The organism is Streptomyces sp. NPDC087263 (assembly GCF_044744645.1).
In the GTDB taxonomy this organism is placed as follows: domain Bacteria; phylum Actinomycetota; class Actinomycetes; order Streptomycetales; family Streptomycetaceae; genus Streptomyces.
Genome location: NZ_JBIUYT010000014.1, coordinates 1 through 55,188 on the forward strand (window position 1 = coordinate 1; position 55,188 = coordinate 55,188).

55 protein-coding genes, 2 pseudogenes and 1 riboswitch (1 of these 58 only partly in view) are annotated in these 55,188 nt (G+C 70.2%); of the genes and pseudogenes, 32 read left to right on the forward strand and 25 right to left on the reverse strand.

Annotated features, from left to right (window positions below):
* Window positions 1–253 precede the first annotated feature (253 nt).
* Window positions 254–922: a hypothetical protein gene (locus ACIPC1_RS35425; RefSeq protein WP_402524736.1), complete on the forward strand. Its 669-nt coding sequence runs from the start codon at window positions 254–256 to the stop codon at window positions 920–922.
* Window positions 923–985: 63 nt separating this feature from the next.
* The gene (locus ACIPC1_RS35430; RefSeq protein WP_402524738.1) at window positions 986–2,050 is read left to right on the forward strand and encodes a GNAT family N-acetyltransferase; all 1,065 of its coding nucleotides are present in this window, start codon (window positions 986–988) and stop codon (window positions 2,048–2,050) included.
* Window positions 2,051–2,078: 28 nt separating this feature from the next.
* On the opposite strand, the gene ACIPC1_RS35435 is transcribed toward ACIPC1_RS35430, so the two are convergent.
* Entirely contained in the window at window positions 2,079–2,357 is a 279-nt protein-coding gene (locus ACIPC1_RS35435; protein ID WP_402524740.1) for a DUF4031 domain-containing protein, read from the reverse strand.
* Window positions 2,354–2,785: a hypothetical protein gene (locus tag ACIPC1_RS35440; RefSeq protein ID WP_402524742.1), complete on the reverse strand. Its 432-nt coding sequence runs from the start codon at window positions 2,783–2,785 to the stop codon at window positions 2,354–2,356. The genes ACIPC1_RS35435 and ACIPC1_RS35440 overlap by 4 nt, the downstream gene beginning before the upstream one ends.
* A gap of 55 nt (window positions 2,786–2,840) precedes the next feature.
* Between ACIPC1_RS35440 and ACIPC1_RS35445 the strand changes: the two genes are divergently transcribed.
* From ACIPC1_RS35445 to ACIPC1_RS35460, 4 genes are all read left to right on the forward strand, one after another.
* A complete protein-coding gene (locus tag ACIPC1_RS35445) occupies window positions 2,841–3,764 on the forward strand; it encodes a MurR/RpiR family transcriptional regulator (RefSeq protein WP_402524745.1) in 924 nt (307 codons plus the stop codon).
* A gap of 120 nt (window positions 3,765–3,884) precedes the next feature.
* Entirely contained in the window at window positions 3,885–4,820 is a 936-nt protein-coding gene (gene murQ / locus ACIPC1_RS35450) for an N-acetylmuramic acid 6-phosphate etherase (RefSeq protein ID WP_402524748.1), read from the forward strand.
* 16 nt (window positions 4,821–4,836) lie between these two features.
* Complete coding sequence (locus ACIPC1_RS35455; protein ID WP_402524751.1) at window positions 4,837–6,330, forward strand: PTS transporter subunit EIIC; 1,494 nt, start codon at window positions 4,837–4,839, stop codon at window positions 6,328–6,330.
* Window positions 6,327–6,914, forward strand: a complete 588-nt coding sequence (locus ACIPC1_RS35460) for a hypothetical protein (protein WP_402524754.1) — start codon at window positions 6,327–6,329, stop codon at window positions 6,912–6,914. Before ACIPC1_RS35455 ends, ACIPC1_RS35460 begins: the two co-directional genes overlap by 4 nt.
* Before the next feature lie 19 nt (window positions 6,915–6,933).
* Here the strand turns inward: ACIPC1_RS35460 and ACIPC1_RS35465 are convergent.
* Window positions 6,934–7,119 (reverse strand): annotated as a pseudogene (locus tag ACIPC1_RS35465) (MarR family transcriptional regulator); the annotation flags it as partial.
* Between the two features lie 315 nt (window positions 7,120–7,434).
* Between ACIPC1_RS35465 and ACIPC1_RS35470 the strand changes: the two are divergent.
* From ACIPC1_RS35470 to ACIPC1_RS35480, 3 genes are read left to right on the forward strand one after another with little or no spacing between them, the layout of a single operon-like run.
* Entirely contained in the window at window positions 7,435–8,100 is a 666-nt protein-coding gene (locus ACIPC1_RS35470) for a DUF4097 family beta strand repeat-containing protein (protein WP_402524756.1), read from the forward strand.
* Between the two features lie 42 nt (window positions 8,101–8,142).
* Window positions 8,143–9,114: an ATP-binding cassette domain-containing protein gene (locus ACIPC1_RS35475; protein WP_402524758.1), complete on the forward strand. Its 972-nt coding sequence runs from the start codon at window positions 8,143–8,145 to the stop codon at window positions 9,112–9,114.
* Window positions 9,111–9,896, forward strand: a complete 786-nt coding sequence (locus ACIPC1_RS35480) for an ABC transporter permease (RefSeq protein ID WP_402524760.1) — start codon at window positions 9,111–9,113, stop codon at window positions 9,894–9,896. The genes ACIPC1_RS35475 and ACIPC1_RS35480 overlap by 4 nt, the downstream gene beginning before the upstream one ends.
* Before the next feature lie 129 nt (window positions 9,897–10,025).
* Here the strand turns inward: ACIPC1_RS35480 and ACIPC1_RS35485 are convergent, their stop codons facing one another.
* Window positions 10,026–10,415 (reverse strand): hypothetical protein, encoded by a 390-nt coding sequence (locus tag ACIPC1_RS35485; RefSeq protein ID WP_402524762.1) that lies wholly within the window; start codon window positions 10,413–10,415, stop codon window positions 10,026–10,028.
* A 111-nt stretch (window positions 10,416–10,526) separates the two neighbouring features.
* Here ACIPC1_RS35485 and ACIPC1_RS35490 point away from each other — a divergent pair, with 111 nt between their 5' ends.
* From ACIPC1_RS35490 to ACIPC1_RS35505, 4 genes are all read left to right on the forward strand, one after another.
* Window positions 10,527–11,369 carry a helix-turn-helix domain-containing protein gene (locus ACIPC1_RS35490; protein WP_402524764.1) on the forward strand — a complete coding sequence of 281 codons (843 nt, stop codon included), beginning with the start codon at window positions 10,527–10,529 and terminating at the stop codon, window positions 11,367–11,369.
* Window positions 11,350–11,571, forward strand: coding sequence for a DUF397 domain-containing protein (locus ACIPC1_RS35495; RefSeq protein ID WP_402524767.1), 222 nt, complete (start codon window positions 11,350–11,352; stop codon window positions 11,569–11,571). Before ACIPC1_RS35490 ends, ACIPC1_RS35495 begins: the two co-directional genes overlap by 20 nt.
* Before the next feature lie 283 nt (window positions 11,572–11,854).
* Complete coding sequence (locus ACIPC1_RS35500; protein ID WP_402525165.1) at window positions 11,855–12,670, forward strand: hypothetical protein; 816 nt, start codon at window positions 11,855–11,857, stop codon at window positions 12,668–12,670.
* Between the two features lie 62 nt (window positions 12,671–12,732).
* The gene (locus tag ACIPC1_RS35505) at window positions 12,733–13,008 is read left to right on the forward strand and encodes a type II toxin-antitoxin system Phd/YefM family antitoxin (RefSeq protein ID WP_402524769.1); all 276 of its coding nucleotides are present in this window, start codon (window positions 12,733–12,735) and stop codon (window positions 13,006–13,008) included.
* A gap of 330 nt (window positions 13,009–13,338) precedes the next feature.
* On the opposite strand, the gene ACIPC1_RS35510 is transcribed toward ACIPC1_RS35505, so the two are convergent.
* From ACIPC1_RS35510 to thrC, 5 genes are all read right to left on the reverse strand, one after another.
* On the reverse strand, window positions 13,339–14,457 hold the full coding sequence (locus tag ACIPC1_RS35510; RefSeq protein ID WP_402524772.1) for an NADH:flavin oxidoreductase: 1,119 nt from the start codon (window positions 14,455–14,457) through the stop codon (window positions 13,339–13,341).
* 330 nt (window positions 14,458–14,787) lie between these two features.
* Entirely contained in the window at window positions 14,788–16,413 is a 1,626-nt protein-coding gene (gene groL / locus ACIPC1_RS35515) for a chaperonin GroEL (protein WP_384392903.1), read from the reverse strand.
* A gap of 402 nt (window positions 16,414–16,815) precedes the next feature.
* Complete coding sequence (locus ACIPC1_RS35520; RefSeq protein ID WP_164304865.1) at window positions 16,816–17,022, reverse strand: cold-shock protein; 207 nt, start codon at window positions 17,020–17,022, stop codon at window positions 16,816–16,818.
* Window positions 17,023–17,491: 469 nt separating this feature from the next.
* The gene (locus ACIPC1_RS35525) at window positions 17,492–17,767 is read right to left on the reverse strand and encodes a MoaD/ThiS family protein (protein WP_402524776.1); all 276 of its coding nucleotides are present in this window, start codon (window positions 17,765–17,767) and stop codon (window positions 17,492–17,494) included.
* Entirely contained in the window at window positions 17,764–19,092 is a 1,329-nt protein-coding gene (gene thrC / locus ACIPC1_RS35530) for a threonine synthase (RefSeq protein ID WP_402524779.1), read from the reverse strand. The genes ACIPC1_RS35525 and thrC overlap by 4 nt, the downstream gene beginning before the upstream one ends.
* A 17-nt stretch (window positions 19,093–19,109) precedes the next feature.
* Window positions 19,110–19,257: riboswitch (SAM riboswitch) on the reverse strand.
* 179 nt (window positions 19,258–19,436) lie between these two features.
* Here thrC and ACIPC1_RS35535 point away from each other — a divergent pair.
* Together ACIPC1_RS35535 and ACIPC1_RS35540 are read left to right on the forward strand one after the other, a co-directional pair.
* Window positions 19,437–20,411 (forward strand): glucosyl-3-phosphoglycerate synthase, encoded by a 975-nt coding sequence (locus tag ACIPC1_RS35535; RefSeq protein WP_384392913.1) that lies wholly within the window; start codon window positions 19,437–19,439, stop codon window positions 20,409–20,411.
* Between the two features lie 76 nt (window positions 20,412–20,487).
* Window positions 20,488–21,912: a trehalose-6-phosphate synthase gene (locus tag ACIPC1_RS35540; protein WP_402524783.1), complete on the forward strand. Its 1,425-nt coding sequence runs from the start codon at window positions 20,488–20,490 to the stop codon at window positions 21,910–21,912.
* Here the strand turns inward: ACIPC1_RS35540 and otsB are convergent.
* The 3 genes from otsB to ACIPC1_RS35555 form a co-directional block, all read right to left on the reverse strand.
* On the reverse strand, window positions 21,909–22,754 hold the full coding sequence (gene otsB, locus ACIPC1_RS35545; RefSeq protein ID WP_402524785.1) for a trehalose-phosphatase: 846 nt from the start codon (window positions 22,752–22,754) through the stop codon (window positions 21,909–21,911). The two genes, ACIPC1_RS35540 and otsB, sit on opposite strands and share 4 nt — an antisense overlap.
* 292 nt (window positions 22,755–23,046) lie before the next feature.
* Window positions 23,047–23,310 carry a DUF3263 domain-containing protein gene (locus ACIPC1_RS35550; protein WP_402524787.1) on the reverse strand — a complete coding sequence of 88 codons (264 nt, stop codon included), beginning with the start codon at window positions 23,308–23,310 and terminating at the stop codon, window positions 23,047–23,049.
* Window positions 23,311–23,342: 32 nt separating this feature from the next.
* The gene (locus ACIPC1_RS35555) at window positions 23,343–24,587 is read right to left on the reverse strand and encodes an extracellular solute-binding protein (protein WP_402524789.1); all 1,245 of its coding nucleotides are present in this window, start codon (window positions 24,585–24,587) and stop codon (window positions 23,343–23,345) included.
* 129 nt (window positions 24,588–24,716) lie between these two features.
* Here ACIPC1_RS35555 and ACIPC1_RS35560 point away from each other — a divergent pair, with 129 nt between their 5' ends.
* The 3 genes and pseudogenes from ACIPC1_RS35560 to ACIPC1_RS35570 all read left to right on the forward strand — a co-directional run.
* Complete coding sequence (locus ACIPC1_RS35560; RefSeq protein WP_402524792.1) at window positions 24,717–25,697, forward strand: ROK family protein; 981 nt, start codon at window positions 24,717–24,719, stop codon at window positions 25,695–25,697.
* Window positions 25,697–26,842 (forward strand): N-acetylglucosamine-6-phosphate deacetylase, encoded by a 1,146-nt coding sequence (gene nagA, locus ACIPC1_RS35565; RefSeq protein WP_384387057.1) that lies wholly within the window; start codon window positions 25,697–25,699, stop codon window positions 26,840–26,842. The genes ACIPC1_RS35560 and nagA overlap by 1 nt, the downstream gene beginning before the upstream one ends.
* Window positions 26,843–26,876: 34 nt before the next feature.
* Window positions 26,877–27,340, forward strand: a pseudogene (locus ACIPC1_RS35570) (PfkB family carbohydrate kinase); the annotation flags it as partial.
* A 43-nt stretch (window positions 27,341–27,383) separates the two neighbouring features.
* Here ACIPC1_RS35570 and ACIPC1_RS35575 read toward each other — a convergent pair.
* Entirely contained in the window at window positions 27,384–28,403 is a 1,020-nt protein-coding gene (locus tag ACIPC1_RS35575; RefSeq protein WP_402524795.1) for a carbohydrate-binding protein, read from the reverse strand.
* Window positions 28,404–28,533: 130 nt separating this feature from the next.
* Complete coding sequence (cdgB, locus tag ACIPC1_RS35580; RefSeq protein ID WP_402524798.1) at window positions 28,534–30,273, reverse strand: diguanylate cyclase CdgB; 1,740 nt, start codon at window positions 30,271–30,273, stop codon at window positions 28,534–28,536.
* Between the two features lie 613 nt (window positions 30,274–30,886).
* Between cdgB and ACIPC1_RS35585 the strand changes: the two genes are divergently transcribed.
* Window positions 30,887–31,498, forward strand: a complete 612-nt coding sequence (locus ACIPC1_RS35585; RefSeq protein WP_402524800.1) for a flavin reductase family protein — start codon at window positions 30,887–30,889, stop codon at window positions 31,496–31,498.
* Window positions 31,499–31,514: 16 nt separating this feature from the next.
* Here ACIPC1_RS35585 and arfB read toward each other — a convergent pair whose 3' ends face one another.
* Complete coding sequence (gene arfB / locus ACIPC1_RS35590) at window positions 31,515–31,943, reverse strand: alternative ribosome rescue aminoacyl-tRNA hydrolase ArfB (protein ID WP_365432690.1); 429 nt, start codon at window positions 31,941–31,943, stop codon at window positions 31,515–31,517.
* 201 nt (window positions 31,944–32,144) lie between these two features.
* On the opposite strand from arfB, the gene ACIPC1_RS35595 reads away from it, so the two are divergent.
* Window positions 32,145–32,720: a TerD family protein gene (locus ACIPC1_RS35595; RefSeq protein ID WP_384387045.1), complete on the forward strand. Its 576-nt coding sequence runs from the start codon at window positions 32,145–32,147 to the stop codon at window positions 32,718–32,720.
* Between the two features lie 100 nt (window positions 32,721–32,820).
* Window positions 32,821–33,780, forward strand: coding sequence for a GNAT family N-acetyltransferase (locus tag ACIPC1_RS35600; protein ID WP_402524804.1), 960 nt, complete (start codon window positions 32,821–32,823; stop codon window positions 33,778–33,780).
* Window positions 33,781–33,788: 8 nt separating this feature from the next.
* On the opposite strand, the gene ACIPC1_RS35605 is transcribed toward ACIPC1_RS35600, so the two are convergent.
* Window positions 33,789–35,276, reverse strand: a complete 1,488-nt coding sequence (locus ACIPC1_RS35605) for a M1 family metallopeptidase (RefSeq protein ID WP_402524806.1) — start codon at window positions 35,274–35,276, stop codon at window positions 33,789–33,791.
* Between the two features lie 7 nt (window positions 35,277–35,283).
* Between ACIPC1_RS35605 and ACIPC1_RS35610 the strand changes: the two genes are divergently transcribed.
* On the forward strand, window positions 35,284–35,784 hold the full coding sequence (locus tag ACIPC1_RS35610) for a hypothetical protein (protein WP_402524808.1): 501 nt from the start codon (window positions 35,284–35,286) through the stop codon (window positions 35,782–35,784).
* A gap of 168 nt (window positions 35,785–35,952) precedes the next feature.
* On the opposite strand, the gene ACIPC1_RS35615 is transcribed toward ACIPC1_RS35610, so the two are convergent.
* The gene (locus ACIPC1_RS35615) at window positions 35,953–36,633 is read right to left on the reverse strand and encodes a pentapeptide repeat-containing protein (protein WP_402524811.1); all 681 of its coding nucleotides are present in this window, start codon (window positions 36,631–36,633) and stop codon (window positions 35,953–35,955) included.
* 133 nt (window positions 36,634–36,766) lie between these two features.
* On the opposite strand from ACIPC1_RS35615, the gene ACIPC1_RS35620 reads away from it, so the two are divergent.
* Together ACIPC1_RS35620 and ACIPC1_RS35625 are read left to right on the forward strand one after the other, a co-directional pair.
* Entirely contained in the window at window positions 36,767–37,930 is a 1,164-nt protein-coding gene (locus tag ACIPC1_RS35620; protein WP_402524813.1) for an NAD(P)-binding protein, read from the forward strand.
* A gap of 125 nt (window positions 37,931–38,055) precedes the next feature.
* Window positions 38,056–39,039: a zinc-binding dehydrogenase gene (locus tag ACIPC1_RS35625; RefSeq protein WP_402524815.1), complete on the forward strand. Its 984-nt coding sequence runs from the start codon at window positions 38,056–38,058 to the stop codon at window positions 39,037–39,039.
* Window positions 39,040–39,046: 7 nt separating this feature from the next.
* On the opposite strand, the gene ACIPC1_RS35630 is transcribed toward ACIPC1_RS35625, so the two are convergent.
* From ACIPC1_RS35630 to ACIPC1_RS35640, 3 genes are read right to left on the reverse strand one after another with little or no spacing between them, the layout of a single operon-like run.
* On the reverse strand, window positions 39,047–39,523 hold the full coding sequence (locus ACIPC1_RS35630) for a GNAT family N-acetyltransferase (RefSeq protein ID WP_402524817.1): 477 nt from the start codon (window positions 39,521–39,523) through the stop codon (window positions 39,047–39,049).
* A 43-nt stretch (window positions 39,524–39,566) separates the two neighbouring features.
* A complete protein-coding gene (locus ACIPC1_RS35635) occupies window positions 39,567–40,964 on the reverse strand; it encodes an NAD(P)/FAD-dependent oxidoreductase (RefSeq protein WP_402524819.1) in 1,398 nt (465 codons plus the stop codon).
* A 10-nt stretch (window positions 40,965–40,974) separates the two neighbouring features.
* The gene (locus tag ACIPC1_RS35640; RefSeq protein WP_402524822.1) at window positions 40,975–41,622 is read right to left on the reverse strand and encodes a rhomboid-like protein; all 648 of its coding nucleotides are present in this window, start codon (window positions 41,620–41,622) and stop codon (window positions 40,975–40,977) included.
* A gap of 12 nt (window positions 41,623–41,634) precedes the next feature.
* On the opposite strand from ACIPC1_RS35640, the gene ACIPC1_RS35645 reads away from it, so the two are divergent.
* Window positions 41,635–42,462: an aminoglycoside phosphotransferase family protein gene (locus ACIPC1_RS35645; RefSeq protein ID WP_402524824.1), complete on the forward strand. Its 828-nt coding sequence runs from the start codon at window positions 41,635–41,637 to the stop codon at window positions 42,460–42,462.
* A gap of 124 nt (window positions 42,463–42,586) precedes the next feature.
* On the opposite strand, the gene ACIPC1_RS35650 is transcribed toward ACIPC1_RS35645, so the two are convergent.
* The gene (locus tag ACIPC1_RS35650; RefSeq protein ID WP_402524826.1) at window positions 42,587–43,390 is read right to left on the reverse strand and encodes an SGNH/GDSL hydrolase family protein; all 804 of its coding nucleotides are present in this window, start codon (window positions 43,388–43,390) and stop codon (window positions 42,587–42,589) included.
* A gap of 359 nt (window positions 43,391–43,749) precedes the next feature.
* Here ACIPC1_RS35650 and ACIPC1_RS35655 point away from each other — a divergent pair, with 359 nt between their 5' ends.
* The 4 genes from ACIPC1_RS35655 to ACIPC1_RS35670 all read left to right on the forward strand — a co-directional run bounded on the left by ACIPC1_RS35655 (window position 43,750) and on the right by ACIPC1_RS35670 (window position 47,202).
* Window positions 43,750–44,424 (forward strand): TetR/AcrR family transcriptional regulator, encoded by a 675-nt coding sequence (locus ACIPC1_RS35655; protein ID WP_402524829.1) that lies wholly within the window; start codon window positions 43,750–43,752, stop codon window positions 44,422–44,424.
* Between the two features lie 106 nt (window positions 44,425–44,530).
* A complete protein-coding gene (locus ACIPC1_RS35660; RefSeq protein ID WP_402524832.1) occupies window positions 44,531–45,733 on the forward strand; it encodes a cytochrome P450 in 1,203 nt (400 codons plus the stop codon).
* Between the two features lie 55 nt (window positions 45,734–45,788).
* The gene (locus tag ACIPC1_RS35665) at window positions 45,789–45,986 is read left to right on the forward strand and encodes a ferredoxin (protein WP_402524834.1); all 198 of its coding nucleotides are present in this window, start codon (window positions 45,789–45,791) and stop codon (window positions 45,984–45,986) included.
* Window position 45,987: 1 nt separating this feature from the next.
* Window positions 45,988–47,202, forward strand: a complete 1,215-nt coding sequence (locus tag ACIPC1_RS35670; RefSeq protein WP_402524836.1) for an NAD(P)/FAD-dependent oxidoreductase — start codon at window positions 45,988–45,990, stop codon at window positions 47,200–47,202.
* 263 nt (window positions 47,203–47,465) lie between these two features.
* On the opposite strand, the gene ACIPC1_RS35675 is transcribed toward ACIPC1_RS35670, so the two are convergent.
* The 4 genes from ACIPC1_RS35675 to ACIPC1_RS35690 form a co-directional block, all read right to left on the reverse strand.
* On the reverse strand, window positions 47,466–48,326 hold the full coding sequence (locus tag ACIPC1_RS35675) for a helix-turn-helix transcriptional regulator (protein ID WP_402524838.1): 861 nt from the start codon (window positions 48,324–48,326) through the stop codon (window positions 47,466–47,468).
* A gap of 114 nt (window positions 48,327–48,440) precedes the next feature.
* Entirely contained in the window at window positions 48,441–49,892 is a 1,452-nt protein-coding gene (locus ACIPC1_RS35680) for an MFS transporter (RefSeq protein ID WP_402524841.1), read from the reverse strand.
* A gap of 229 nt (window positions 49,893–50,121) precedes the next feature.
* On the reverse strand, window positions 50,122–51,144 hold the full coding sequence (locus ACIPC1_RS35685) for a LacI family DNA-binding transcriptional regulator (RefSeq protein ID WP_402524843.1): 1,023 nt from the start codon (window positions 51,142–51,144) through the stop codon (window positions 50,122–50,124).
* Window positions 51,145–51,238: 94 nt separating this feature from the next.
* Window positions 51,239–51,391: a hypothetical protein gene (locus ACIPC1_RS35690; protein ID WP_402524846.1), complete on the reverse strand. Its 153-nt coding sequence runs from the start codon at window positions 51,389–51,391 to the stop codon at window positions 51,239–51,241.
* Window positions 51,392–52,354: 963 nt separating this feature from the next.
* Here ACIPC1_RS35690 and ACIPC1_RS35695 point away from each other — a divergent pair.
* The 3 genes in view from ACIPC1_RS35695 to ACIPC1_RS35705 are tightly spaced (at most 46 nt apart) and all read left to right on the forward strand, a layout consistent with a single transcriptional unit that may run on beyond the window.
* A complete protein-coding gene (locus tag ACIPC1_RS35695; protein WP_402525168.1) occupies window positions 52,355–53,404 on the forward strand; it encodes an NAD(P)-dependent oxidoreductase in 1,050 nt (349 codons plus the stop codon).
* Entirely contained in the window at window positions 53,401–54,666 is a 1,266-nt protein-coding gene (locus ACIPC1_RS35700; protein ID WP_402524848.1) for a M24 family metallopeptidase, read from the forward strand. The genes ACIPC1_RS35695 and ACIPC1_RS35700 overlap by 4 nt, the downstream gene beginning before the upstream one ends.
* 46 nt (window positions 54,667–54,712) lie before the next feature.
* Window positions 54,713–55,188, forward strand: the 5' portion of a protein-coding gene (locus ACIPC1_RS35705) for an NAD-dependent succinate-semialdehyde dehydrogenase (protein ID WP_402524851.1). It continues 979 nt past the right edge of the window; 476 of the gene's 1,455 nt are visible here — the first part of the coding sequence; it begins with the start codon at window positions 54,713–54,715; the stop codon falls past the right edge of the window.

The window sequence follows — 55,188 nt, forward strand, 5'->3', positions numbered from 1 at the left end:
TTATTATATTTTGTTGGCGGGGGGGGGGGGGTGGCGGCGCCCCGGGGGGGGGGTGTCTGCCGGGGGGGGGTGGGGGGGGGGGGGGGGGCCCCGGGGGGGGGGGGGGGGGGGGGGGCCCCCCCCCCCCCGAAACGGGACGGGCAGGGGCGGAGGGGGCGAACAAACCCCACCCCAGCCCACCCGGCACCCCGCACCCCGCACCCGCCACCCGCCACCCGCCACCCGCCACCCGCCACCCAGCCACAATGACCCCATGCCCGACGACCTCGACGCCCTCGACGCCCTCCGCACCCGCTGGACCCGCGCCCTTGAGGGGTCCCGCGCCCCCGGCGCCCCGGACCGGGCCCCGGACCCGACCCCGTACGCGGACAACCTCCTCGCCCGCTGGCAGGAGCCCCAGCGCCGCTACCACACCGTCACCCACCTCACCGCGGTCCTCGACCACATCGACGTACTGGAGGAGTACGCGGACGCCCCGGACCTGGTGCGCCTCGCCGCCTGGTTCCACGACGCCGTCTACCTCCCGGACCGCTCCGAGAACGAGGAGCGCTCGGCCCGCCTGGCCGAACGCGCGCTCCCCGAGGCCGGGGTGCCCTCCCCCGGCACGGCGGAGGTGGCCCGCCTGGTCCGCCTCACGATCGGCCACGCCCCCACGGACGACGACCGCAACGGCCAGGTCCTCTGCGACGCCGACCTGGCGATCCTGGCCTCGGCCCCGCCGGCGTACGCGGAGTACACGGCGGCCGTCCGCGAGGAGTACACCTTCGTCCCCGACGAGGCGTTCCGCGCGGGCAGGGCGGCGATCCTGCGCCAACTCCTGGACCTGCCGAGGCTGTTCAGGACGCCGTACGGGGAACGGGAGTGGGAGGAACGGGCACGGGAGAACCTCCGTGCGGAGCTCACGCGACTGGGCTCCGGGTGACGGGACCCTCGCCCCGAACAATCCGATACGTACCGAAGCCTGATCGCGCCTATCCTCACCCGCATGCGAGACATGGGCGGGGACCAGGTGTCGGAGGCCGTGGCGGGCAGCGCGGCGCTGCTGCGGACGGTGACCGGGCGGGACTGGGAGGGCGTCAACGCGGGTCGCCTGGACTGGAGTTGCCGCAGGACGGCCGAGCACATCTGCCTCGATCTCATCATGTACGCGAGCCGGCTGGCCGTGCGTGCCCCGGGATTCATCCCCTTCGAGCTCGTCATGACCCACGGCGCCGACAACGCGGGTGTCGTCGACGTGATCGAGACGACCGGCGCCCTGCTGACCGCCGCGATCCGCACGGCACCCCGCGAGGTGCGCGCCTTCCACCCCTCCCCCTTCCGCAGCGCGAACCGCGAGGGCTTCGCCGCGATGGGCGTCGCCGAGGTCCTGCTGCACACGCACGACATCGCCGAGGGCCTCGGCATCCCGTACGAGCCTCCGGCCGAGCTCTGCGAGGACGTACTCACGCGGATCTTCCCGCACGTCAGGCCAGGACCCGACCACTGGCGCACCCTGCTCTGGGCGACCGGCCGCGGCGACCTGCCCGGCCGCGCCCCGGTCACCGAGTGGACCTGGAGCAACAACCTGGTGATCGCCACCGAGCGGCTCACCCTGCAAGGCGTCACACCCGCGGGCGCCGCCGATCTGCGCGCGGGCGGCACGGGCGGCTTCGAGTGGATCGAGGGCGGCCCCTTCGAGGGCACCCGGGACGCCGCCGGAATGGTCGTGAAGGCGTACGAGGCAGGGGTGCTCCGCCCCGAGTGGGGCCTCTTCGTCCTGGTGCGGACCGAGGACGGCCGGGCGGTCGGCGGCATGGGTTTCCACGGCGCCCCCGACGAGGAGGGCCGCGCCGAGATCGGCTACGACCTGGTGGAGGGCGCCCGCGGGCAGGGTTACGCCACCGAGGCGCTGCGCGCCCTGACCGGGTGGGCGCTCGCGCGTGACGACGTACAGGCACTGTTCGCGACCGTCGACCGGGCCAACGTGCCGTCCCAGGGCGTGATTTCACGGGCCGGGTTCACGTGGGTGAGCGAGGACGAGCAGCAGTTCGCGTACGAGCTGCTGAACTGAGCAGGCCGGGGCCGTAAAACAGTCCAGGCTACGAACTCCCCGGCCCCGCCCACCTCTTGGCCCTGCGCAGCCCCGCCCCGTACAGCAGTCGCACCACCTCGCGGCTGCTGACCTGCACCGCGCCGGCGCGCACGGCGTCCTCGTAGCGGTGCGAGGGAATGTCGTAGTGATCACGCTCGAAGGCGCGCCGGGGGGCGCCCAGGTCCGCGGCGAAGGTGTGGAGTTCGTCGTACGAGACGTCGCTGATCAGGTGGGACCACACGCGGCCGTGGCCCGGCCAGGTGGGCGGGTCGATGTAGACGGTCACGAGGGCGGGGTCCCGCCGCTCGCCGTGCCGAGCAGACCGACCGACGCCACCTTCACGCCGGCCTGGTGGCAGACCCAGTGCGGGTCGGGACCCAGCTCGGGTTCGACCTCCAGGGTGTGCGGGTCGCCGGAGCCGCAGACGGAGCACAGCGGCCAGCGCCCGTACCGTTCGAGAAGGCCGTCCTGTACGTCCTGGGCGACGAGCCCGGCCACGTACGCCGCGCCGTCCGGCCACTGCTCGACCCACCAGCGGCGCTGCACCACCGACTCCTCGACGAGCGAGACGACATCGGCGTCGGCGACCTCGCGCGCGGCGAGATCGGCGAGGACGCGGGCGCGAGCCGCGTGCAACGCCTGCTCCAGAGGGCTGACAGGGCCGCTGCCGGGGTCGTCGGTGGGATCACCGTTGGGGTCGCCGATGGGGTTCATGCACCTATTGTGCGCACCCTTGACCGCATGCCCCAGCGGAAAATATCTTTCAGACGTGACCCATGAAGTGAAGGAAATTTTCGCCGGCGAGGCACCGCCCGCCCCGGCCGCCCTCGCGGCGAAGGTCCGGACGCTCGCCCCGTCGATGACGCGCTCCATGCAGCGGGTCGCGGAGGCCGTCGCCGCCGACCCGGCGGGCTGTGCGGCCCTCACGGTCACCGGCCTGGCGGAGCTCACCGGCACCAGCGAGGCGACGGTGGTCCGCACCGCCCGCCTCCTCGGCTACCCCGGCTACCGCGACCTGCGCCTCGCCCTCGCCGGGCTCGCCGCCCAGCAGCAGTCGGGCCGCGCACCCGCCGTCACCGCCGACATCGCGGTCGACGACCCCATCGCCGACGTGGTCGCCAAGCTCGCGTACGACGAGCAGCAGACCCTTGCCGACACCGCGGCCGGGCTCGACATGGCCCAGCTCAGCGCGGCGGTCACCGCGCTCTCCACGGCCCGCCGTATCGACATCTACGGACAGGGCGCGTCCGGCCTCGTCGCCCAGGACCTCGCCCAGAAGCTGCTCCGCATCGGGCTCATAGCCCACGCGCACAGCGACCCGCACCTCGCCGTCACCAACGCGGTGCAGCTGCGCGCCAAGGACGTGGCGATATCCATCACCCACTCCGGCTCGACCGGCGACATCATCGAACCCCTCCGGGTCGCCTTCGAGCGCGGCGCGACGACGATCGCGATAACCGGCCGCCCGGACGGACCCGTGACGCAGTACGCGGACCACATCCTCACCACCTCGACGGCCCGCGAGAGCGAGCTGCGGCCGGCGGCGATGTCGTCCCGGACGAGTCAGCTGCTGGTCGTGGACTGCCTGTTCGTGGGAGTCGCCCAGCGGACGTACGAGACGGCGGCGCCGGCGCTGTCGGCCTCGTACGAGGCGCTGGCGCACCGGCACAGCCCGCGGGGGCGCTCGCGCTAGCCGGGCCCGGGAGACCTGAAGCCGTTTGGAGCGCTGCGGACCGTCAGTGGCTGGTCGCGCAGTTCCCCGCGCCCCCGAAGGGCGCCTCCTCACCACCCCGCACGGAAAGAGCCGCTCCTCATGACCTCCAACGCCAACTACCGCCACCTCCGCGCCGAGTTGGAGACCCTCACCACCGAGGCGTTCCGTCCCGAGCTCGCCGAGATCGATCAGTTGCCCACGGCTGAGATCGCCCGGCTCATGAACGGCGAGGACGCGACCGTCCCGGCGGCGGTCGCCGCGCGGCTCCCGCTCATCGCCGCCGCGATCGACGACGTCGCGGAGCGGATGGCCCGGGGCGGCCGCCTGATCTACGCGGGCGCCGGCACGGCGGGCCGACTCGGTGTCCTGGACGCGTCCGAGTGCCCGCCCACCTTCAACACCGACCCGTCCGAGGTGGTGGGCCTGATCGCGGGCGGCCCGAGCGCGATGGTCACGTCGATCGAGGGCGCGGAGGACTCCAGGGAACTGGCCGCGCGGGACCTCGCGGATCTCGCCCTGACACCCGACGACACGGTGGTCGGGGTCTCCGCGTCCGGCCGCACCCCGTACGCCATCGGCGCCGTCGAACACGCCCACAAGCAGGGCGCGTTGACGATCGGCCTGTCCTGCAACGCGGACAGCGCGCTGGCGGCCGCCGCCGACCACGGCATCGAGGTGGTCGTCGGTCCTGAGCTGCTGACCGGCTCGACCCGGCTGAAGGCGGGCACGGCCCAGAAGCTGGTCCTGAACATGCTCTCGACGATCACGATGATCCGGCTCGGCAAGACGTACGGGAACCTGATGGTCGACGTACGCGCCTCGAACGAGAAGCTCCGCGCCCGCTCCCGCCGCATCGTCGCGCTCGCGACAGGCGCCACCGACGACGAGATCGAGCGGGCCCTGGCCGCCACGGACGGCGAGGTGAAGAACGCGATCCTCACCATCCTGGGCGGCGTCGACGGCCCGACCGCCGCCCGCCTTCTGGAGGAGAGCCACGGCCACTTGCGCGCGGCGCTCGCGGCGGCGCCCCGCTGACCAGCACCCTCGGGTGGTGCGCACACCGAAAGACCCCACCTCGCCCGCCGCCACCGCGGCAGCCCTGCTCCCCCTCCTCGGCGGCCCCGCGAACATCACCTCCGTGGCCCACTGCATGACCCGCCTCCGCGTGGGCCTGCGGGACCGGACCCTGGTCCAGGAGGACGCCCTGCGAGCCCTCCCCGCCGTACTCGGCGTGGTCACGGACGACGACACCTACCAGGTCGTCCTGGGCCCCGGCACCGTCGCCCGGGTGACCCCGGAGTTCGAGGCGCTGCTCACGACGGCGGGTGAACTCGCCGCGAAAGGCGCCGGGTTGAAGGAGGTGAGACGACAGCGCAACGCCACCCCCACCAAGCTCCTGCTGCGCCGCGTCGCGAACATCTTCGTCCCGCTGATCCCCGCCCTGATCGGCTGCGGAGTCATCGCGGGCCTGAACGGCCTGCTGGTCAACCTGGGTTGCCTCCCGTCCCTCACCCCCGCCCTCGCCGCCATCGCCTCCGGCTTCATGGCGCTGATCGCGGTCTTCGTCGGCTACAACACGGCGAAGGAGTTCGGCGGCACCCCGATCCTGGGCGGCGCGGTGGCGGCGGTCATCGTGTACGCGGGGGTCGCGAAGGTGACGGCGTTCGGGGTGACGCTGGCGCCGGGCCAGGGCGGCGTCCTGGGCGCACTGGCCGCCGCGCTGCTCGGCACGTACGTCGAGAAGTGGTGCCGCCGCTGGGTCCCCGAGGCCCTCGACGTCCTGGTCACCCCCACCCTCACGGTCCTGCTCACCGGCCTGGTGACCCTGTACGCCCTCATGTACGCGGCCGGCGAGCTCTCCACCGCCATCGGCTCGGCCGCGAACTGGCTCCTCGCCACCACCGGCGCCTTCGCCGGCCTGATCCTCGGCGGCCTCTTCCTCCCCGTCGTCATGCTCGGCCTGCACCAGGCCCTCATCCCCATCCACACCACCCTCATCGAACAGCAGGGCTACACGGTCCTGCTCCCCATCCTCGCCATGGCAGGCGCGGGCCAGGTCGGCGCGGCCCTGGCGGTCTACGTCCGCCTCCGCCACGACCACTCCATGCGTACGACGATCAAGTCGGCGCTCCCGGCAGGGCTGCTGGGCGTGGGCGAACCCCTGATCTACGGCGTCTCACTCCCCCTGGGCCGCCCCTTCCTGACCGCCTGCGCGGGTGGCGCGGCGGGCGGCGCCTTCATCGGCTTCTTCGCGATGCTCGGCGACCAGGTGGGGTCGACGGCGATCGGACCGTCGGGGTGGGCACTGTTCCCGCTCCTGGCAGGCAGCGGAGGGCTGGCGATGACGGCCGCGATCTACGCCGGCGGGCTGCTGACGGGGTATGTGGTGGGCTTCGGGGCGACGTATGTCTTCGGTCTCGGGCCGTCTGTCAGAGACGCGCTCAGTGGCGCCGGCGGCGGGGTTGTGACGGGCGCCGCTGTCAGTGGCGTGTGCGACCCTTCGGGAAGTCAGGAAAACGCCCGGGGAGGGAACCGAACACCGTGAACCACGCACAGCTCACCGCTCTCGGCCGCGCCCTGCGCGTGCTTGGCGAGCACGGCGACGCGCTGAACTCGGACACCCCCGACGCGAAGCTGCACGAGGTGAAGGCGGACCTGAAGCGGGCCCTCGACCTGCTGGACGAGACGGTCACGACGGCCGCGCCCACCACCCGCTGCGCCGAGCACCCGAACGGCCCGGTCGACAAGGCCGCCGCCGACCTCTGCCTGCTCTGCGAGACCCGCCGCCGCACCGCCCGCCGCTCGCAGGTGAACGACACCTACTCGCACAGCCGTCCCCTCGGCCCGGAAGAGGCCACGGAGCGCACGAAGTCCCGCTACGGCCTGCGCGAAGACCGCCCCCAGCCCCAGCAGCGCTGGCTCCCGGAAGTCTGGAACGGCCAGGCCTGGCAGCTCTGCGGCACCCCCCGCCGCGACCGCATCGAAGCCGAGCGCTACCTCGCCGCCGAGCGCAAGACCCCCCGCCCCGGCATGGCCTACCGCCTGATCCACGAGTTCACGGACTACGAGGTGCTGCGTATCTGGGGCACTCCGGTGAAGATCGACATCGAACCGATGGGCAACCTGTAGACACCGCGCCCCGCGCCGGTCAGGCGGCCTGATCCGAACGCGGCCCGGTCGTGCCGTCCGAGGTCGTTCCGGGTTTCGTGTAGAGGATCTCGCGGGCTTGTTCCGCGGCGCGGGTGATGGCTTCGCCGACGAAGTCGAGGAAGCGGGCGACGTTCTCCAGGCGGGTGGCGGCGGGGGCGCGCGGGCCGAGGACGCCGACGCTGGCCGCGCCTCTTGCGATCTCCGCAGAGGCGAGGCCGTCGGCCAGCCCCGACGCGATCTGCCGACGTTTCTGCTGGGTGACCCTGTCTCCGGGTATTGCGGTCTCCTTCGCGCTCCTTGAGGCCTCCAGCATAGCGTTCACCTTCATTTCATTGCAACGCACACACGACGATCGTTGCATTACCATTGAGGATTGTTGCAACGATTACCTGGCTCCTACCTGCATATATAGCGATCTCACGCAACAAGAGCATTGAAGAATCCATGAACGCAACGTAGCTTTTCCTTCATCGGAAACACCGAATCGAAGGAGAGCACCATGCAGAAGTTCGCCACCCCCACCCCGGTCGCCGCCGTCCTGGACATCCCCGCGGGACGCATCCAGTTCATCGCCGCCGACCGGGCCGACACCACGGTCGAGGTCCTGCCCGCGGATGCCTCGAAGGGCCGCGACGTGAAGGCGGCGGAGCAGATCACGGTCGCCTACGACGACGGCGTCCTGCGGATCGCTACCGCACCGGCGAAGAACCGGATCCTCGGCCCCTCCGGATCGGTCGAGGTGACCATCCAGTTGCCCGCCGGTTCCCGCATCGAGGCGAAGTCCACCGCCGCCGAGCTCCGGGGCGTCGGACGCCTCGGCGACATCGCCTTCGAAGGCGCCTACGGGCAGATCAAGATCGACGAGGCCGCCGGCGTCCGCCTCACCGCGATCGACGGCGACGTCGAGGTCGGGCGGCTCACCGGCCCCGCGGAGATCAGCACCGCAAGGGGCGACATCCGGATCACCGAGGCCGTACGGGGCACGGTCGAACTGCGCACCCAGTCCGGCGACATCTCGGTGGCCGCCGCTGCCGGGGTTTCCGCCTCCCTGGACGCGGGCACCGGCTACGGCCGCGTCAGCAACGCCCTCAAGAACGACGGCGCCGCCGAACTCGACATCCGCGCCACCACCGCGCACGGCGACATCACCGCCCGCAGCCTCTGACCGCGCCACGCAGCCTCTCAGCCCCTATAAGGAGCACTCATCATGACCAAGCTGGCCATCGCGGCGAACGGGCTGCGCAAGTCCTACGGCGACAAGACCGTGCTCGACGGCATCGACCTGTCCGTCCCGGCCGGGTCGGTGTTCGCGCTGCTCGGCCCGAACGGTGCCGGCAAGACCACCGCCGTGAAGATCCTCTCCACCCTCATCACCGCCGACCCGGGCACCGGCGACATCCACATCGGCGGCCACGACCTGGCCACCGCCCCGCAGGCCGTACGGGCCGCGATCGGTGTCACCGGCCAGTTCTCCGCCGTCGACGGCCTGATCACCGGCGAGGAGAACATGCTCCTCATGGCAGACCTGCACCACCTGCCCAAGGGCGAGGGCCGCCGGGTCACCGCCGAGTTGCTGGAGCGCTTCGATCTCACCGAGGCCGCGACGAAGCCCGCCTCCACCTACTCCGGCGGCATGAAGCGCCGCCTCGACATCGCCATGACCCTGGTCGGCAACCCGCGGATCATCTTCCTCGACGAGCCGACCACCGGCCTCGACCCCCGCTCCCGCCACAACATGTGGCAGATCATCCGCGAACTCGTCTCCGACGGCGTCACCGTCTTCCTCACCACCCAGTACCTGGAAGAGGCCGACGAACCCGCCGACCGCATCGCCGTGTTGAACGACGGCAGGATCGCGGCCGAGGGCACCGCCGAAGAGCTCAAGCGGCTCATCCCCGGCGGACACGTACGGCTCCGCTTCACCGACCCCACCGCCTACCAGTCCGCCGCCACCGCCCTGCACGAGACCACCCGCGACGACGAAGCACTCTCCCTGACCATCCCCAGCGACGGCAGCCAGCGCGAACTGCGCTCCATCCTCGACCGGCTGGACGCATCCGGCATCGAAGCCGACGAACTGACCGTCCACACCCCCGACCTCGACGACGTGTTCTTCGCCCTCACCGGCCCCACCACCCTCCCCAACCAGCCCAACCAGCCCAAGGAGAACGTCCGATGAGCACCCTCTCCCTCGCCGTACGCGACTCCACCACCATGCTCCGCCGCAACCTCCTGCACGCCCGCCGCTACCCCTCCCTCACCCTCAACCTTCTCCTCACCCCGATCATGCTGCTCCTGCTCTTCGTCTACATCTTCGGCGACGTGATGAGCGCCGGCATCGGCGGCGCCGACCGCTCCGACTACATCGCCTACATCGTCCCCGGCATCCTGATGATGACCATCGGGTCCACCGTGATCGGGGCGGCGGTGTCCGTCGCCACCGATATGTCCGAGGGGATCATCGCCCGCTTCCGTACGCTGGCGATCCACCGCGGGTCCGTGATCATCGGGCACGTCGTGGGCAGCGTGCTCCAGGTGCTCGCCAGCCTGGTCCTCGTCGGTGCGGTTGCCGTGGCCATCGGCTTCCGGTCCACGGACGCCACGGTCCTGGAGTGGATCGCGGCCTTCGGACTACTCGCCCTCTTCGCCCTGGCACTCACCTGGATCGCGGTCGGAATGGGTATGGCCAGCCCGAACGCCGAAGCGGCCAGCAACATGGCGATGCCGCTGATCCTCCTCCCGCTCCTCTCCAGCGCCTTCATCCCGGCCGACACCATGCCGGGCTGGTTCCAGCCGATCGCCGAGTACCAGCCCTTCACCCCGGCCATCGAAACCCTTCGCGGCCTCCTCCTCGGCACCGAGATCGGCAACAACGGCTGGCTCGCCATCGCCTGGTGCCTCGCGCTGACCGTGCTCGGCTACTTCTGGTCGACCTCGAAGTTCAACAGCGACCCGAAGTAACCGCCGTGGCAGCGCGGGCCACCTCCCGCAACTCGTCCCGCCCCAGGGCGGCGTTACTCCGACACCACGTCGGCGTACGCCGCCCTGACCGCGGTCTCGGACGGCTGCTTCGCATCGTGGGTCGGTGATTCAGGGGAGGCGCGCCGCACGGTTCCTCTCCCGTACCCGGGCCCGCAACACCTCCTCCTGCGCCGCGGGCCCGGTCGACTCCGGCGGGCAGTCCCACTCCCGGCCCCCGCCCACGGGCCGCAACTGCGCGTTCCCGCCCACATGCCCCATCACCTCGCCGACCCGCCCATCCCGTACGTCCACGACGTGCGCCCCGACCGGCGGGCGCTCCCCGCGCAGCACGGACGCCAGCTTCTCGGCCGTACGCACGTTGCAACGCCCCAGGACGACCAGGGCGAACGGCTCGTCGCTCGCGCCGGTCACCGGGTCGACACACAGGGACGGCAGGACGACACCCACGCCCGTGAGCGCGTCCCGAAGCGCGACGACCTCTTCCGTCGACCGCAGCATTCCTTCACCTCCACGCAGAGTTCACTCTTCGCAACACAGCGTGGCCGTTACGCCTCTAACCTGGCCAGACAGGCCGCCCCAACAACATCGGCTGTCGGACAGGGAGTTGCCGTGGCAGGACCGAAGGACCTCGACCCGTCGTCGTCACCACGCGCCTTGCTGGGCGCCGAGCTGCGGCATGCGCGGGAGAGGTCCGGCCTCAGCCAGGCCAAGTTAGGCGAACCGCTCTTCGTCAGCGGCTCGTTCATCGGCCAACTGGAGGCCGGGACGCGGCGCATGCACCTCGAATACGCCGTCCAGATTGACGAGATCCTGGGCACGAACGGCTTCTTCACCCGCAACTGCGCGGCTTCCGCCAAGTCCAGGTACCCGAACCACTTCACTGAAGCAGTGGAGGCGGAGTCGCTCGCCACGTCGATCAGGCAGTACACCCCAACGCTGATCCCAGGTCTACTTCAAACGCCGGGCTACGCAAAGGAGTTGTTCCGCGCCTACTGGCCGACCCTTCGGGACACCGAGGTCCATGAGCTGGTGACGAACCGGATGGAGCGCACCCGCCTCCTGGACGATCCAACAACCCCGTTGTTGTGGGTGGTCCTCGACGAGGCCGCCCTCCGTCGCCCGGTCTGCGGACCGGAGGTTATGGCAGGGGCCCTCCATCATGTGGCAGACCTGGCACGTCGTCGCCGGATCCTCATGCAGGTACTCCGGTTCAGCGCAGGCGCGATCGGATCCCTACCGGGTGGCATCAAGCTCATGTACTTTCCCGACGCGCCTCCTCTCGCCTACGTCGAGGGCGTGGGCGTTGGACAGCTGATGGACGACCCAGCTGCCGTCACACGCCATGAGCTGACCTTCGACCTGCTCAGGGCCAGTGCGCTCTCCCCTCAAGAATCCCTGGCCCTGGTCGAGTCAGTGGCCGAGGATTACGCACATGAAGCGACACAGTCCTGAGTACGACCTGAGCACTGCCGCCTGGCACAAGTCCAGCTACAGCGGTGGCGACGGTGCCGACTGCCTGGAAGTCGCCCCCAACTTCCCAGGCCCCCTCGTCCCTGTCCGCGACTCCAAAGCCCCCCTCGGCCCGAAGCTCGTGTTCCGGGCCGAGGCGTGGTCGGCGTTCGTGACGGACGTGAAGAACTCCAGCGCCGAGTAGTCGGCGGCGCCCCGAAGCTCAAGTCCCCAGCTCCGAGCCTTCTTTGCAAGGAATGGGTGGAGGGCCCCAACCCGCCCTCCCGCCCCGCGAGTTGACTTGACGCGACCGGCTTGCCACGGACAGTCACCAGGGATTAGCGTGCCCAAATACGCAAACAGCCCCCGCCAGGCGCTAGCAACACCTGCGGGGGCTTGACCAACAAGATCGAGTTATAGAGGCCGATCCCGTGGCTGTAGCCAAGCTTAGTCCTGCCCTCCTGCCCGCGCACGCACTCCCGCACCCCATGGCCAACCCGGGTTACGGAAAACGCGCCACCCCGGGCCAACTCCCCCGCACGGCTCACGACTTCGCGCACCTCCCGCCCCGCGAAGCAGCAGTCGCCGCGTACATCGACCGCCTCCCCGGCGGCGCCGACATCTCCGTGAAGACGCTGGCCAAGACACTCCCGTACGGCCAATGCGCCCTGCGCACAGCTCTCAACAACCTTCAACGGGCAGGGCACTTGCGCCGGGGCCGCGAACACCTGGCCGACTCGGGCAGCCCGCGCTGGATCACCCGAACGTGGTTCTCGCGCACGGCGCGGGACGACGACTGGTGGGCGGCGTTCACGAGGGGAGACGTACCGCGGGAGCAGCCCGACAGCCCGGCCCCGACCCGCTCCCGCGCCTACATCCTGCTGGCGGCGCTGGGCCGCACGTCCCCGGCCCTGTCCCTGTCGGCCGCATCCTGCGCGGACCTCGCCCCCCTGCTGACGGAGTGGTTCGCGAGGGGCGCCACCGACGACCACGTACTCCAGGCGCTGACCTCAGGACTCCCGACACCGGTCCACAGCCCGGCCGCCCTCGTCCGCACCCGCCTGACTTCCAAGCTGCCGCCCGAGCCCGCCCCGGCCCCACGCCCGCCCCTGCGCGTGCTGGAGTGCGCGAAGTGCGGCACACCGGGCCGCCCGGATGCCCTGCCGGGCGGCGTCTGCGGCGCATGCCGGGGTGAGGCGGCCCCGCCCCGGCATACCGCCCCTCTGCCAACCTCCGCAGTTCACGCCCACGCAGCCGCAGCCCGCGCAGCGATGGTCGACCGACGAGAAAGGCCACGCGCTTGACCACCCGCCCGCAGATGTCAGTGAGCCCACCGCACACACACGCGGGTGTGTACAGTTTTTGCATGGAGACGTATCCGCTCGTGGAAGCCCGCAATCAGCTCGGTCAGCTGGTCGGCCGGGTCCGGCACGGCCAGGAGCACATCCTGATCACGGAGTACGGCAAGCCCGCTGCCGCGCTCATCCCCATAAGCGAGCTGGAAGAACTGCATCGGCTGCGCGACGAGGCGGACATCGCTGAAGCACAGGCGCGTGAGGCGGCTCCATCCGGCCCCTCCATGTCTCATGACGAGTTCATGGCACAGCTGGAGGAAGAGGACCGCCGGGAGGCCTCTTCGTGACTTACGCAGTGGCGTGGGAGCAGCACGCCATGGACGAGTTCCGGCGGCTCCGCATCGTCGACCCCGTGGGCGCCAAGGCGACTACTGCGGCAGTGCGCGCACTCGCCGACGACCCACGCCCGGAAGAGGCCGGCGCCCTGGCGCTTCGGGCTCCTACCGGCTGCACATCGGCACCTGGCGGGTGCTGTACCGGCCGGACGGCACCACCGTCACCATCCACGTGCTGAAAGTCGGTCGCAGCACCTGACCCGCCCCCTCAACGCCGAGGGCGGCACCCAGGAGAAAAGGGTGCCGCCCTCGGCGTACAGGATCTACCAGCGGAGCCGAGGCTCAGCTCAGTGACTTCAGGGACGCCGGGTTGTACGGCGCCAGCTCGCCGTGGCGTCCGTCCAGTACCTTCGCCGCCCACTCCGGGTCCTGGAGCAGGGCGCGGCCGACCGCGACGAGGTCGAACTCGTCGCGCTCCAGGCGGTCCAGGAGGTTGTCCAGGTCCGCTGCCGCCGAGCCCTCGCCCGCGAAGGCGCGGAGGAAGTCGCTGTCGAGGCCGACCGAGCCGACGGTGATGGTGGGCTTGCCGGTCAGCTTCTTCGTCCAGCCGGCCAGGTTGAGGTCGGAGCCCTCGAACTCCGGGAGCCAGTAGCGGCGCGTGGAGGCGTGGAAGACGTCCACTCCGGCCTCGGCGAGCGGGGTCAGCAGGGCGCCGAGCTCCTCGGGTGTCTCCGCGAGGCGGGCGTCGTAGGCCTCCTGCTTCCACTGCGAGTAGCGGAAGACGATGGGGAAGGAGGGGGAGACCGCGGCGCGGACGGCGGCGACGATCTCGGTCGCGAACTTCGTACGGGCGACCAGGTCACCGCCGTACGCGTCGGTACGGCGGTTGGTGCCCTCCCACAGGAACTGGTCGATCAAGTAGCCGTGCGCGCCGTGCAGTTCGACCCCGTCGAAGCCGATCCGCTCGGCGGCGGCCGCTGCCTCGGCGAACGCGGCGATGACCTCGTCCAGGTCGGCCTGGGTCATCTCCTTGCCCGTACCGGCCGTGCCGTCGATCCGCAGACCGGACGGGCCGACCGCGGGGGCGTCCGCGAACGGCGGCTGGCCCGCGCTGCGGACCATGCCGATGTGCCACAGCTGCGGCACGACCTTCCCGCCCGCCGCATGCACGGCCTCGGCGACCTTCGCCCAGCCCGCCAGCTGCTCCTCGCCGTGGAAACGGGGGATGCTGTCGCTCTGCCCGGCCGAGTCGTGGCCGACGTACGTGCCCTCGGTGACGATGAGGCCCACGCCCGCGGCGGCGCGGCGGGCGTAGTACGACGCCACGTCCTCGCCGGGGATGCCGCCCGGGGAGAACTGGCGGGTCATCGGCGCCATGACGATCCGGTTCGGGACGGTCAGGCCATTGAGGGAGACGGGGCGGGACAGGATCTGGGCCGCGCGGGAGGGAGCGGTTGTCACGTGAGGGCTCCTGTGGGGAGAGGTTCGGTCGGACGGCTGGCAGGAAGACAGGCAGCAGGATGCGTGATGCTCATGCATAGATACATGTGATGGATATGTGCACGCGCATTAGTTCCTGCCAGGAACTTCAACCGCCTCGCCCGTCAGCGCATTCCGGCTCCCGCGCGCCTTCCTCGTGATCCAGGACACGCGTCCGGATCACGCGGAGGGGGCCGGACACGCCTCCGTACGGCACCCGGAAACGCCCGAGGGCGGCACCCCCTGGAAGAAGGGGTGCCGCCCTCGGTACGAAGGACGGTGATCAACCGGGAGCCGAGGCCCCTAGGTCGATCAGAAGTCCATGTCACCGCCCGGCATGCCGCCCGGAGCGCCGCCCGCGGCGGCCTTCTCCGGCTTGTCGGCGATGACGGCCTCGGTGGTGAGGAACAGCGCGGCGATGGAGGCGGCGTTCTGCAGGGCAGAGCGCGTGACCTTCGCCGGGTCGATGATGCCTTCGGCGATCATGTCGACGTACTCACCGGTCGCGGCGTTCAGGCCGTGGCCGACGGGCAGGTTGCGCACCTTCTCGACGATGACGCCACCCTCGAGACCACCGTTGATGGCGATCTGCTTGAGCGGGGCCTCCAGGGCGAGCCGCACGGCGTTGGCGCCGGTCGCCTCGTCACCCGTGAGCTCCAGCTTCTCGAAGACCGAGGAAGCCTGGATGAGGGCCACGCCACCACCGGCGACGATGCCCTCCTCGACGGCCGCCTTCGCGTTGCGAACGGCGTCCTCGATGCGGTGCTTGCGCTCCTTGAGCTCGACCTCGGTGGCGGCACCGGCCTTGATGACGGCCACGCCGCCCGCGAGCTTCGCCAGGCGCTCCTGGAGCTTCTCGCGGTCGTAGTCCGAGTCGGAGTTCTCGATCTCGGCGCGGATCTGGTTGACCCGGCCGGCGACCTGGTCGGCAGAGCCGGAGCCGTCGACGATCGTCGTCTCGTCCTTGGTGATGACGACCTTGCGGGCACGGCCCAGCAGGTCGATACCCGCGTTCTCCAGCTTGAGGCCGACCTCCTCGGAGATGACCTCGCCGCCCGTGAGGATGGCGATGTCGCCGAGCATGGCCTTGCGGCGGTCACCGAAGCCCGGCGCCTTGACGGCGACGGACTTGAAGGTGCCACGGATCTTGTTGACGACCAGCGTCGACAGAGCCTCGCCCTCGACGTCCTCGGCGATGATCAGCAGCGGCTTGCCCGACTGCATGACCTTCTCCAGGAGCGGGAGCAGGTCCTTGACACTGGCGATCTTCGAGTTGGCGATCAGGATGTACGGGTCGTCCAGGACGGACTCCATACGCTCCATGTCGGTGGCGAAGTACGCCGAGATGTAGCCCTTGTCGAAGCGCATACCCTCGGTGAGTTCCAGCTCCAGACCGAAGGTCTGGGACTCCTCGACGGTGATGACGCCTTCCTTGCCGACCTTGTCCATAGCCTCGGCGATGAGCTCGCCGATCTGGGTGTCGGCGGCGGAGATGGAGGCCGTGGAGGCGATCTGCTCCTTGGTCTCGACATCCTTGGCCTGCTCGAGCAGGGCACCGGAGACGGCCTCGACGGCCTTCTCGATACCACGCTTGAGGGCCATCGGGTTGGCACCCGCGGCTACGTTGCGAAGGCCCTCGCGGACCAGCGCCTGCGCCAGAACGGTCGCGGTGGTCGTACCGTCGCCGGCGACGTCGTCCGTCTTCTTGGCGACTTCCTTGACCAGCTCTGCGCCGATCTTCTCGTACGGGTCCTCGAGCTCGATCTCCTTGGCGATGGAAACACCATCGTTGGTGATCGTGGGGGCGCCCCACTTCTTCTCGAGGACGACGTTGCGACCCTTGGGACCAAGGGTGACCTTGACGGCGTCGGCGAGCTGGTTCATCCCGCGCTCGAGACCGCGCCGCGCCTCCTCGTTGAACGCGATGATCTTGGCCATGTGAAGTGGTCCTCCCGGACTGGGGTGGATTGCTCCGGACCGCGCCCGCGCCCGCGACGGACGGCCTGCCTGCCTCGTGGTTCCTTGCCCCACTTGGCCTGCGGGCCTCACTGACCCGGTCCTCGTTGTCACTCTCACCTGCAGAGTGCTAACGCCAATGATTAGCACTCGCCCCTACCGAGTGCAAGCGACTCCGGAAGATCCCCAGGTGAAGCAGGGGGCGCGCACGGCGCGAAGACAGCCGGAGGGACCCGCGGACAGCCGGCCGCAGGGGGCGGGCAGACGAGCAGACCGACGAGCAGACGGACGGGCAGACGGACGGGCAGACCGAAGGGCCCGCACCCCCTGGTGGAGGTACGAGCCCTTCGTCACGTCGAACAGAACTATCAGTCGGCGCGTGCTTCAGCTGGTCGCCAGCCGGACCATGTCCGCCTGCGGCCCTTTCTGGCCCTGCGAGATCTCGAACTCGACCCGCTGGCCCTCTTCAAGGGTGCGGTAGCCGTCCATCTGAATCGCGCTGTAGTGGACGAATACATCCGCACCACCGTCGACCGCGATGAAGCCGTACCCCTTCTCCGCGTTGAACCACTTGACGGTGCCCTGAGCCATGCCTAACTCCCCTATTACTGGCCCTTGCACAGGACCGCACTTCGCGGGCCCGGGTCAGACCTCACCCCCCAAGGATTGGGGGTGTGCGCCGGAACGCGTCGACCGCGGCTGAATGTATCTGTCCAACTGCCCTCTGCAACAGGTCAATCGGACGAGAATTCTGAGCACGACCGATCGGGAATATGCGGAGAATTCGCAAAGTTTCAGGGCAAGTCGGGCCCCGTAAATGCCATAAACGGCTCAAAGAGGCGGGGCACTTTGGCTACTTCTTGTCGGGCATCGGGCGAGGACTCATATGCGCCCGGCATGAAACCAACTCGAAAGCGAAGCGGCTTCCCCAACTGTACCGCGCTCAACCATACAGAATTGCCCCCTCCGCTTCTCTCACGGAGGGGGCAATTCGATGAACTCTCGGTGACCGCAATTACCTAAGGTAACGGCAATCACCGTAAGTAATGACGCGTGACGGTCAGCCTCCGGCGACGGCCGGAATGATCGAGACGCCCGCGCCGTCCGGCGTCGACGTCTCCAGGCCCTGCTCGAAGCGGACGTCGTCGTCGTTCACGTACACGTTGACGAAGCGACGCAGCTTGCCCTGGTCGTCCAGGACGCGTGCGGCGATGCCGGTGTGGTTCTGCTCCAGGTCGGCGATCACCTCGCCGAGGGTGCCGCCCTCGGCCGTCACCTCGGCCTTGCCGCCGGTGTAGGTGCGCAGGATGGTGGGGATGCGGACGTTGACACTCATGACGCGAGGCCAGCCTCTCGGAAGGAGTCCAGGTTCGGGCGGATGGTCGCGGTGAGCCCGGTGTCCGAGGCCACCGCGTCCAGGGTCTTGAGGCCGTCGCCGGTGTTGAGGACGACGGTGGTGAGGGTCGGATCGAGCAGACCGTTCTCGATCAGCTTCTTCGCCACACCCACCGTCACGCCACCCGCGGTCTCGGCGAAGATGCCCTCCGTCTGCGCGAGGAGCTTGATCGCGTCGACGATCTGCTCGTCGTTCACGTCCTCCACGGCGCCGCCGGTACGCCGCGCGATGTCGAGCACGTACGGCCCGTCGGCCGGGTTGCCGATGGCGAGCGACTTGGCGATGGTGTGGGGCTTCTGGGGCCGTACGACGTCGTGGCCGGCCTTGTAGGCCACCGACACCGGCGAGCAGCCCTCGGCCTGGGCACCGAAGATCTTGTACGGCTTGTCCGCCACAAGGCCGAGCTTGATCAGCTCCTGCAGAGCCTTGTCGATCTTCGTGAGCTGGGAGCCGGAGGCGATCGGGATGACCAGCTGGTCGGGGATCCGCCAGCCGAGCTGCTCGCAGATCTCGTACGCGAGGGTCTTCGAGCCCTCCGCGTAGTACGGCCGCAGGTTGACGTTGACGAAGCCCCAGCCCTCGCCGGCCGGGTCGCCGATCAGCTCGGAGCAGAAACGGTTCACGTCGTCGTAGTTGCCCTCGATGCCGACGAGCTCGCCGCCGTACACCGCGGCCATGACGATCTTGCCCTGCTCCAGGTCGTGCGGGATGAAGACGCAGGAGCGGAAGCCGGCGCGGGCCGCGGCGGCACCGACGGCGCCCGCGAGGTTGCCGGTGGAGGAGCAGGAGAGGGTGGTGAAGTCGAAGGCGCGGGCGGCCTCGATGGCCTGGGCGACGACGCGGTCCTTGAAGGAGTGCGTCGGGTTGCCGGAGTCGTCCTTGACGAAGAGCTTGCCGGGGGTGACGCCCAGCGCGCGGGCCAGGTTGTCGGCCTTGACGAGCTTGGTCCAGCCGGGGTTGATGTTCGGCTTCTCCGCGACGTCCGCGGGGACCGGCAGGAGCGGCGCGTAGCGCCAGATGTTCGCGGGGCCCGCTTCGATGCGCTTGCGGAGGTCCTCGGTCTCGTAGGCCGAGAAGTCGTACGCGATCTCCAGCGGGCCGAAACACTCCTCGCAGGCGAAGAGCGGGCCGAGCGGGACGCGGTGTCCGCACTCGCGGCAGGAAAGCGCGGTGGCGGGGCCCAGGTCGACGGAGTTCGCGGAATCCGGGGAGGTCACGGGGTTCGTGGTGTGTGCAGTGGTGCTTGCAACTGTCTGCGCAGCCATGGAGGCGAGGCCCTTTCTCCTCATCTTCCTCACGACGCACTTCGCCGTGAGACGGATTTGGCACCTTCCCGAGCCGGGAGCCTCGCCACATCGATGTGACAAGAACCAGCTGGAGGGTTGCCGGGGCTTCAACGGGCCGTATCCCTCTGCCCCTCTGGATGAGCGGTATTCAGTTGTGCGCCGGACGACCCCCGACATGCGATGGTCATCAGCGTTGTTCAAGACTGTAACCGAAGGCCTGGATGGTGGAGAGAGCCGTCCGAACCGCGAGATGCCAGCGACACACCAAACGCTGCCGCGGCGACGGGCACAAGCATCCCAATGAACGCAAGGGAGAGCCGCACGTGCTTGAAGACGTCGAGCGCTGGCTGAGCACGCGCTCCTGGTCCGTGACCGACCGGCCGCTCAAGAAGCTCATAGCCGCGAAACGATCCACCAACTCCACGGTGAGCGTGGTCCTGCCCGCGCTCAACGAGGAGGCCACGGTCGGTGAGATCGTCTCCATCATCCGCCGCGACCTGATGACCCGCAAAGTCCCCCTCGTCGACGAGATCGTCGTCATCGATTCGGGCTCGACCGACCGCACCTCCGAGGTCGCCGCCGCCGCTGGCGCCCGAGTAGTCCACCGGGACGAAATACTTCCCCGCATCCCGGCCGTGCCCGGCAAGGGCGAGGTCCTGTGGCGGTCACTCCTGGTGACGAGCGGTGACATCGTCTGTTTCATCGACGCGGACCTCAAGGAGTTCTCGTCGGACTTCGTCTCCGGGATCGTGGGGCCGCTGCTCACCGATCCGGGCGTGGACCTGGTCAAGGCGATGTACGACCGCCCGCTGAACCTGCCGGGTGAACCCACCTCCGGCAGAACCGCGGCCGGTCAGGGCGGCCGTGTCACCGAACTGATGGCACGCCCCCTGCTGAACATGCACTGGCCGCAGCTGGCCGGCTTCGTCCAGCCGCTCGGCGGCGAGTACGCGGCCCGCCGCACCCTCCTGGAACAGCTCCCGTTCCCCGTCGGATACGGCGTGGAGCTCGGCATGCTCGTCGACGCGCTGCACCTGGTGGGCCTGGACGCGCTCGCCCAGGTCGACGTCGGTGTGCGCAAGCACCGGCACCAGGACGGCCAGGCGCTGGGCCGGATGTCCGCCGCGATCTACCGCACCGCACAGCTCCGGCTCGCCCGCGGCCACCTCATCCGGCCGGCCATCACCCAGTTCGAACGGGGCGAGTCCGGCTTCGAGCCGCGCACGTACTCCGTGGATACGGAAGAACGGCCTCCGATGGCGGAAATCTCGGAGTATCAGTCACGCAAAGCGGCGTAAACCGTCGACGGTATACGTCTGCGCGGTACCCCGTCCGTACGTTTGAGCGTTTCCGGGCCGGGCTAGATTGACGCGTATGGCTTCCACGGCTTCGACTGCTGCTTCCACGGCATCCCCGCAGGGCTCCCACCGGATCCTCGTCGCGTCCAACCGCGGCCCGGTCTCCTACGACGTGCGCGAGGACGGCGAGCTCCAGGCCAGGCGCGGCGGCGGCGGCCTGGTCTCGGGCCTGTCGGCGATCGGCCCGGACGCGGGCGCCCTGTGGGTGTGCTCGGCGCTCGGCGACGGGGACCGCGAGGCGGTGAGGCGCGGGGTCGGCGAGGACGGCGTACGGATGCTGGACATCGACGCCGAGGTGCACGCGGACGCCTACAACGGCATCGCGAACTCCGTGCTGTGGTTCGTCCACCACATGCTCTACCAGACGCCGCTGGAGCCGGTCTTCGACATGGAGTTCCGGCGCCAGTGGGCGTCGTACGAGGCCTACAACCGGGCCTTCGCGCGGGCGCTGGCCGACGAGGCGGCCGAGGGCGCCGTGGTGGTCGTACAGGACTACCACCTGACCCTCGTCCCCGGCATGCTGCGGGAGCTCCGCCCCGACCTGCGGATCGGGCACTTCTCGCACACGCCGTGGGCGCCGGTGGACTACTTCCGCATGCTCCCCGACGACATCGCCGAGCAGGTGCTGCGCGGCATGCTCGGCGCGGACCGGCTCGGCTTCCTCACCCAGCGCTGGGCGTCCGCGTTCACCGCGTGCGCGCAGGAGCTGGTCGGCGGGCTCGGTGACACCCGTGTCGGCGTGCACGGGCTCGGCGCGGACGCGGACTTCCTGCGCAAGCGGTCGCACGAGGCGGATGTCGCCGAGCGGATGGCCACCCTGCGTGAGCAGATCGGCGAGGGCCGGAAGGCGATCGTGCGGGTCGACCGCACCGAACTGTCGAAGAACATCGTGCGCGGACTGCTGGCCTACCGGCAGCTCCTGGAGGACCAGCCGTCCTGGCGCGAACGGGTCGTGCACGTCGCCTTCGCCTATCCCTCCCGCCAGGACCTCGCCGTGTACCGCGAATACACCGCCGAGGTGCAGCGGGTCGCCGACGACATCAACTCCACGTACGGCACGCCCGGTTGGACCCCGGTCCTGCTCGCCGTCGACGACGACTTCGCCCGCTCCCTCGCCGCGTACCGGCTCGCCGACGTGGCCCTCGTCAACCCGATCCGGGACGGCATGAACCTCGTCGCCAAGGAGGTGCCGGTCGTCTCCGACGAGGGGTGCGTGCTGGTGCTGTCCCGGGAAGCGGGGGCGTACGAGGAGCTGGGCGAGGACGCGATCGTGGTGAACCCGTACGACGTGGTCGGCACGGCGCGGGCGCTGCACGAGGCCTTGTCGATGGGGGCCGGTGAGCGGGCCGAGCGCACCAAGCGGCTGGCCGCCGCGGCGACGGCGCTGCCTCCGGCGCAGTGGTTCCTGGAGCAGCTGCGGGAGTTGGAGAGCCGGCCCTAACCGAGCCGCGCCGCCAGGGCCCTCAGCAGCTGTACGACGCCTGCCGGGCCGTCCACCACCAAGTCGGCCCGCTCGGCCAGTTCCGCGACCTCCGCGCTGCCGCTGCACACCAGGAGGCCCGGGATGCCGTCGGCGCGGAGCTTGTCGACGGCGGCGAAGGCCGGGAGGTCACCGAGGTCGTCACCGGCGTACAGGACCGCTTCCGCGGCGGTCTCGCGGACGTGGGCGAGCAGGGCGACGCCCTTGTCCATCCCCGGCGGGCGGAGTTCCAGGACCATGCGGCCCGGTTCGACGATCAGGCCGTGCCGGCCGGCCAGCTCGGTGAGGGGCTCGCGCAGGGCCTCGAACGCCGCCTGCGGGTCCGCCGCGCGCCGGGTGTGGATGGCGATGGCCCGGCCCTTCTCCTCGATCCAGGTGCCCTGCCAGGCGCCGACCGTGTCGAGGAACCCGGGCAGCTCTGCGCGGACGGTGGCGACGCCGGGGTGTGGGGCGGGGGCGCTGACCGTGCCGGTCCGCGCGTCCCAGCGCTCGGCGCCGTAATGCCCGAGCACGACCAGGTGCTCCAGGCCCGGCGCCCCCGCGAAGCCGCCGTGCTCGACCGCCACGGCGGCCGGGCGTCCCGTGACGACCGCCACGGAGGCGACCTTCGGGGCGAGGGCCGCGAGTGCGGGGACCGCGTCCGGGTGGGCGCGGGCCTGCTCGGGGTCCGCGACGATCGGCGCGAGCGTCCCGTCGAAGTCGAGCCCGATCACCGCGTGGCCCGGCCGGGCGAGGATCGCGTCGAGACCGGCACGGCCGGCGGGGGTGGTGGGGGTCGGCAGGGGGTCCGCATGGCTGGCCATACGGGGACCCTATCCGCGCATGGGCTGGGTGTGGTTTTTTCGCCCCCTCCGCCCCTGCCCGTCCCTTGGTCCTGGGGCTCCGCCCCAGACCCCGCTCCTCAAACGCCGGAGGGGCTGAGCTTTCGCCGACCGGGGCTGAGATCTTTCAGCGCCGGTCGGCGCTAGAGGTTTTCAGCCCGTCCGGCGTTTGAGGACGAGGCCGTCCAGGCCGAAGCGGGGGTCTGGGGGCGGCAGCCCCCAGAAACAAGGGACGGGCAGGGGCGGAGGGGGCGAAAAACACCCCCCACCCCCGTCACCGCTCCCCCCGCCGCGACTCCCGGACCCTCCGCAGCCGGTTCACCGTCACCGGATCATGAGCCAGCGCCCGCGGATCGTCGATCAGGGCGTTGAGGAGTTGGTAATACCGCACGGGCGCCAACCCCAACTGCTCCCGTATCGCCCGCTCCTTCGCCCCCGGCCCCCCGAACCCACGCCGCTCCATGGCGAGAATCCCCCGCTCCCGCGGACCGAGTTCCTCCCTGGATTCGCTGGATTCGCTGGATTCCATGGGTTCCATGGACAGAACCGTAGCCCCGACCACTGACAGCGCTACGCCGCGTTGTCCACCGCGTCGGCCTCCGCCTGTAGCGACCCCAGCACTTTGGCCGGACTCCCGTCCGCCCCCACGGCCTTTCCGATCTGCGCCTTGACGTCGGCGCTGACACCGGCCCAGGAGGTCTTGCCGACGGGGTACAGCTCGGCGGTGGCGAGTTCCTCGAGGAAGGGGGCGAGATCCCGGTCGTCGCTGTCGGCGGCCATGGCCTCGGACGCGGACGTGGTGACCGGCAGCAGGTCGTACTCACGGGAGAAGGCGAGCACGTTCTTGTCGCTGTAGACGAAGTCGAGGAAGTCACCGACCTGCTCGGCATGGCCGTTCTGCTTGAAGGCCATCATCCAGTCGGCGACACCCAGCGTGGACTTGCTCTGACCATCGGCCCCGGGCATCGGCACCATGCCGAAGTCCACCCCCTTCGCGGCGGCCATCTTCATCAGCGTGGGATGCCCGCTGAGCATCCCGACCTCGCCCTTCGTGAACGCGGAGAACGCGTCAGCCCGGTTGAGCTTGCCGGGCGCGGTGGGCCCGGTGAGCCCCTTGCCGACGAGTTCGTCCTTGAGCCAGGTGAAGGTCTTGACGTTCTCGGCGGAGTCGATGGAGTACGTACCGACGTCGTTGGTGTAGCCGCCGTCGCCGCTCAGCATCCACTGCAAGGTCTCGGCCTGCGCCTCCTCGGGCCCCAGCGGCAGCGCGTACGGGTACTTCACGCCCGCGGCCTTGAGCACCTCGGCGTCGGAAGCCAGCTGGTCCCAGGTCTTCGGCGGGGTGAGCCCGGACTGGGTGAAGAGGGTCTTGTTGTAGAAGAGCAGCCTGGTGGAGGAAGCGAACGGCAGGCCGTACTGCGCTCGTTCCTGCTCGCCCGCGTCGGTGAGCTGGAGGGCGAAGTTGGCCTGGACGGGTATGGAGAGCAGTTCGTCGGCCGTGTAGAGCTGACCCTTGGCGGCGTAGTCGGCGTACGCGCCGATCTGCGCCATGTCGGGCGCCTCCCCGGCCGCGACCATCTCGCTGACCTTGCGGTCGACGTCGTTCCAGGAGTAGACGCTGACCTCGACCTTCACTCCCGGGTGGTCGGCCTCGTACTCCTTGACCAGTCCGTCCCAGTACTTCTGGGAGCTGTTGGCGTCGGAGTCGCCGTAGTCGGCGGCCACCAGCCTCAGGGTCACATCTCCGGAGCCGCCGGAGCTTCCGCAGCCTCCGAGGGTGGCTGTCATGCCCAGTGCGGACACCGCCGCGATCATTCCTGTCCTACGCCGCCGCACCGCTTTGCCCCAACCCTGTGTCGATTCGCCGTTCGATATTCCGGCATAAGGTCTACACCACGTAAGTGGACTAGACCTCTTCCGGGTTGACGGGCCACACTGTCCCTCGTGAGACATGTCATCGCCCTCGATGTGGGCGGCACCGGGATGAAGGCCGCCCTCGTCGGCGCCGACGGCGGGCTTCTCCATCAGGCGCGCCGGGCAACCGGCCGCGAACGCGGGCCCGACGCCGTCGTCGAGGGCATCCTCGGTTTCGCGGCCGAACTGCACGCGTACGGCGAGCAGCACCTCGGCGAGGGAGCCGCCGCCGCCGGCGTCGCCGTCCCCGGCATCGTCGACGCCGACCGCGGCATCGCCGTGTACTCGGCCAACCTCGGCTGGCGCGACGTACCCATGCGCGAACTGCTCGGCACCCGGCTCGGCGGCGTACCGGTGGCCCTCGGGCACGACGTGCGCACCGGCGGGCTCGCGGAGGGCCGGATCGGCGCGGGGCGGGGAGCGGACCGTTTCCTCTTCGTGCCGCTCGGCACCGGCATCGCGGGCGCGATCGGCATCGGCGGCAGCGTGGAGGCGGGCGCACACGGCTTCGCGGGCGAGATCGGCCACATCGTCGTACGGCCCGGGGGAACCCCGTGTCCATGCGGCCAGCACGGCTGTCTGGAGCGGTACGCGTCCGCCGCGGCCGTCAGCCAGGCCTGGGCGGCGGCCTCCGGGGACCCGCAGGCGGAGGCGGCGGACTGCGCGAAGGCCGTCGAGTCCGGCGACGAGCGGGCCGTACGGGTCTGGCGCGACGCCGTCGACGCACTCGCCGACGGGCTCGTCACCGCACTCACCCTGCTGGACCCCCGCACCCTGATCATCGGTGGCGGCCTGGCCGAGGCCGGGGAAACCTTGTTCACACCACTGCGGGCCGCGGTCGAGCGGCGCGTGACCTTCCAGAAACTGCCGTCCATCGTCCCCGCGGCCCTCGGGGACACGGCCGGTTGCCTGGGCGCCGGACTGCTGGCCTGGGACCTGCTGAACACCACTGCCCCTGTTGACGCCACTGACCCCATTGACCCCACTGACCTCTCGGAGGTAACCACCTGATGGCCACTAGCAAGGTTTTCGCCGGTGCACAGGTGGTACTGCCCACCGGAATCGTGGACGGCGGCCGTGTGATCGTCGACGGCGCGCGGATCGTCGGGAGCGCTCCCGCGGACGCCGAGACGGTCGATCTGTCCGGGCACTGGCTCGTCCCGGGCTTCGTCGACCTCCACAACCACGGCGGCGGCGGCGCGTCCTTCACCTCGGGCACGGTCGAGGACGTCCTCAAGGGCATCCACACCCACCGCCTGCACGGCACCACCACGACCGTCGCCTCCACGGTCACCGGCGACATGGACGGCCTCGCCCAGCGCGCCGGGCTGCTCTCCGAGCTGGCGGAGCAGGGCGACCTCGCGGGCATCCACTTCGAGGGCCCGTTCATCTCGCCGTGCCGCAAGGGCGCACACTCCGAGAAGCTGCTGCGCGACCCCGACCCGGCGGAGGTCCGCAAGCTGATCGACGCGGCGCGCGGCCACGCCCAGATGGTCACCCTCGCCACCGAACTGCCGGGCGGCATCGACTCCGTACGCCTGCTGGCCGAGCACGGGGTGATCGCGGCGATCGGCCACACGGACGCGACGTACGAGCAGACGGTCGAGGCCATCGAGGCGGGCGCGACCGTGGCGACGCACCTGTTCAACGCGATGCCGGCGCTCGGCCACCGCACTCCGGGCCCGATCGCCGCCCTCCTTGAGGACGACCGGATCACGGTCGAGCTGATCAACGACGGCACGCACCTGCACCCCGCCTCCCTGGAGCTGGCGTTCCATCACGCGGGCCCCGGCCGGGTCGCGTTCATCACCGACGCCATGGACGCGGCCGGCTTCGGCGACGGCCGCTACATGCTCGGCCCGCTGGAGGTCGAGGTCACGGAAGGCGTCGCGCGCCTGGTGGAGGGCGGCTCCATCGCGGGCTCCACACTCACGCTGGACCGCGCCTTCAAGCGGGCGGTCACCGTCGACAGGCTGCCGGTCGAGGACGTCGTGGCGGCCCTCTCCGCCAACCCCGCCCGGCTCCTCGGCCTGTACGACAAGGTGGGCTCCCTGGAGCCCGGCAAGGACGCCGACCTGGTGATCCTCGACTCCGCCTTCGAGCTCAAGGGCGTGCTGCGCAGGGGCGAATGGGTGGTGGATCCCCAACTGGGCTGAGGGGGGGGCGCCGGTCGGCGCCGGGGGGGCGGACGTGATCCTCACCGTCACCCTGAACACGGCCCTGGGCCCTGGACCTCACCTACCGGGTTCGGTCCCTGCGCCCGCACACCTCACGCCTCACACCTCAGACCGGGTCACCGAGGTGTCCGAACGCCCGGGCGGCAAGGGCCTGAACGTGGCCCGGGCGCTCGCCGCCCTCGGCCACGAGCTGACGGCCATGGGCTGACGGCCACGGGCATCACGGGCGGCGCGACGGGCCGCGCGGTGCGGGACCAACTACGCCCTGACGTCGTCAGGCCCAACGCGGACGAACTCGCCGAACTCAGCGGCCACCACGACCCGTTGCGGGCCACCCGTGACATCCGACGCCTCGGCGCCCGCACGGTCGTGGCCTCACTGGGTGCGCAGGGCCTGCTCGCGGTGAACGCGGAGGGCCGCCGGCGGGCGAGTTCGACCGCAGGACGTACACGAGAAACTGCTGGCCCTGGTCACAGTCACGGTCGCGCTCACTCGGGACGCGAGCGCGCCATAGCCGCCGTTACTCCTTGACCTGGCCTTTCTTCAGCCACAGCTGGTCGAGGAGGGCATTGCAGCTGTCGCCGTCCTTGCAGGAGATGGCGATCGTGTTGGTGCCCTTGGTGAGGGTGGGCCACGAGTAGGTCTGCGTCCAGCCCTTGGCGAAGTCACCGCCGTCGGCGTGCGCGAAGTTGCCCAGGTTCAGCTTGCTGCCGAACTCCTTGCCGTTGACGGTGAGCGTCATCTCCTCGTCGGAGCCGGGCACGCTGTAGCGGGTGAAGAGGGTGTAGGCGCCGTCCTCGGGAATGCCGTTGACGGTCCAGGTGACCTGGGCGCCGACCTGGTTGAGGCCGGTGACATAGACACCGCCGTCGGACTGGGCGCCCTCGATGTCGGACGCCGTCGTCACGCCGGTGCCGAGGTTCAGGACCTTCGCGTCGGCCTTCGGCAGTTCGGCCGCGGGCTGGTCGCCGGCCGACTCGCTCGGCGACGCGCTCTGCGAGGTCGACTGCGTCGGGCCTCCCGCGTCGGCGGCGGCCTTGTCGTCGTTGCCCGAGTCGCTGCTGAGCATGGCGACGCTGATGCCGATGACGACGGCCGCGACCACGGCGATCGCGCCGATGAGGAGGCCCTTGGTGTTCGGCCCGTTCGATCCGCGGCCACGCCCGCCACCGTCGCCGACCGGCGCGTGCCGGGTCGTGGGCGCGCCGCCGGGAACCGTCTCGGGCGCCGCGTAGTTCGCGTTCTGCTGGCCATAGGCCTGCTGCTGCGGGACCTGCTGGCCGTATGCCGGCGGCTGACCGTACGCCTGCGGCTGGCCGTACTGCGCGGTCGGGGCCTGCTGGCCGTACGCGGCCTGCCCGCCCTGCGGAGGTCCGTTACGGCGCTCGCCGACCGCACGCACCCGGTTCACCGAGCCGGGGTAGCCGTAGCCGCCGCCTCCACCGGGTGGGGTGGCTCCGTTGGCCTGGCCGTCCTCGTACAGATAGCCGAACGGGTCATCGTCCTCGGGCGTGCTCGCGCCGTTGTTGCCGGGCGTCATCCCTTGGTCTCCTAGCGGGTGCGGTACAGATGCGGACGGTGCAGATTCACTGCATGGATGAATGGCGAGCCTACCCGGTCTCGCTGGGCCAAACGGGTGCCCTCACCGCTTCACCCCAGTGACCTGCTACTTATCCGGCCCGCCGATGCGCTTTGGGACGAGACCGTTTCTCGATGTACATCCGCTCGTCCGCGGACTTCAGCACCTCGTCCGCCGTCATCCCGCAGTGCGCCCACCCGATTCCGAAGCTGGCGCCCACCCGGACGGCCCGGCCGTCGACCCTGATGGGCGGGATGATCGCGTTCCGCAGCCGTACGGCGAGATCCTGGGCGTCGGCCCGGCCGAGCCCGTCGGCGAGCACCACGAACTCGTCGCCGCCGAGCCGGGCGACCGTGTCGCCGTCCCGGACGCCGTGGGTGAGCCGGCGCGCGACCTCGATGAGAACCGCGTCACCCGCGTTGTGCCCGAACCGGTCGTTGATCGACTTGAAGCCGTCCAGGTCGCAGAAGAGGACGGCCAGCCCCTTGGCGCCGTCGTCCGTCTCGCCCTCGGGCGCGATGGTGTGCACGTGGTGGTCGAAGGCTTCGTATGCCTCGGAACTGGGCCACGTGTCGAAGGCGTGTCCGTTCCCGTTCCCGCTGTACGCGACCTCCCCGTTGCCGTTCCCCTCGTACCGGCCGTGCTCGCCGCTCGGGAGCGCCCCCATGGCGGCCTGCTGCTGCCCGTGCGTGTACGCCGCGTCGAGGGACTCGATCGCGCCGGGGGGCAGCGCCGCCGGGCGCTTGCAGAGGCGGGAGCTGAGCCGGGAGCGCAGCTCGGCCGAGTTCGGCAGGCCGGTGAGGGAGTCGTGGGAGGCGCGGTGGGCGAGCTGGAGCTCGCGGCGCTTGCGGTCCTCGATGTCCTCGACGTGGGTGAGCAGAAACCGGGGGCCGTCGGCGGCGTCCGCGACGACCGAGTTGCGCAGTGACACCCAGACGTAGGTGTTGTCGCGACGGCAGAGCCGCAGCTCGGCGCGGCCGCCCTCCGCCGAGGTCCGCAGCAGCGTGCCGATGTCCTCGGGGTGGACGAGGTCGGAGAAGGAGTAGCGGCGCATCGCGGAGGCGGGGCGGCCGAGCAGGCGGCAGAGCGCGTCGTTGGTCCGCAGGATCCGGCCGTGCTGGTCGCCGCCCATCTCCGCGATGGCCATGCCGCTCGGCGCGTACTCGAAGGCCTGCCGGAAGCTCTCCTCGCTGGCCCGCAGCGCCTGCTGCTCCCGCTCGAGGCGGACAAGTGCGCGCTGCATATTCGCTCGTAGACGCGCGTTGCTGATGGCGATGGCGCCCTGGAACGCGTACATCTGGAGCGCCTCACGCCCCCATGCGCCGGGCCGCCGCCCGTTGCGCGGCTTGTCCACGGACAGGACGCCGATCAGCTCGCCGCAGCCGCTGCCGGAGACACCGGGGCTGTACATCGGCGCGAAGAGGCGGTCCGCGGGGTGCCACTCGTCCTCGAAGCGGGGAGCGGGACCGTCGGTGTACCACTGCGGCACGTCGTCCTCGTCAAGGACCCAGCCCTCGGAGTGGGGTATGAACCGCAGGTCGCCCCAGGCCTCGCCCATGGTCAGCCGACGGTCCCAGGAGGCGCGGGAGCCGACGCGGCCGGTGATGAGGGCCTCGGCGGCGGAGTTGCCGGCGAACGCGGCGACCACGAGGTCACCGTCCGGGCGTACGAGGTTGACACACGCCAGCTCGTACCCGAGGCCGGTCACCACTCCGTCCGCGACGGTCTGCAGCGTGTCCGCAAGGCTGCGGGCGGTGTTCATGTCCGCCATCACCGTGTGCAGTTGCCGCAGGGTCGCAAGACGGACGTAGGGCTCCGACTCGGTCTCCATTCGCCCTCCCCTCGAGACCTCGCAGCAACTCCAGGGTTCTCTTCGGCGCACCTGGTTTTCTTCGGCCTACCGCTTGGTAGCTTCTCACCTAGCGTCCCAGTCACTGAATCACAGCGCGCTGCTCACTCGGTACACAGGGTCAACAAAATATGGCTCCTGTGACTCAAGTCACAGCGTAACGTGAACAATTGAGTGGGGTTTCTGCATTTTCTCCGTGCACCTATTGAGCGCATATTGGAGAGCTGTGCACGCGCTGTGCGCGATTGTGTCCGTTGCGTGCCGCTGGGGTGTTGCGGCGGGTTCGCGGGGCCGGTTTTCCGCCGGGGGTTCACCGGCGGTCCGTCAGCGGGTTTTCCCGCCGGTGGTCCGACGGTCGGCCATCGGCCATCGGCCATCGGCCGTCCGCCGGTCGCCGTTCGTCCGCCGGTCGCCGTTCGTCCGCCGGTCGCCGTTCGTCCGCCGGTCGCCGTTCGTCCGCCGGTCGCCGTTCGTCCGTCGTCCGTCGGTCGGTCGTCGTCGTCGTCGGGTCGGTCGTCGTCCGTCGATGGTCCTAGGACCAGGCTCGGGCCGGGGACCGATGTGCGGCCCCGGGGTCGGAGACTAGCGTTTCGGCGTGCCGAACACTCCCCCCGCGGCTCCCTCGGTCGCGTCCCCTGCCCCTTCCCTTGTCGCTCCCGCTGCCGCCTCCCCCACTGCTCCCGTGCATGCTGAGGGGGTGAGCAACGACGAGTTCCGCGCCGCCATGTCCCGGCTGGCCGCGGGCGTGGTCCTGGTGACCGCGCACGAGCCCGCACTGGACCCGGAAGGGCCGGGCGGCGAGGACATCGGCATGACGGCGACGGCCTTCATGTCCGTCTCCCTGGACCCGCCCCTGGTCATGGCCAGCCTGCGCGACGGCTCCCGTATGGACGACCTGCTCGCCGAACAGCCCCTGTGGGCCGTCTCCGTGCTCTCCGAGAGCCAGCGTCACATCGCGGGCCGCTTCGCCATGAAGGGCCGCATCAGCGACCGGCTCCTCTTCGAGGACATCCCGTACGTCCGCGGAAAGGCGTCCGGCGCACTCCTGGTGGGCGGCTCCCTGGCCACCCTGGAGGTCCGGACCGAGCAGCGGGTGCCCGCCGGGGACCACACCCTCGTCATCGGCCGCGTACTGACAGCGGGAGTGCCGAGCGCGGACGGCGGCCCGCTGACGTACTTCAAGGGCAGGTACCGGCAGTTGGGCTGAGCCCGGGTCGGTGGCCCTACCCCCAGTCGCGCCCGTTGCGTCCGCGCTTGGTGTCGGAGCGCTGCTTCTTCTCGCGCAGCCGCCGCTCGTTGATCCCGCGGGGGATGCGAGTGGCCCGGCGGGGCTTGGGCGGGGGCGCGGAGGCCTCGGCGAGGAGGGAGGCCAACCGTACGGCGGCGGTCTCCCGGTTGCGCCACTGCGAGCGGTGCTCGGAGGCGCGGACGGTGATGACCCCGTCGACGAGCCGCCCGGCGAGCCTGTCGAGGGCGCGTTCCTTCCAGACGGGCGGCAGCGCGTTGGTCTTCGCGAGATCGAACCCGAGCTCCACCTGCGTGTCGCTCGTGTTGACGTGCTGTCCGCCGGGCCCGCCGGAGCGCGAGAAACGCCACATGAGCTCGGCCTCGGGGAGGGAGACGGAGCCGCGAATGACGTAAGGACCGGACATGAGGTACATGGTCGCGCGGATGTCCGGTCCACGTCACCATGTTTTCAGCGGCACGCGCACTGCTAGGTAAAGAAAGTAAAGCGGCAGGAACCTTCGGTACCCCTCGTGGCGTTCTTACGGGTAGCTGTAGCTTCGTGCCCGTACGAAGCCCAAACGTACGAGCACGGTGCACGTACGCAACGAGGGAAGGGACTCCCAACAATGGCTGTAAGCCTGTCCAAGGGTGGCAACGTCTCGCTCACCAAGGAGGCTCCGGGCCTGACCGCCGTCACCGTGGGCCTCGGCTGGGACGTCCGCTCCACCACGGGCACCGACTTCGACCTCGACGCCTCCGCGATCGCGGTGAACCCCGAGGGCAAGGTCTACTCGGACAACCACTTCATCTTCTTCAACAACAAGCAGACCCCGGACCAGACCATCGTCCACACCGGCGACAACCGGACAGGCGAGGGCGCGGGCGACGACGAGGCGATCAACGTCAACCTGGCGGGCCTCCCCGCCGACGTCGACAAGATCGTCTTCCCGGTCTCCATCTACGACGCGGAGACCCGCTCGCAGAACTTCGGCCAGGTCCGCAACGCCTACATCCGCATCGTCAACCAGGCCGGCGGCGCCGAGATCGCGCGCTACGACCTGTCGGAAGACGCCGCCACCGAGACCGCCATGGTCTTCGGCGAGCTCTACCGCAACGGCGCCGAGTGGAAGTTCCGCGCCGTCGGCCAGGGCTACGCATCGGGCCTGACGGGCATCGCGCAGGACTTCGGCGTGAACGTCTGACGTTCGCCCGCGGCACACCAGAGCGGGTCTACGGCCGCCCGGCCGGGGAGGTTTCCCGGCCGAGCGGCCGTGCCGTTGCCCACGCCATAATCTGCCCCGCATGATCCTCGACGTTCTCCCGGCCGCCCCCGACATCCCGTCCCCCCTCCTCACCGAACTCACCGCCCTCTACGCCTCCCACCGCGACTTCCACGCCCTCGGCGGTGACTTTCCCGACCCTGAGGACATCCGCCCGGAGCAGGTCGCGGCCTCGCTGGCCGAGGAGTTGGCGAACCCGGACGTGGAGGTTCTGCTGGCCCGGAACAGCGTCGGGGGGCGGCTCGTCGGGGTGGTGATCACTCTTGCGCGGCATCCTGATCCGGCTGATCCCGATCCGTGGATCGGGCTGCTCCTCGTGGAGGGGAGCGAGCAACGCCGGGGGTACGGGCGGGAGTTGGCGGGACTGGTCGAGGGGCGGTTCCGGGGTGCGGGGCGAGGCGCCGTACGGCTTGCCGTACTTGACGACAACCCCGGTGGCCTCGCCTTCTGGACCGCCCTCGGGTACGAGGTCATCGGGCGGCGCGTGGACCGAAAACTCCGGCGCCCCTGCGCGGTGTTGCGCAAGACGCTGCGCACTCCGCGCCCGGCGGCCCGCGTCGCCGTTCTGGACCCCGAGGGCTCGGTGTTCCTCTTCCGGTACGACAACGACGAGGTGGGCGTCCACTGGGCGCTGCCCGGCGGGGGGCTCGAACCGGGCGAGAGCCCACGCGAAGGGGCCGTGCGGGAGCTGCGCGAGGAGACCGGGTGGACCGACCTGGAGCCCGGAGCCCTGCTGTGCGCCTGGGAGCACGACTTCACCCGGGCCGGAGTTCCCGTGCGCCAGAACGATCACATCTACGTGGCACGCGGCCCGCGTCGCGACCCCGTCGGCGACCATCTCGGCGTCTCGCACACCGAGGAGGGGATCCTCGGCTGGCGCTGGTGGACCCCGCAAGAACTGGCCGCCTCGCCCGAGCCCCTCTGGCCGCCCCGACTACCCTCACTGCTTGCCGAGTTGGACGATGTCACGACGTCCGACTGAGACGGCGTTCACGGCGTCGCCGGTTTCCCCTCCCCGTACAGCCAGTCCTTCCAGATCGGGCCGAAGTCGGCGTCCGGCGCGGACTTCTCCACGTAGGCCGTGAAGTCGGCGGTGTCCGCGTTGCCGTGGCGGTGGGCGGCGGCCCAGCCCTGGACGATGTCGTGGAAGGTGTCGTCGCCGACGGTCTGCCGGATCTTGTGGAGGACCATCGCGCCGCGTTCGTAGACGGGGCTGTCGGAGAGGTGCGCGGCGCTGGTGGGCTTGGCGGGCGGGAAGGCCCAGACGGCCTCGTCGAGGTCCGGGTCGTCGTAGTAGTCGCCCTGGTAGAGGGAGTTGAAGATCTCGTCGGCGGTGTCGCCGTCGTGGTCCTCCTGCCACAGCCACTCCGCGTACGTGGCGAAGCCCTCGTTGAGCCACATGTCCCGCCAGGTCCTGGGCGTGACGGAGTCGCCGTACCACTGGTGCGCCAGTTCGTGGACGAGGAACTCGGTGTCCGGGGCGCCGGGGAAGACCGGGCGGTTCTGGGTCTCCAGGGCGTACCCCGCGTCCTCCTCGCGGTCGACGATCGCGCCGGTCGAGGAGAAGGGGTACGGGCCGAAGTTGGCCTCCTCCCACTCCATGGCCTCGGGGATGCTCGCGAGCACCTTCTTGCTCGCCTCGGCCTGCGTCGGGTCGACGGCGACGATCACCGGCAGGCCGTCCTTCGTCGTGGAATGGGTGATGTCGTACCGGCCGATCGCGACCGTCGCCAGATAGCTCGCCATCGGTTCGGCGGTGTGCCAGGTGGCGGTCGTACGGCCGTTCAGCGTCGTCTCGTCCTTCAACTCGCCGTTGGAGACGGCCCGCAGACCCTCGGGGACGGTGACCGTGATGTCGTACGACGCCTTGTCGGAGGGGTGGTGGTTGCCGGGGAACCAGGTCATCGAGCCGGTGGGTTCGCCGAGCGCGAGGGCGCCGTCCGCCGTGCGCAGCCAGCCCTCCTCCGAGCCGTCGGGGTCGGTGAGTGTCTCGGGGGTGCCGGAGTAGCGGACCGTCGTGCGGAAGGTGTCGCCCTTGTCGAGGTCGTCGTGCGGGCGCACGGTGAGTTCATGGCCTGCGCGGTTCCAGCGGGCGGCCTCGGCATCGCCCTCGCCCTCCGTGTCGGCCTCGCTTGTGACGGTGACCTCGTCGACGTCCAGGCCCTTCAGATCGAGGTTGAACGCACTGAGATCCTGGGTGGCCTTCGCCGTGATCTCCGCCGTCCCGGTCAGGCGCTTGGTCCCCGGGTCGTAGGCGAGGGTCAGGCCGTAGTGCGTGACGTCATAGCCGCCGTTTCCCAGTTTCGGGAAGTACGGGTCGCGTACGCCGGAGGCGCCGGGCTTGCCCTGCACGCCGCCGCTGCACGCGGTGAGCACCAGGGCGATGGCCAGGGCAAAGGGCACGGCGGAGGGCCGTGCGGAGGCCAGGGCGGCGGAGGATCGGGGCACGTCCGCGATCCTACGAGGACATGACACCATCACCTACGTGCTCGACATCGGCTACGCCCTCTCCAACCGCTTCCCCGACCCCCCGCAGACCGACTACCGCCGCGCGGACGTCCACGCGCTGCGTCACGACCTGTTCTGCGGGGATGTCTATCTCGCCGACACCAAGGCGGACCGGGAGCTGTCCACAGCCTGGGGATGGGTGCCGGTGCTCGACTTCGGATGGGCGCTGTGCGACATCGTGGAGCAGCTCGACCGGGATCCTCGCGGGAGCCGGGCCTCGCGGCCGCAGCGCGCGGAGCTCGACTTCACGGAGTCGACCGACCGGATGCTCTTCGAGCGGCGGTTCGGGTGGGTGGATGTCGAGGCGGACTGGATGCGGGTGGAGGAGGCGCCGTTGAGCTTTTCCCACGCCGAGCTTCGGCGTGAGGCGCGGGACTTTCTGCACGATCTGATCGCCGACCTTGTCGATCTCCACGAGGGGCTTCGCGACAACCCGGCGGTGTGGACGCTGGAGGCTCGCTTTCCTCGGGTGGCGTGAGAGTGGCGACCGAGTGGGCGCGGGGTGGTTTTTTCGCCCCCTCCGCCCCTACCCGTCCCTTGTTCCTGGGGGCTGCCGCCCCCAGACCCCCGCAGTCGGCCTGAACGGCCTCGTCCTCAAACGCCGGACGGGCTGAAACGGCGTAGCCCCGGAAGTACGGGACGCCTCCTACTCCACCCGCACCCCCATCGCCGCCGCCAACACCCCCGCCAGATCCACCAGTTGAGCCGGACTGATCACCGCCCCCGTCAGCCGGTCCACCCCCCGCGCGATGCTGAACTCGGCGGCCCCCCGCAGGTCCACGTCCGTCAGCGTCGCCCCCGTGAGATCCGCTTCCTTGATCACGCAGTCCACGAACTCCACGCGCTCGAGCCGGGCAGCGCCGAAGTCCGGCTCCACCAGGACGCACCCTTCGAAGACGACGTCCTTGAGGCGGGCCCTGCGCAGGTTCAGGTAGTCGATCTTGCCGCCGCGCACCAGGACGCGCTCCAGTACGGAACCGTGCAACTGCACCCCGCCCAGCCGGGCGTCGACCAGCTCGACATCGCGCAACGTCGACTCGGCGAGGTCGGTGCCCACGCCCCGTATGCCGGTCAGGACCGAGTCGAGGACGCGTGCGTGATGCAGCCGCGTCTCGTCCAGCGCGCACCCGGTCAGCGCGCAGTCCATGAACCGCGCGCCCCCGCCGTCCTGCCCGACGAAGTCCACGTCACGGAAGTCGAGGCCGTCGTAATCCCCGTCGGGCTCCAGCCCCGCACCGCCGTACGGCTCCAGGGGCGGCAACCGCACCTCCGGCCGCCGCGCACCCTTGACCAGCCTCTTCGCCCCGCCCGCCGCTTTCCGCACCATGCCCCCCATCGTGCACCCCACCACTGACAACGGCCCCGACCTGCGTTTTCCCCTCCCCATGTCACATTCCGGCCCCCTCGATCAGTCGTCACGGCAGAAGACAACGCCCCCGGAGCAGAGGGAGACCCCAGCCATGCCCCACATCACCGTCATCGGCGGCGGCTTCGCCGGACTCACCGCCGCTGTCACAGCCGCCGAGACCGGTGCCAAGGTCACCGTGTACGAGGCCCACCACACGCTCGGCGGCCGGGCCCGCACCGCCGAGGGCCGCTACAAGACCAACGAAGGGCCGCACGCCCTCTACAGCGGCGGCCCGCACTGGACCTGGCTCAGGCAACGCAACCTGCTCGGTCCGCTCGCCCCGATCCCGGCTCTGGAAGCGGCCCGCCTCAGGCTCCACCACAAGGGCGCCCTTCGCCGGACCCCGCCCTTCGCGATGCTCAAGCTGCTGCGCCGTACGTCCCGACAGGCGCCCGTGGACGTCGACTTCATGACCTGGGCCACGGAACAGGCCGGCGAGGAGGGCGCCCGGGCGGCGGCGCACTACTCCGCAGTCGCCCTCTTCCACCACGACCCCGGCTCCCTCTCCGCCGCCTTCGTGCAGGAACGCCTGCGCCGCGCCACGAAGTTGCCTCCGGAGGCGCACTACCCGAGGGGTGGCTGGGCGTCCGTCATCGACCGGATGGCGGCCCGCGCCTGGAATCTCGGCGTCCGGATGGAGACCCTGGCGAGGGTCGACGCGCTTCCCCAGGATGGTCCCGTCATCGTCGCCACCTCCCTCGACTCCGCCCGCCGCCTCCTCAAGGACGACTCGCTGACCTGGGCGAGCGGCCGTACCGCCCTCATCGACCTGGCCGTCCGCACCCGGCGCGGCGACGCGTTCGCCGTCTCCGACCTGGACTCACCCGGCTGGATCGAGAGGTTCACCGCGCAGGACCGCAGCCTCGCCCCGGCCGGCGAGCAGCTCGTCCAGGGGCAGATCCCGATCGCCCCGCACGAGTCCCGGGCCGATGGCGTCGCCCGCGCCGAGCACCTGCTCGACCTCGCCTTCGACGGCTGGCGCGAGCGCGTGACCTGGCGGCGCGAGGCCACCGCGAACGGCCGTACCGGCGCGGTCGACCTGCCCGGCACCAGCTGGCGCGACCGCCCCGCCATCGACCGCGGCGACGGCGTCTACCTCGTGGGCGACCAGGTCGCCGCCCCGGGAGTGCTCTCGGAGGTCTCCTTCAACAGCGCGCTCGAAGCCGTGACCCTGGCACTCAAGGTCCGGCAACGACTTGACCTCAAGCGAGCTTGAGGTCAAAAGCTGAGCCCACAACGAACGGACGACAGACGACAACGACAGACAACAACGACGGCCTACAGACAACGGTCAACAGACGACGGCCAATGGATGACGGCCAATAGACGACGGAGCCCACCATGCACGCCATCCGCCAGCACGCCTTCGGTCCTGCCGAAAACCTCTCGTACGAGCGGACCGAGGACCCCGAGCCGGGGCCCGGCCAGGTCCGTATCGCCGTCGCCGCGGCGGGCGTTCACCTTCTCGACACCGCGATCCGGGCGGGCATCCGCGGCCCGCTCCCGGAGCTGCCCGCCCTGCCCACGATCCCCGGCCGCGAGATCGCCGGCACCGTCGAGTCCCTCGGCGAGGGCGTGGCCGACCTCTGGCTCGGCAAGCGCGTCGTGGCGCACCTGGGCTTCGCCCCCGGCGGCTACGCCGAGCTGGCGGTCGTCGACGTCGACCGCCTCCACGAGATCCCCGGGAACCTGGACTTCGCGCAGGCCGTCGCGATGATCGGCACCGGGCGTACGGCGATGGGGATCCTGCAGTTCACCGAGCTCGGCCCCGACTCCGTGGTCGTGATCCCGGCGGCAGCAGGCGGTATCGGCACCCTCCTCGTGCAGTACGCCAGGCACGCGGGCGCCACCGTGATCGGGCTGGCGGGCGGCCCGGAGAAGGTGGCCCGCGTGCAGCGGAACGGCGCCGACCTGGCCGTCGACTACAAGGACCCGGACTGGCCGGAGAAGGTCCGCGCCTTCCTCGGCGGCGCGAAGGCAACCGTCGTCTTCGACGGGGTGGGCGGTGACGCGGCCCGCGAGTCCGTCGCCCTGCTGGGCCCCGGCGGCACGCACCTCGTCTTCGGCTGGTCCGGCGGGGGCCTGCGTGACGGCGGCGCCCCGCTGCTCGTCGAGGGCGTCTCCCAGGAGGTCCTGGGGGTCGCGATGATGCGGAAGGCGGGCGGCCCCAACCCCGTCCACACCCTGGAGCTGCGCTCCCTCGCCGAAGCCGCCGCCGGCCGTCTGACCCCGGCCGTCACCCGCTTCCCACTCGCCGAGGCCGCAGCCGCGCACCGCGCCCTGGAGAACCGGGGCACCGTCGGCAAGGTGGTACTGGAACCGTGATCAACGGTCAGTCCCGTGAGCCCAGCCTCGCAAGTGCGTCGTCCGTCAGCCGGTACACCGTCCACTCGTCCTGCGGCCGCGCGCCCAGCGCCTCGTAGAACTCGACGGCCGGCCGGTTCCAGTTCAGCACCGACCACTCCAGCCGCTCGTACCCGCGCTCCACACAGATCCGCGCCAGTTCGGTCAGCAACGCCTTCCCGTGCCCGCCGCCGCGCACCTGGGGCCGTACGTACAGGTCCTCCAGGTAGATCCCGTGCACCCCGCGCCACGTCGAGAAGTTCAGGAACCACAGCGCGAACCCGACCACCTCCCCCGCCGCGTCCTCGGCGACATGCGCGAACGCGGCGGGACGCTCCCCGAACAGCGCCTCCCGCAACTGCTCCACAGAGGCCCGCGCCTCCTCCAGCGCCTTCTCGTACTCGGCGAGCTCACGCACCAGGGCGTGGATGACGGGGACATCGGCGGGGGTGGCTGGGCGAATCATGGCGGCAGTGTCACATACGTACACAAGCCGCGCGCATACGGGGTCAGTGCCGCCCCGCCACCCGGTCCGCCACCCTGGCCAGTCGCGACGACTCCGCGCTGTGCGTGGTCAGTTCGCGGCGGTCGGCCGTGCGGTAGGTGGCGTACATGCCGTGGACGCCGATCCAGCGGAAGGGCTCCGGCTCCCACTTGCGCACCTTGTGGTCGACCCAGGGCAGGCCGGTCAGTTCCGTCTCGCCGGACTGCCCGGAGTCCCGCTGGACGAGGTCGCGCAGGGTACGGGCGGCGAGGTTGGTGGTGGCGACGCCGGAACCGACGTAGCCGCCGGCCCAGCCGAGCCCCGTCGAACGGTCCAGGGTCACCGTGGCACACCAGTCGCGGGGCACGCCGAGGACGCCCGACCAGGCGTACTCCACCCCCACACCGGCCAGCGAGGGGAAGAAGCGCACGAGGATCTCGCGCAGCGCATCGACGGTCGCGGGCTGCGTACGGCCGTCGTTGTCGGTGCGTGAGCCGAAGCGGTACGGGACTCCGCGGCCGCCGAGCGCGATCCGGCCGTCGGCGGTGCGCTGGGCGTACATGTACGCGTGCGCCATGTCGCCCAGGGTCTCGCGCCCCTCCCAGCCGATGGTCTCCCACTGCTCGGCGGTCAGCGGCTCGGTCGCGATCATCGACGAGTTCATGGGCAGCCAGGTCCGCTTCTGCCCCTTGAGCGAGGCGGTGAAGCCCTCCGTGCAGCGCAGGACGTAGGGCGCGCGGACCGTGCCGTACGGAGTCACCGCGTGCTTCGGCCGGATCTCCGTGACCGGCGTCTGCTCGTGGAGGGTGACGCCGAGCGCCTCGACCGCGGCGGCCAGCCCCTTGACCAGCTTCACGGGGTGCAGCCGTGCCCCGTGCGGCGTCCAGGTGGAGCCCACCGCGTCCGCGACCCGGATCCGCTCGGCGGTCGCCACCGCGCCGTACAGCTCGCGGTCCTTCTCCCCGTACGACAGTTCGTGCTCGTGGAAGGCCTTCAGCCGGGCCAGCTGAGCGGGCGTGTAGGCCACTTCGAGTACGCCGCCCTGATGGATGTCGGCGTCGATGCCCTCGGCCGCGGCGACCCGCACCACTTCGCCGACCGTCTCGTTCATGGCCCGCTGAAGCCGTACGGCCGCCTCCTTGCCGTGCAGTTTCGCGTACCGGTCGCGCCCCGCGATGCCGTTGTAGAGCCAGCCGCCGTTACGCCCCGAGGCGCCGTACCCGCAGAACTTCTGCTCCAGGACGGTGATCCGGAGGAAGGGCGCCGCCTTCTTCAGGTAGTACGCGGTCCACAGTCCCGTGTAGCCGCCGCCGACGATGACGACGTCCGCGGAGGCGTCACCGGGCAGCGGCTCGCGCGGTGCGGGGAAGCCGTCGTCGGCATACCAGAAGGAGATGCCGCCATTGACCGTGCTGCTGCTCATGGCCGGGACGTTAACGCCTGAGGGCGGCCAGTGTCTCCTTCGGATTCCATGCTTTTCCGCGCCCTCTGACCAGCGGATAGCAGGCCAGACCGATCAGCACCGAGGTGAAATGCCCGAGATCGGTGAAGGTGCGCCCGGCCGCCAGCGGCACCCCGTACACGAGGAGCACGATCGCCACGTACGGATACCGCCAGGGCGCCGCGATCCGGTACGTCAGCACCGCGATCACCCCCGCCAGCGCGTAACTCACCCCGATGTCCAGGGTGTTGACCGCCGACTGCGGCGCCACCCCGTGCCGGATCGCCAGCAGCAGCGCCCCCTCGCTGATCAGCGTCGCCAGGACGTGCGCGGCCACACAGACCGCCAGCCACCGCGCGGTACCGAGCCAGTGCTCCGCCTGGGCGTGAAAAACCGTGTACAGAAAGGCGTACGGCAGCCAGTACCCGCCGTCGATCCACATCGCGCTGGAGAAGAGCACCCGGATCGGGTTGCTCGACAGCTCGTGGATGTTGGTGGACCGCTGCCGCAGGAACTCCTGCTCGAACTCCGGCGACATCTGGTGCACGGCCACGGTCGTGACGAAGAGGACCAGCAGCCAGATGTACGTTCCCGGGGCACGGCTGATGTACGACCAGGCGGCGCGTGGAACTCGACTCATGGGGTGATTGTGATGGTGCGGGACGCCCGGCTGCTGGAGCGGGGGGCGGAGTTTCTGGAGCGGTGGGGACTGCGGCAGGAGGGGCGGCCGATGAGCGGGCAGGTCGCGGTCGTGCTGCCGGTGGTGCGCGGCGACGGGACACGGGCCGCCCTGAAACTCCAGGACCTCGACGAGGAGACGGCCGGCGAGGCCCTGGCTCTGCGGACCTGGGGCGGCGACGGTGTCGTACGACTGCTGGACGACGATCCGGACACCGGCACGATGCTCCTGGAACGGCTCGACGAGGACCGCCCACTGGCCGCCGTACCGGATGTGATGAAGGCGACCTCGATCCTCGCGGACCTGCTCGCCCGGCTGACATCGCTGCCGGCACCGGCGGAGCTGCGACGCCTCGGAGAGCTGACGGCGGACATGTTCGACCGCCTGCCGGCCGCGCTGGCGGCGTCGGCCGACGAGGACGACCGCCGACTGCTGCGGAACTGCGCCGCCGCGCTGCGCGAGGTCGCGGACGAACCCGGCGACCGCCTCCTGCACTGGGACCTGCACTTCGAGAACATCCTCGCAGCCGACCGCGAACCCTGGCTGGCCATCGACCCGAAACCGCTCGCCGGAGACCCCGCCTTCGACCTGCTCCCCGCCCTCTGGAACCGCTTCGAAGAGGGACACCTCCTGCGGCGCTTCGACCTGCTGACGGAGACCCTGGGTGCGGACCGCGAGCGCGCTCGGGCCTGGACGCTGGGCCGCGTGCTCCAGAACTCGCTGTGGCGGGTGGAGGAGGGGCAGGGCCCGGACGTCCGGCAGGCGGCTGTCGCGAGAACGCTGCCGGCTCGGCGGCACTGAGGCGGCGTCGCGCCGACCGGACACCGGGAGGGCAGTGAGGGCGTTCCGCCGACTCGGCGGAACGCCCTCACCCGGTACCTCTATCCAGCCCGCCCGGCCATCCGGGTCATCCGGGTCATCCGGGTCATCCGGTCAGGGCGTTCAACGCGGCGAGATAGCCGTCGCGGTGACCCGCCACATTCGGGTGGTAGGACTCGTTGAGTTTGTCCCATTCAAGGCTGGTCAGCCAGACGGTGCCCGTCGAGCAGATGGTGTGCGGGTCGAATACCGGCCGGGCGTCCAGGAATGTGAAACCGGCCTCCGCCGCACGGGCGGACATGACACCTGCCAGGGTGTCGGCCGCCGAGTTCACGGCCCTTCGTTCGGTGTCGCTCAATCCGAAAATTCCGCAGGTCCCGCTGATGGTGTAGAACCGCGGATAACCGATGACAATGACTCGCGCATTGGGCGCCTTGGCCCGCACCGCCGCGTACGTCTGCGCCAGCGCGGTCGACAGAGTGGTCTGTGTGGCCTGCTTCGCCGCCTCGACTCCGTCGACACAGTCCTGGTCGTCGATGGTGAGGACGCAGTTCGCCAGCACATCGACGAAACCGACGTCGTTGCCGCCGACCTGAATCGTCACCAACGTGGTGTCCGCCGTCAGTTGGGGAATCTGCGTGTTGATCAGGTCGGCCGTGGTCGCGCCGGAGCACGACGCCTCCACATAGGCGACCGACGGGTGCTGGGCCGCCCACAGCCGGGAGTAGGCCAGTGGGCCCCGTCTGCACAGGTCGTTGACGGCGTCGTCGTACGTCCGGGTCCCGGGGGCGACGGCGTACGAGTCACCCAGAGCCACGTACTTGCCCTCGGCCGCCTGAGCCGAGCTCGATATCGTGACCGCCCCGACGAATGCCAGCAGGACGGTGAAAAGTACCCTTAATGAACGCACGGAAATACCTCTCCATGGCAGATGAATTAGCCCCCATGAATAGCAGTTCAGGACGTCCTCGCGCTGCCGCACCCATGAAGAAGTGATGACGTTTCAGGAGCGGAGGGATGCCGGTGGCCACCGGGCCCCGAGCGGCTGCCCAATGGCCGAGAATTCACCATGCCGATGGTTTGAGATCAGCGGGCCCGGAATCAATACCCTTGCCTGAAAGGTCCGTTCGAACTGATTGATGCCAATTTCCGCCTCGGCGAACTTCGGAGAAACCAGGTCCTCGCGGCCGCTCCGGCCCCAGGCGGGGCCCCTGCCGGTCATGGATGATGTGCGGGCCGGAAGGGTCGGAAGGATCGGAAGGAGATGTCATGGCGGGGGAGCCGAAGGCCCGTACACCCAATCGCTGGGGCGAGGGGGGCAAACTGCGGGAGGAGATCCTGCGCGCGGCGGAGCGGCTGCTCGGGGAGGCCGGGCGCGAGGATGCCCTGTCGCTGCGGGCCGTGGCCCGGGAGGTCGGGATCGCTCCGCCGAGCATCTACCTGCACTTCAAGGACCGCGCCGAACTGGTCGCGACGCTGATGGAGAAGGCATACGGGGAGTTCATCGCGGAGTTGCGCGCGGTGGGCGAGCGGCATCCGGCGGACGATCCGGAGGGCGCGCTGCGGGCGATGGTCCTGTGGTACGGACGGTTCGCACTGGAGAACCCGGCACGCTACCGGCTGATGTTCGGGGTCGAGCAGTCCGCGCTGCCGGTGGAGCGGTTCGCCGGGCACCCCGTGATGAAGTTGATCAACGTGTGGGCCCGGGCCTTCGCGGCCTGCGGGTTCGAGCTGGAGCCCCACCCGTTCAGCGACGCCGGCACACCCCGCGCCGGCTCCGCCGACGGCGCCCCCGCCCGGATGTACGCCGACCGCCGCGGGGCCCTGCTGTGGACCGCGCTGCACGGCATCACCACACTGCGGGTCGCGCTGCCCGTCCATCAGACCCCGGATGACATGCCGGCCCTCGCGGACGACCTGGTGACCGCACTCTTGGCCGGATAGCGACCTTGCCTTGGCAAAGAAGGGAGTACTCTGACGACAGTTGCCTAACACCGTTAGCCAACTGGTCCGAGGAACCACGCGCTCACCAGAGCCTGGAGGTACTGCCTTGCCCGACACCGGTCTCGCACCCCCCACACTGCCCACCGACCGGGGCACTTCCCCTCTTGATCCGCCGGGCGAATTCGCGCACTGGCGCACCGAGGGACCGATCCGCCGGATCGCCCTCCCGCACGGGCCCGTCCACTGGCTCGTGACCCGCTACGACGACATCCGGTCCGTACTCGCCCACCCCGCGGCAAGCTCCGACATCACCCGCGAGGGCTTCCCGACCCCCCGCGCGGGCAACGCGACCCGGGCCCCCGGCTTCTTCATCACCATGGACGATCCGGACCACGGCCTGTTCCGGCGCATGCTGACCCGCACCTTCATGCTCAAGAACGTCGAGGCGATGCGCCCCCGGCTTCAGCAGCTCACCGACCAGCTCCTCGACGAGCTGGCCGAGCAGCCCCGGCCCGCCGACCTGATCGAGAACTTCGCGCTGCCCTTCCCCTCACTCGTCATCTGCGAGCTCTTCGGCGTGCCCTACGCCGAACGTGAGGTGTTCCAGCGGAACTCCAAGGTGCTGGTCGACCTCACCTCCACCCTGGAGGAGGCCACCGCGGCCCGCGACGCGATCCTGGACTACCTGCTCGGGCTGTTGAAGGAGAAGGACCACAACCCGGGAGACGACCTCTTCAGCGAACTCGTCGTGCGGCGGATCCGGACCGGCGAACTCACCCCCGAACAGGCCGCGGGCATGGGCACTTTGCTGCTGGTCGCCGGGCACGAGACCACCGCCAACATGATCGGCCTGTCCACCGTCGCGCTGCTGCGCAACCCCGACCAGCTGCACCACCTGCTCGCCGAGCCCGAGTCGGTGCCGGCCGCGGTGGACGAACTGCTGCGCTACCTGACGATCGTGCACAACGGCCTACGCCGGATCGCCCTTGAGGACTTCGAGATCGGCGGTGTCACCGTCAAGGCCGGAGACGGCCTGGTGATCCCGATTCAGTCGGCCAACCGCGACCCCGCCGTCTTCGACCTCCCCGACGAGCTCAACCTCAGCCGCTCCGCCCGCAACCACCTCGCCTTCGGCTACGGCGTCCACCAGTGCCTCGGCCAGCCCCTCGCCCGCGCCGAACTGCAGATCGCGCTGCCCACGCTCTTCCGGCGCTTCCCCGACCTGAAGGTGGCAGTCCCCTACGAGGAGATCGCCTTCCGCCGGCAGACCGGCGTCTACGGCATCTCCGAACTGCCCGTCACCTGGTGAAGAACCCCACCGTGACTTGGTGAAGAACCCCATCCCGAAAGGATCCACCCCCCACATGAAGATCGAGATCGACCAGGACAAGTGCGTGGCCGCCGGGCAGTGCGTGCTCGCAGCCGCCGACGTCTTCGACCAGCGGGACGAGGACGGCATCGTCGTCATGCTGGACGAAGCACCGCCCGAGGACCGGTACGAGGCCGTACGGGAAGCCGCGCAGCTCTGCCCCGCGCTCGCCATCACCCTCCACGAGGAGTGAGATGACCACGTCCGGACGCGTGGTCGTCGTCGGGGCCTCGGCCGCCGGACTGACGACCGCCCAGAGCGCCCGCACCCAGGGCTACACCGGCGAGATCGTGCTCGTCGGAGAGGAACCCGAGGAGCCGTACGACCGGCCCCCGCTGTCCAAGCAACTGCTCAGTGGGGACTGGGAGCCCGACAGGCTGACCCTGCGCCCCCGCGCCGACCTCGACAAACTCGCCCTCGACCTGCGGCTCGGCGTACGGGCGAGCGCCGTGGACACCGCGGCACGGACCGTGGCACTGGCCGACGGCTCCTCCCTCACCTACGACACCCTGGTCATCGCCACCGGAGTGACCCCCGCACGGCTGCCCTTCGGGCACGACCTGGGCGGCGTCCACATCCTGCGCGGCCTGCGTGACGCACTGCGGCTGCGCACCGAACTGCGCACCGCCCGCCGGCTCGTCGTCATCGGCGCCGGTTTCCTCGGCGCCGAGGTCGCCGCCGTCGCCCGCGGCCTCGGCGTCGACGTCACCCTCGCCGACCCGCAGCCGCTGCCGCTGCTCCGGGCGCTGGGCGCGGAGGTCGGCGGCATGCTGGCCGACGTGCACCGCGACAACGGCGTCGACCTGCGCTGCGGTACGGGCGTACGGGCGCTGCACGGTCGGGAGGGACGGGTCCGCGAGGTCGAACTCGACGACGGCACCACCGTGCCCGCCGATGCCGTCCTCGTCGCCATCGGCTCGAAACCCGAGGTCGGCTGGCTGGCCGGCTCCGGCATCCCGCTCGGCAACGGCGTGCTGTGCGACGAACACGGCCAGGTCCTGCCCGGAGTGTTCGCCGTCGGCGACGTGGCCGCCTGGCGCGACCCCCGCACCGGCCGACACCACCGGGTCGAACACCGGATGACGGCCACGGACCACGGCCGGATCGTCGGCCGGGCCCTCGCCGGGACCGCTCCCACCGAAACCCCGCTGATCCCGTACTTCTGGTCCGACCAGTACGACCTCAAACTCCAGTCGTACGGCCTCCCGAGCGCGGACCGCGAGTTCACCGTGGTCGAGGGCTCCCTCGCGGAACGCCGCTTCGTGGCGGTCTACGGCGGCAGCACCGGCGAGGAGAACGTCGTCCGCGCGGTGGTGGCCAGCGGTATGCCACGCCAACTCCGCACCTGGCGGCAGTCGGTGGTGGACACGGCGCCTTGGCCTCGGCCGGCGAGCGTGGGCCCGTACTGACCGGAAAAACAGAGACAGTCCGTCTCCGTTTCCTGCGCGGCTGCGCGGCTGCGTGCTGCGTGCTGCGTGCTGCGCGGCTGCGTGCTGCGCGGCTGCGTGCTGCGTGCTGCGTGCTGCGTGCTGCGTGCTGCGTGCTGCGTGCTGCGTGCTGCGTGCTGCGTGCTGCGTGCTGCTCGATGAACGGGCCGAGGCCACTTTCGGTACGCCGCCCCGGCCCGTCAGTTCCCGGACAGCACGCGGCCCGGTTCGGCGCGCAGCTCGGCTCAGCGTGAGCGGACCGAATCCAGGTCCACCGTGAGGAGTTGCAATGCCGCCTCGTGCGGGGAGTCGGGCACCGCGTGGTAGAACTTCAGAATATTCCCGTCCTGCAGATCCGCGGAGTGGTACATCAACTCGAGTTCCCCCACAACGGGGTGGTCGAAGAGCTTGGTTCCCTCGATACAGTTCGCCACCCGCTGACGGCACCAGAGTTCCGCGAACTCCTCACTCTGAATGGTGAGTTCGCCGATCAATCCGGCCAACTGCGCATCGTGCCGGTGATTACCGCAGATGAACCGCAGATAGGTCACATTGGACTGCGATTCCATGGACCAATCACCGTACAGCGCCCGGACGTTCTCATCGAGGAAGTTCAGCTTGATGAGATTGGGACGCTCCTCGGCGATTTCCGGCAGGCCGAAGTCCAGATGGGGTGCGAACAATCTGTGGTACTGGGAGTTCCACGCGAGGATGTCGCACCGGTAGTTCAGCACGGCCACAGCCGCGTTACCGAGCGACCCCACCAGCATTCTGGTGGAGGGGCTCAGCTGATCGGTCCGCGGCGCCTGCTGCTGCGGGGCCTGAACCGAGGTGCCGATCTTGAGCAGATACGCCTGCTCGTCGGGGCCCAACTCCAGGGCACGGGCAATGGCCAGCAGGATCTGAGGCGAAGCATGTGCGGTCTGTGACTGCTCGAGCCGGGTGTAGTACGTCTGACTCACACCGGCCATCGCGGCCACCTCCTCGCGCCGCAGCCCGGGAACCCGCCGCGATCTGCGGTTCTCGAGCCCGACCTGCTCAGGCCGGATGCGCTCGCGCATCTGCCGCAGGTAACCGCCCAGGTCCGTGTTCACGATGTGCTCCACCCTTCAATTGTCGAAGTGCCGGACCACTCCGGCAAGTTCGCCTCGGATCTCCACCACCGCCGACGCAGGCCGGGGAGGCGGACCGCCTCCCCGGCCTGCGGTGAGATCCGGTCGTCACACCTGCTGCTGCCGGGGCCGCCTGCGCAGGGCAAGCCAGAGGAGGACCCCGACGGCGATCTGCGCGAACGCCGCCACGCCGATGGCCAGGTGGATACCGGACAGTTCCTCGGCTACGCCCACCGAGCCGTGTCCGATGCTCGCGGTGAAGACCGCGCTCAACAGGGGAATTCCGATGGCCATGCCGACCTGCTGGCTCTGCGTGGCCATACCGGTGGCCATTCCCTGCATGTCCGTGTCGACGGACGAGGTCGAGATGACCATGAAGGACAGCATCGCCAGCATGGAGAAGATCGCGTTCACGAACTGGGTGGCGATGAGCGGCACCAGCCAGCCGGTGTGTGCCGTCATCCAGATGCCGGGCAGCATGAACAGCCCCTGTCCCAGCAGGGCGATGCCGAGCATCGCACGCGGCGGAACCCGCTCGAGAACACGCGGACCGATCAGTCCACCGAGAATCTGGCCCACCCCGATACCGACCAGAACCAGGCCCGTAACCAGCGACGAAAGTCCGAGTACGTTCTGGACGTACAGGCCGGTGAAGAAAATCAGCGCGGTCTCGCCGCCGAAGATGAACAGTGCGGCCAGATTGCCGAAAGCGACCTCCGGCTTCCGCAGCACCTGTACGGGCACCAGGGCATCGGCCCTGCGGCTCTCCACGCTCCAGAAGGAACCCAGCAGAACGAGGCCGGCGACCATACTGCCGACCGATACGGCGTCCAGCCCGTCCTCACCGGCGCGCGTGATGCCGTAGATCCCGGCGAAGAGCCCCACGGTGATGAGGAGCGCACCGGGCAGATCGATGCGGCTACGGCTCTCGCCCTTGCTCTCCTGGACGACGAGCGGCACGACGACGATCGCCGCGATGGCTACGGGAATGTTGATGAAGAAGGCCCAGCGCCAGGACAGCAGATCCGTCAGCACCCCGCCGAGGACCGCCCCGACCGTGAATCCGGAACTCATCATCACGCCGTTGAGTCCGAGCGCCTTGTTGCGCAGCGAGGGTTCGGTGAAGGCGGTGGTGAGCAGGGCCAGCGCCGCCGGTGTGACGGCCGCGGTGGACAGCCCCTGGAGGGTGCGCGCCACCAGCAGCAGCTCGGGTGAGGTGGCGATGCCGCCGACGAGGGAGGCAACAGCCAGCACCGCCATGCCGGCGATGAAGATCCGCCGACGCCCCAGATAGTCACCGACACGGCCGAAGACCAGCGTGCATCCCGCCGCGCACAGGGCGAACGTGGTCGTGATCCACTGTAGGTTTCCCGCGGTGAACCCGAGGTCCACTCCCACGCGGGGCAGTGCGACATTCAGCACCGAGAAGTCGGCGGCCATCATGAATTGGGACGCGAGAAGCACCACGAGAGCGGAGACCTGGCGTCCGGTCATTGGGGTGGCGGGTGGCTGCCCGGTGGCAGCGGTCGTGGCGGTCGTAGCGGTCGTGGCGGTCGTCATGGGCCCAGCCTGTGGTGCACGGCTCTGACCAGCCAGATCCCCCTTGACGCTACCCCCACGGAGACTGTCACCGGCAGTGTCACCTTCACGACAGCCTTCACGACAACCACCGCCCGGTCGCGGTCCAAGCCCCGTCGCCGACCCTTGGAACCACCGCCGCGGCCGCAGGGGGCGCACACGCATCCCTCGATCCGGCCGACCACCGGAAGCACATATAGGGACTGAGTGGTCAGCTCCCTGCCGGTTCCTTCGTCGACGCGCGGACGACGAGGGAGACCGGCAGCAGCACCGAGCGCGCCGGGCGGGCGGGCCCGTCGAGTGCCTCCAGCAGCATCCGGGCTGCTTCGACGCCGATCTGCTGGTGCGGGACGGCGACCGTGGTCAGCGGGGGGCTCAGCTTGTCGAGGAAGGGCATGTCGTTGTACCCGACGATGCTGATGTCGTCCGGGCAGGTGACACCGCGCTCGGCGCAGACGTCGTAGGCACCCAGGGCGAGCAGGTCGTTGCCCGCTATCACGGCGGTGAAGTCCGTGCCGGCGTCCAGGACCTCACGCAGCGCGCGGGCTCCCTCGGCCTCGGCCCAGAAGTCGCAGGGCACGACGAGCGCGGGGTCCTCTTCGAGGCCGTACTCACGTACGGCGTTGCGGAAGGCTCTGGCGCGGGTGACCCCCGTGGAGGTGGTGGGCGGTCCGGCGAGGTGGAGGATCCGGCGATGGCCGAGCCGGGCGAGGTGGCCGACGGCCAGCGCGATCCCGGTCGCGTCGTCCGGGGTGACGGCGGGGACGTCGAGATGCTCGGTGCGGCGGTTGACCAACACCATCTTCACGCCCTGCTCGTGCAGTTCGGCGAGCAGGGGATGGTCCAACCGTGCGGTGGCCACGATGAGCCCCTCGACCTGGCGCGACCGAAGGGACTCGATCTGGGCCTTCTCACGCGCCGGGTCGTTGTCGGTGTTGACGATGAGTCCGCTGTACCCGGCGGGTCCGAGGACGTCGTCGATGCCCCGGACGATCGGGGGGAACAGAGGGTTGGTCAGATCGGGCAGCACCACGCCGATGCTGAGCGACTTCGCGGTCTTCAGGCTGCGGGCAATCGGGTTCGGCGTGTAGCCGAGGGACTTGGCGGCGCGGCTGACGCGTCGGGCGGTATCGGCGTTGACCAGCGACCGGGTGCTGGGGTTGAGCGCCCTGGACGCCGTGGCGACATGGACGCCCGCGGCCAGAGCCACGTCCCGGAGCGTTGTCTTCTGCACAGAGGAATCCTAGGGGGCTTCGGTGCGGACGCGCAGTGGCGTCCGCAGGAGGGGGCAGGCGCGCAGGGGTGCCGGGCAAGGGCGTGGGAGCAGATCAGCCCGGCGCGAGGGCGATGGGCTCCCGCCCGTCCACGGACGTCGGCAGAGGGAGGCCCCGCAGGCCGACCAGGGCGCGGAGTGCCGCCTGCTTGACGGGCCCCTCCGTGACCTCGACGGCCCGCTCCATGACGAGGCCTTCCCAGGGCACTTCAGCCGGGTGGCGTAGCGCTTCGCCGGGGAACGGTCGTATCCGCGGAGTGTGTTCGCCAGGGATCGGTCGAGTCCAAGAGGCGCGTGCGCCAGGGAACGGTCGTATCCAAGAACCGCGTGCGCCAGGGAACGGTCGTATCCAAGTAGCGCGTGCGCCAGGAAACGGTCCAGCCCGAGAAGCACCTTCGCCGGCGAGCCGTCGAGTCCGAGAAGCGCAGCGGCCGCCTCGGCCCTCCTCCTGGCTGCCGCCTCGTGGTGCAGTTCGCCGGCGGTCACGGCGCGAGCGGCATCCCGGTGCCTGGCGTCCCGCCGTAGTGCGGGGACGACCCGCCGTCGTGCGGGGACGACCCGCCGTCGTGCAGGGACGACCCGCCGTAGTGCGGGGACGAGAGTGTCGCCGCACGCGCCGCTGACGACGGCGCCCGGGCAGGGCGGCCGGTCGTCGGTGGCGAAGGCCTGCATCCGGCGCCCCGCCGCCTCGACGACAGGTGCGTTGCCGGCGTCGGGCCTGGTGGCAACGCTCCCGTCGGCCGACGGGGCCCAAAGGCACTTGGGCGCCGAGCCGAGCGCGATCAGTGGGTACTCCTCGCGCCGACGCCGACGCCAACGGGGTCGGCCAGGGCGTGGAGGGCGCGGGCGAGGCCGGAGGCAGGCACTTCGACACCCAGGGGGTTGTCAGGGACGAATCTGTACGCGCTCACATGGTCCGACCTGGTCCGAGCCGGACGACCGGGGCACCCGTCGAGGAGAGCAGGGCGGACGGTGTGGGCTCTCCCGTCGACCGGGATGGCGGCCATGGCTCTCTCCCAGGTCTCTCGGACGCGACTGGAAGCCGAGTCTACCGGAGAATTGCAGTCGATTGCAGTGATGGATCAGGACTTGGTGCGACCCCAGGCGCCCCCTTGATCCACCCCTTCCACCCCAGTTGTACCCCGCACGGTGCTTGACGCCGCCGTTGGGTGTGGGCAAAGCTTGCAGTCGTTTGCAGGAACTTCGTCACGCGTCCTGCGACGCCCGTAAGTGCAATCGATTGCAGGAGTGGCCCATGAACGAGACAACGACACGGCTGCCGGACCTGCGGCTCGGATGGATCGGAGCCGGGCGCATGGGAGCGGCCATGGCCGCCCGCCTGGGTGACGCCGGGGCCGCGGTGACCGTGTGGAACCGCACCCGGGCGAAGGCCGAGCCACTGACCGCGAACGGCTGCGCGATCGCCGACACGGTGGCCGAACTCCGCGGACTCGACGTCGTGTTCACGATGGTCTCGACGCCCGCCGATCTGGAGCAGGTCCTGCTCGGTGAGGGCGGACTGCTGGCCGACCCGGGCCATGTGCCGGGCATCGTCGTCGACTGCTCAACGGTCTCCACCGCCTCGTCGGAGTCGGTCCGCGCCGCCTGTACCGAGCGCGGCGTCGCCTTCCTCGCCGCCCCGGTCAGCGGAAACGGCAAGGTCGTCCGCGCCGGAGAGCTCAGCCTGGTGGCCTCCGGGCCGGAGGAGACGTACCAGAAGGTGGAGCCCTTCCTCCGCCGGATCGGCAAGTCGGTGACCTACGCCGGTGACGGCGACGTGGCGCGGCTGGTGAAGATCTGCCACAACCTGTTCCTCGGCGTGGTCACCCAGTCCCTGGCCGAGATCACGGTGCTGGCGGAGAAGGGCGGCGTCTCGCGCGCGGCATTTCTAGACTTCCTCAACAACAGCGTCATGGGGTCACCGTTCACCCGCTACAAGGCGCCCGCCTTCGTGAACCTCGACTACACACCGACCTTCACACCCGTCCTGCTGCGCAAGGACTTCGACCTCGGTCTCGCGGCGGCCAGGGAACTGGACGTACCCATGCCGCTCGCCGCCGCCACCGCCCAACTGGTGCAGGCCAGTGTGGGCAGCGGACGGGTGGAGGAGGACTTCGCCATCCTGCTGGATCTCCAGGCGCAGAACTCCGGCCTCAAGCTCAGCCCGGAGAACGTGCGGGTCGACGACGGTCTCGGTGCGGCCGACGAGGTGGCGAAGTGAGTACCCGTCCTGCCGTCGGGCCGGCCGTCACCCCGATGTCGGCCCCCGGACACATGGCCGTGGACTACGAGCAGCGGGTCGACTTCGACCGGCTGCGGGCGTACCGGCTCGCGCGTGCCAAGGCGTCCCTGGAGGCGAGTGAGTGCGGGGCCTTCCTGCTCTTCGACTTCTACAACATCCGGTACACGACGCAGACCTGGATCGGTGGAGCGCTCGGGGACAAGATGACCCGGTACGCGCTGCTCACCCGCGACGGTGAGCCGATGCTGTGGGACTTCGGATCCGCCGCCCGGCACCACCGGCTCCACGCGCCGTGGCTGGACCCGGACAACTGCCATGCGGGCATGCTGGGTCTGCGCGGGGCCATCGCACCCACCGCGGGGCTGATGGAGTCGGCGGTGCGCCAGCTCAAGGGGCTGCTGGAGGACGCCGGAGTCGCCGACGCGCCGATCGGGGTCGACATCGTCGAACCCCCGTTCCTCTTCGAGATGGAGCGCCAGGGTCTGCGGGTGGTGGACGCGCAGCAACTGATGCTCGATGCCCGGCAGATCAAGTCGCAGGACGAGATCATGCTGCTGACCCAGGCCGCGGCGATGGTCGACGGCGTCTACCAGGACATCGTGGACGTGCTGAAGCCCGGGATCCGCGAGAACGAGATCGTGGCCCTGGCCAACAAGCGCCTCTACGAGATGGGGTCGGACCAGGTCGAGGCCGTCAACGCGGTCTCGGGCGAGCGGTGCAACCCGCATCCGCACAACTTCTCCGACCGGCTGATCCGCCCGGGCGACCAGGCGTTCTTCGACATCATCCACTCCTTCAACGGCTATCGGACCTGCTACTACCGCACCTTCGGCGTGGGCAGCGCCACCGCTTCCCAGCGTGAGGCGTACACCAAGGCCCGCGGATGGATGGACGCCGCGATCGACACGGTGAAGGCCGGAGCGGGTACGGACGAGGTCGCGGCGGTCTGGCCGAAGGCCGAGGAGTTCGGCTTCGAGAACGAGATGGCCGCGTTCGGCCTCCAGTTCGGCCACGGACTCGGGCTCGGCCTGCACGAGCGGCCGATCATCTCCCGGCTGAACAGCATGCGCGAACCGGTCGAGTTGCAGGTGGGGATGGTTTTCGCCCTGGAGACATACTGCCCCGCGAGCGACGGCTTCTCGGCCGCCCGTATCGAGGAGGAGGTCGTGGTCACCCCGGAGGGCCCGCGCGTCCTCACGCTGTTCCCGGCCCAGGACCTGTTCGTCGCCAACGCCTACTGAGTCGCCAACGCCTACTGAGCAGCTCCCGTACGAAAGGTGCTCGACCATGGACGACAACACCCCGGACTCGGCGGTGCCCACCGAGCTGTACATCGGCGGCAAGTGGACCGCGGCCTCGGAAGGCGGCCGCTTCGACGTCCGCGATCCGTCGACGGGCCGGACCTTCGCCACAGTGGCGGACGGCACGGTCGCCGATGCCATCGCGGCCGTCGACGCCGCCGAGCGGGCCGCGGCCGGCTGGGCCGCGACCGCGCCCCGGGAACGCGCCGAGATCCTGCGGCGCTGCTGGGAGCTGATGACGGCACGGGCCGAGGAACTCGCCCGACTGGTGACGCTGGAGAACGGCAAGGCGCTCCCCGACGCGCGGGGCGAGGTGGCTTACGCGGCGGAGTTCTTCCGCTGGTACGCCGAGGAGGCGGTCCGGACGTACGGGACGGTGCTGACCGCGCCGTCGGGGACGAACAGGATTCTGGTCGTCCAGCAGCCCGTCGGGATCGCGGTGCTGGTCACGCCGTGGAACTT

Bases quoted from the DNA above. Each gene is read 5' to 3' on its own strand.
- ACIPC1_RS35425 (WP_402524736.1), top strand. From the start codon at position 254: ATGCCCGACGACCTCGACGCCCTCGACGCCCTCCGCACCCGCTGGACC.
- ACIPC1_RS35430 (WP_402524738.1), top strand. From the start codon at position 986: ATGCGAGACATGGGCGGGGACCAGGTGTCGGAGGCCGTGGCGGGCAGC.
- ACIPC1_RS35440 (WP_402524742.1), bottom strand. From the start codon at position 2,785: ATGAACCCCATCGGCGACCCCAACGGTGATCCCACCGACGACCCCGGC.
- murQ (WP_402524748.1), top strand. From the start codon at position 3,885: ATGACCTCCAACGCCAACTACCGCCACCTCCGCGCCGAGTTGGAGACC.
- ACIPC1_RS35470 (WP_402524756.1), top strand. From the start codon at position 7,435: ATGCAGAAGTTCGCCACCCCCACCCCGGTCGCCGCCGTCCTGGACATC.
- ACIPC1_RS35475 (WP_402524758.1), top strand. From the start codon at position 8,143: ATGACCAAGCTGGCCATCGCGGCGAACGGGCTGCGCAAGTCCTACGGC.
- ACIPC1_RS35480 (WP_402524760.1), top strand. From the start codon at position 9,111: ATGAGCACCCTCTCCCTCGCCGTACGCGACTCCACCACCATGCTCCGC.
- ACIPC1_RS35485 (WP_402524762.1), bottom strand. From the start codon at position 10,415: ATGCTGCGGTCGACGGAAGAGGTCGTCGCGCTTCGGGACGCGCTCACG.
- ACIPC1_RS35495 (WP_402524767.1), top strand. From the start codon at position 11,350: ATGAAGCGACACAGTCCTGAGTACGACCTGAGCACTGCCGCCTGGCAC.
- ACIPC1_RS35500 (WP_402525165.1), top strand. From the start codon at position 11,855: ATGGCCAACCCGGGTTACGGAAAACGCGCCACCCCGGGCCAACTCCCC.
- ACIPC1_RS35505 (WP_402524769.1), top strand. From the start codon at position 12,733: ATGGAGACGTATCCGCTCGTGGAAGCCCGCAATCAGCTCGGTCAGCTG.
- groL (WP_384392903.1), bottom strand. From the start codon at position 16,413: ATGGCCAAGATCATCGCGTTCAACGAGGAGGCGCGGCGCGGTCTCGAG.
- ACIPC1_RS35520 (WP_164304865.1), bottom strand. From the start codon at position 17,022: ATGGCTCAGGGCACCGTCAAGTGGTTCAACGCGGAGAAGGGGTACGGC.
- ACIPC1_RS35525 (WP_402524776.1), bottom strand. From the start codon at position 17,767: ATGAGTGTCAACGTCCGCATCCCCACCATCCTGCGCACCTACACCGGC.
- thrC (WP_402524779.1), bottom strand. From the start codon at position 19,092: ATGGCTGCGCAGACAGTTGCAAGCACCACTGCACACACCACGAACCCC.
- ACIPC1_RS35540 (WP_402524783.1), top strand. From the start codon at position 20,488: ATGGCTTCCACGGCTTCGACTGCTGCTTCCACGGCATCCCCGCAGGGC.
- otsB (WP_402524785.1), bottom strand. From the start codon at position 22,754: ATGGCCAGCCATGCGGACCCCCTGCCGACCCCCACCACCCCCGCCGGC.
- ACIPC1_RS35550 (WP_402524787.1), bottom strand. From the start codon at position 23,310: ATGGAACCCATGGAATCCAGCGAATCCAGCGAATCCAGGGAGGAACTC.
- ACIPC1_RS35555 (WP_402524789.1), bottom strand. From the start codon at position 24,587: ATGATCGCGGCGGTGTCCGCACTGGGCATGACAGCCACCCTCGGAGGC.
- nagA (WP_384387057.1), top strand. From the start codon at position 25,697: ATGGCCACTAGCAAGGTTTTCGCCGGTGCACAGGTGGTACTGCCCACC.
- ACIPC1_RS35575 (WP_402524795.1), bottom strand. From the start codon at position 28,403: ATGACGCCCGGCAACAACGGCGCGAGCACGCCCGAGGACGATGACCCG.
- cdgB (WP_402524798.1), bottom strand. From the start codon at position 30,273: ATGGAGACCGAGTCGGAGCCCTACGTCCGTCTTGCGACCCTGCGGCAA.
- arfB (WP_365432690.1), bottom strand. From the start codon at position 31,943: ATGTCCGGTCCTTACGTCATTCGCGGCTCCGTCTCCCTCCCCGAGGCC.
- ACIPC1_RS35595 (WP_384387045.1), top strand. From the start codon at position 32,145: ATGGCTGTAAGCCTGTCCAAGGGTGGCAACGTCTCGCTCACCAAGGAG.
- ACIPC1_RS35600 (WP_402524804.1), top strand. From the start codon at position 32,821: ATGATCCTCGACGTTCTCCCGGCCGCCCCCGACATCCCGTCCCCCCTC.
- ACIPC1_RS35605 (WP_402524806.1), bottom strand. From the start codon at position 35,276: ATGGTGTCATGTCCTCGTAGGATCGCGGACGTGCCCCGATCCTCCGCC.
- ACIPC1_RS35615 (WP_402524811.1), bottom strand. From the start codon at position 36,633: ATGGTGCGGAAAGCGGCGGGCGGGGCGAAGAGGCTGGTCAAGGGTGCG.
- ACIPC1_RS35620 (WP_402524813.1), top strand. From the start codon at position 36,767: ATGCCCCACATCACCGTCATCGGCGGCGGCTTCGCCGGACTCACCGCC.
- ACIPC1_RS35625 (WP_402524815.1), top strand. From the start codon at position 38,056: ATGCACGCCATCCGCCAGCACGCCTTCGGTCCTGCCGAAAACCTCTCG.
- ACIPC1_RS35630 (WP_402524817.1), bottom strand. From the start codon at position 39,523: ATGATTCGCCCAGCCACCCCCGCCGATGTCCCCGTCATCCACGCCCTG.
- ACIPC1_RS35635 (WP_402524819.1), bottom strand. From the start codon at position 40,964: ATGAGCAGCAGCACGGTCAATGGCGGCATCTCCTTCTGGTATGCCGAC.
- ACIPC1_RS35640 (WP_402524822.1), bottom strand. From the start codon at position 41,622: ATGAGTCGAGTTCCACGCGCCGCCTGGTCGTACATCAGCCGTGCCCCG.
- ACIPC1_RS35645 (WP_402524824.1), top strand. From the start codon at position 41,635: ATGGTGCGGGACGCCCGGCTGCTGGAGCGGGGGGCGGAGTTTCTGGAG.
- ACIPC1_RS35655 (WP_402524829.1), top strand. From the start codon at position 43,750: ATGGCGGGGGAGCCGAAGGCCCGTACACCCAATCGCTGGGGCGAGGGG.
- ACIPC1_RS35665 (WP_402524834.1), top strand. From the start codon at position 45,789: ATGAAGATCGAGATCGACCAGGACAAGTGCGTGGCCGCCGGGCAGTGC.
- ACIPC1_RS35670 (WP_402524836.1), top strand. From the start codon at position 45,988: ATGACCACGTCCGGACGCGTGGTCGTCGTCGGGGCCTCGGCCGCCGGA.
- ACIPC1_RS35680 (WP_402524841.1), bottom strand. From the start codon at position 49,892: ATGACGACCGCCACGACCGCTACGACCGCCACGACCGCTGCCACCGGG.